This is a genomic window from Mucilaginibacter sp. (assembly GCF_028288205.1).
Classification (GTDB): domain Bacteria; phylum Bacteroidota; class Bacteroidia; order Sphingobacteriales; family Sphingobacteriaceae; genus Mucilaginibacter.
In genome coordinates this window covers 57,672-106,194 of the sequence record NZ_JAQBOD010000016.1, presented here as the reverse complement: position 1 = coordinate 106,194, position 48,523 = coordinate 57,672, and the positions used below count along the sequence as shown (strand labels likewise).

46 protein-coding genes and 2 pseudogenes (1 of these 48 running past the window's edge) are annotated in these 48,523 nt (G+C 40.6%); 15 read left to right on the top strand and 33 right to left on the bottom strand.

Annotated elements, in window-relative coordinates; translation table 11 throughout:
- Positions 1 to 142 (bottom strand): annotated as a pseudogene (locus JWR23_RS04080) (30S ribosomal protein S12); the annotation flags it as partial.
- A gap of 208 nt (positions 143 to 350) precedes the next feature.
- On the opposite strand from JWR23_RS04080, the gene JWR23_RS04075 reads away from it, so the two are divergent.
- Complete coding sequence (locus JWR23_RS04075) at positions 351 to 851, top strand: hypothetical protein (RefSeq protein WP_299513314.1); 501 nt, start codon at positions 351 to 353, stop codon at positions 849 to 851.
- A gap of 4 nt (positions 852 to 855) precedes the next feature.
- Here the strand turns inward: JWR23_RS04075 and JWR23_RS04070 are convergent, their stop codons facing one another.
- From JWR23_RS04070 to JWR23_RS04055, 4 genes are all read right to left on the bottom strand, one after another.
- The gene (locus JWR23_RS04070; RefSeq protein ID WP_299513311.1) at positions 856 to 1,854 is read right to left on the bottom strand and encodes an ABC transporter ATP-binding protein; all 999 of its coding nucleotides are present in this window, start codon (positions 1,852 to 1,854) and stop codon (positions 856 to 858) included.
- A gap of 77 nt (positions 1,855 to 1,931) precedes the next feature.
- A complete protein-coding gene (locus JWR23_RS04065; protein ID WP_299513308.1) occupies positions 1,932 to 2,753 on the bottom strand; it encodes a PorT family protein in 822 nt (273 codons plus the stop codon).
- Between the two features lie 20 nt (positions 2,754 to 2,773).
- Positions 2,774 to 3,544 (bottom strand): hypothetical protein, encoded by a 771-nt coding sequence (locus tag JWR23_RS04060; RefSeq protein ID WP_299513305.1) that lies wholly within the window; start codon positions 3,542 to 3,544, stop codon positions 2,774 to 2,776.
- The gene (locus JWR23_RS04055) at positions 3,528 to 4,100 is read right to left on the bottom strand and encodes an RNA polymerase sigma factor (protein WP_367277510.1); all 573 of its coding nucleotides are present in this window, start codon (positions 4,098 to 4,100) and stop codon (positions 3,528 to 3,530) included. Before JWR23_RS04055 ends, JWR23_RS04060 begins: the two co-directional genes overlap by 17 nt.
- A gap of 95 nt (positions 4,101 to 4,195) precedes the next feature.
- Between JWR23_RS04055 and JWR23_RS04050 the strand changes: the two genes are divergently transcribed.
- Together JWR23_RS04050 and JWR23_RS04045 are read left to right on the top strand one after the other, a co-directional pair.
- Positions 4,196 to 5,467 (top strand): amidohydrolase family protein, encoded by a 1,272-nt coding sequence (locus JWR23_RS04050; RefSeq protein ID WP_299513302.1) that lies wholly within the window; start codon positions 4,196 to 4,198, stop codon positions 5,465 to 5,467.
- A 2-nt stretch (positions 5,468 to 5,469) separates the two neighbouring features.
- Complete coding sequence (locus tag JWR23_RS04045) at positions 5,470 to 5,997, top strand: GNAT family N-acetyltransferase (protein WP_299513299.1); 528 nt, start codon at positions 5,470 to 5,472, stop codon at positions 5,995 to 5,997.
- A 5-nt stretch (positions 5,998 to 6,002) separates the two neighbouring features.
- Here JWR23_RS04045 and hemJ read toward each other — a convergent pair whose 3' ends face one another.
- The 10 genes from hemJ to hemA form a co-directional block, all read right to left on the bottom strand.
- On the bottom strand, positions 6,003 to 6,536 hold the full coding sequence (gene hemJ / locus JWR23_RS04040) for a protoporphyrinogen oxidase HemJ (protein ID WP_299513297.1): 534 nt from the start codon (positions 6,534 to 6,536) through the stop codon (positions 6,003 to 6,005).
- Positions 6,537 to 6,610: 74 nt separating this feature from the next.
- Positions 6,611 to 7,636 carry a uroporphyrinogen decarboxylase gene (gene hemE / locus JWR23_RS04035; protein WP_299513295.1) on the bottom strand — a complete coding sequence of 342 codons (1,026 nt, stop codon included), beginning with the start codon at positions 7,634 to 7,636 and terminating at the stop codon, positions 6,611 to 6,613.
- A gap of 95 nt (positions 7,637 to 7,731) precedes the next feature.
- On the bottom strand, positions 7,732 to 8,253 hold the full coding sequence (locus JWR23_RS04030; RefSeq protein ID WP_299513293.1) for a tetratricopeptide repeat protein: 522 nt from the start codon (positions 8,251 to 8,253) through the stop codon (positions 7,732 to 7,734).
- A 3-nt stretch (positions 8,254 to 8,256) separates the two neighbouring features.
- Positions 8,257 to 8,961, bottom strand: coding sequence for a response regulator transcription factor (locus tag JWR23_RS04025; protein ID WP_299513291.1), 705 nt, complete (start codon positions 8,959 to 8,961; stop codon positions 8,257 to 8,259).
- A gap of 11 nt (positions 8,962 to 8,972) precedes the next feature.
- A complete protein-coding gene (locus JWR23_RS04020; RefSeq protein ID WP_299513288.1) occupies positions 8,973 to 9,848 on the bottom strand; it encodes a cell wall metabolism sensor histidine kinase WalK in 876 nt (291 codons plus the stop codon).
- A 6-nt stretch (positions 9,849 to 9,854) separates the two neighbouring features.
- Complete coding sequence (gene hemL / locus JWR23_RS04015; RefSeq protein ID WP_299513285.1) at positions 9,855 to 11,225, bottom strand: glutamate-1-semialdehyde 2,1-aminomutase; 1,371 nt, start codon at positions 11,223 to 11,225, stop codon at positions 9,855 to 9,857.
- 81 nt (positions 11,226 to 11,306) lie between these two features.
- On the bottom strand, positions 11,307 to 12,278 hold the full coding sequence (gene hemB / locus JWR23_RS04010; RefSeq protein ID WP_299513283.1) for a porphobilinogen synthase: 972 nt from the start codon (positions 12,276 to 12,278) through the stop codon (positions 11,307 to 11,309).
- A gap of 74 nt (positions 12,279 to 12,352) precedes the next feature.
- Positions 12,353 to 13,948, bottom strand: coding sequence for a hydroxymethylbilane synthase (gene hemC / locus JWR23_RS04005; protein ID WP_299513281.1), 1,596 nt, complete (start codon positions 13,946 to 13,948; stop codon positions 12,353 to 12,355).
- Positions 13,949 to 14,356: 408 nt separating this feature from the next.
- Positions 14,357 to 14,836, bottom strand: a complete 480-nt coding sequence (locus JWR23_RS04000) for a hypothetical protein (protein WP_299513279.1) — start codon at positions 14,834 to 14,836, stop codon at positions 14,357 to 14,359.
- 155 nt (positions 14,837 to 14,991) lie between these two features.
- Positions 14,992 to 16,218 carry a glutamyl-tRNA reductase gene (gene hemA / locus JWR23_RS03995; protein WP_299513276.1) on the bottom strand — a complete coding sequence of 409 codons (1,227 nt, stop codon included), beginning with the start codon at positions 16,216 to 16,218 and terminating at the stop codon, positions 14,992 to 14,994.
- A gap of 601 nt (positions 16,219 to 16,819) precedes the next feature.
- On the opposite strand from hemA, the gene JWR23_RS03990 reads away from it, so the two are divergent.
- Both JWR23_RS03990 and JWR23_RS03985 read left to right on the top strand, forming a co-directional pair.
- Positions 16,820 to 17,650, top strand: coding sequence for an alpha/beta fold hydrolase (locus tag JWR23_RS03990; protein WP_299513274.1), 831 nt, complete (start codon positions 16,820 to 16,822; stop codon positions 17,648 to 17,650).
- A gap of 66 nt (positions 17,651 to 17,716) precedes the next feature.
- Complete coding sequence (locus JWR23_RS03985; RefSeq protein WP_299513272.1) at positions 17,717 to 18,709, top strand: MBL fold metallo-hydrolase; 993 nt, start codon at positions 17,717 to 17,719, stop codon at positions 18,707 to 18,709.
- A gap of 23 nt (positions 18,710 to 18,732) precedes the next feature.
- Here JWR23_RS03985 and JWR23_RS03980 read toward each other — a convergent pair whose 3' ends face one another.
- The 4 genes from JWR23_RS03980 to JWR23_RS03965 form a co-directional block, all read right to left on the bottom strand.
- Positions 18,733 to 20,469: a thiamine pyrophosphate-dependent enzyme gene (locus JWR23_RS03980; protein ID WP_299513271.1), complete on the bottom strand. Its 1,737-nt coding sequence runs from the start codon at positions 20,467 to 20,469 to the stop codon at positions 18,733 to 18,735.
- Positions 20,470 to 20,611: 142 nt separating this feature from the next.
- Positions 20,612 to 22,624 carry a (E)-4-hydroxy-3-methylbut-2-enyl-diphosphate synthase gene (gene ispG, locus JWR23_RS03975; protein ID WP_299513267.1) on the bottom strand — a complete coding sequence of 671 codons (2,013 nt, stop codon included), beginning with the start codon at positions 22,622 to 22,624 and terminating at the stop codon, positions 20,612 to 20,614.
- A 191-nt stretch (positions 22,625 to 22,815) separates the two neighbouring features.
- On the bottom strand, positions 22,816 to 23,076 hold the full coding sequence (locus JWR23_RS03970; protein WP_299513265.1) for a DUF4160 domain-containing protein: 261 nt from the start codon (positions 23,074 to 23,076) through the stop codon (positions 22,816 to 22,818).
- A complete protein-coding gene (locus tag JWR23_RS03965; protein ID WP_299513264.1) occupies positions 23,063 to 23,338 on the bottom strand; it encodes a DUF2442 domain-containing protein in 276 nt (91 codons plus the stop codon). The genes JWR23_RS03970 and JWR23_RS03965 overlap by 14 nt, the downstream gene beginning before the upstream one ends.
- Before the next feature lie 96 nt (positions 23,339 to 23,434).
- Here JWR23_RS03965 and JWR23_RS03960 point away from each other — a divergent pair, with 96 nt between their 5' ends.
- Complete coding sequence (locus tag JWR23_RS03960; protein WP_299513263.1) at positions 23,435 to 24,052, top strand: RDD family protein; 618 nt, start codon at positions 23,435 to 23,437, stop codon at positions 24,050 to 24,052.
- 16 nt (positions 24,053 to 24,068) lie between these two features.
- Here JWR23_RS03960 and JWR23_RS03955 read toward each other — a convergent pair whose 3' ends face one another.
- Genes JWR23_RS03955 through JWR23_RS03945 form a run of 3 tightly spaced genes read right to left on the bottom strand, consistent with a single transcriptional unit; the run spans position 24,069 to position 26,451 of the window.
- Positions 24,069 to 25,055 carry a DUF5668 domain-containing protein gene (locus JWR23_RS03955; RefSeq protein ID WP_299513262.1) on the bottom strand — a complete coding sequence of 329 codons (987 nt, stop codon included), beginning with the start codon at positions 25,053 to 25,055 and terminating at the stop codon, positions 24,069 to 24,071.
- A 44-nt stretch (positions 25,056 to 25,099) separates the two neighbouring features.
- Positions 25,100 to 25,726, bottom strand: a complete 627-nt coding sequence (locus tag JWR23_RS03950) for a PspC domain-containing protein (RefSeq protein ID WP_299513260.1) — start codon at positions 25,724 to 25,726, stop codon at positions 25,100 to 25,102.
- A 20-nt stretch (positions 25,727 to 25,746) separates the two neighbouring features.
- On the bottom strand, positions 25,747 to 26,451 hold the full coding sequence (locus tag JWR23_RS03945) for an SDR family oxidoreductase (protein WP_299513258.1): 705 nt from the start codon (positions 26,449 to 26,451) through the stop codon (positions 25,747 to 25,749).
- 185 nt (positions 26,452 to 26,636) lie between these two features.
- Between JWR23_RS03945 and JWR23_RS03940 the strand changes: the two genes are divergently transcribed.
- On the top strand, positions 26,637 to 27,368 hold the full coding sequence (locus JWR23_RS03940; RefSeq protein WP_299513255.1) for an ABC transporter permease: 732 nt from the start codon (positions 26,637 to 26,639) through the stop codon (positions 27,366 to 27,368).
- Positions 27,365 to 28,117: an ABC transporter ATP-binding protein gene (locus JWR23_RS03935; protein WP_299513252.1), complete on the top strand. Its 753-nt coding sequence runs from the start codon at positions 27,365 to 27,367 to the stop codon at positions 28,115 to 28,117. The genes JWR23_RS03940 and JWR23_RS03935 overlap by 4 nt, the downstream gene beginning before the upstream one ends.
- A gap of 353 nt (positions 28,118 to 28,470) precedes the next feature.
- Here JWR23_RS03935 and JWR23_RS03930 read toward each other — a convergent pair whose 3' ends face one another.
- Both JWR23_RS03930 and JWR23_RS03925 read right to left on the bottom strand, forming a co-directional pair.
- Complete coding sequence (locus JWR23_RS03930) at positions 28,471 to 28,953, bottom strand: hypothetical protein (RefSeq protein WP_299513250.1); 483 nt, start codon at positions 28,951 to 28,953, stop codon at positions 28,471 to 28,473.
- Positions 28,954 to 28,997: 44 nt separating this feature from the next.
- Positions 28,998 to 30,542, bottom strand: coding sequence for a hypothetical protein (locus tag JWR23_RS03925; protein WP_299513248.1), 1,545 nt, complete (start codon positions 30,540 to 30,542; stop codon positions 28,998 to 29,000).
- Between the two features lie 313 nt (positions 30,543 to 30,855).
- On the opposite strand from JWR23_RS03925, the gene JWR23_RS03920 reads away from it, so the two are divergent.
- From JWR23_RS03920 to JWR23_RS03910, 3 genes are read left to right on the top strand one after another with little or no spacing between them, the layout of a single operon-like run.
- Positions 30,856 to 31,740: a class I SAM-dependent methyltransferase gene (locus tag JWR23_RS03920; protein ID WP_299513246.1), complete on the top strand. Its 885-nt coding sequence runs from the start codon at positions 30,856 to 30,858 to the stop codon at positions 31,738 to 31,740.
- 9 nt (positions 31,741 to 31,749) lie between these two features.
- The gene (locus JWR23_RS03915; RefSeq protein WP_299513244.1) at positions 31,750 to 33,339 is read left to right on the top strand and encodes an amidohydrolase family protein; all 1,590 of its coding nucleotides are present in this window, start codon (positions 31,750 to 31,752) and stop codon (positions 33,337 to 33,339) included.
- 48 nt (positions 33,340 to 33,387) lie between these two features.
- Entirely contained in the window at positions 33,388 to 34,434 is a 1,047-nt protein-coding gene (locus JWR23_RS03910) for a hypothetical protein (RefSeq protein WP_299513242.1), read from the top strand.
- 105 nt (positions 34,435 to 34,539) lie between these two features.
- Here the strand turns inward: JWR23_RS03910 and JWR23_RS03905 are convergent, their stop codons facing one another.
- Positions 34,540 to 34,932 carry a DoxX family membrane protein gene (locus JWR23_RS03905; RefSeq protein WP_299513240.1) on the bottom strand — a complete coding sequence of 131 codons (393 nt, stop codon included), beginning with the start codon at positions 34,930 to 34,932 and terminating at the stop codon, positions 34,540 to 34,542.
- A 107-nt stretch (positions 34,933 to 35,039) separates the two neighbouring features.
- Between JWR23_RS03905 and msrA the strand changes: the two genes are divergently transcribed.
- From msrA to JWR23_RS03890, 3 genes are all read left to right on the top strand, one after another.
- Positions 35,040 to 35,585, top strand: a complete 546-nt coding sequence (gene msrA, locus JWR23_RS03900) for a peptide-methionine (S)-S-oxide reductase MsrA (RefSeq protein WP_299513238.1) — start codon at positions 35,040 to 35,042, stop codon at positions 35,583 to 35,585.
- Positions 35,586 to 35,774: 189 nt separating this feature from the next.
- Positions 35,775 to 38,213, top strand: coding sequence for a bifunctional YncE family protein/alkaline phosphatase family protein (locus JWR23_RS03895; protein WP_299513236.1), 2,439 nt, complete (start codon positions 35,775 to 35,777; stop codon positions 38,211 to 38,213).
- 41 nt (positions 38,214 to 38,254) lie between these two features.
- Entirely contained in the window at positions 38,255 to 39,121 is an 867-nt protein-coding gene (locus JWR23_RS03890; RefSeq protein ID WP_299513234.1) for an aldose 1-epimerase family protein, read from the top strand.
- A 113-nt stretch (positions 39,122 to 39,234) separates the two neighbouring features.
- Here the strand turns inward: JWR23_RS03890 and JWR23_RS03885 are convergent, their stop codons facing one another.
- The 3 genes and pseudogenes from JWR23_RS03885 to JWR23_RS03875 all read right to left on the bottom strand — a co-directional run bounded on the left by JWR23_RS03885 (position 39,235) and on the right by JWR23_RS03875 (position 43,093).
- Positions 39,235 to 42,057, bottom strand: coding sequence for a DNA gyrase/topoisomerase IV subunit A (locus JWR23_RS03885; RefSeq protein ID WP_299513232.1), 2,823 nt, complete (start codon positions 42,055 to 42,057; stop codon positions 39,235 to 39,237).
- Positions 42,058 to 42,092: 35 nt separating this feature from the next.
- Positions 42,093 to 42,469, bottom strand: a pseudogene (locus JWR23_RS17740) (GxxExxY protein).
- Between the two features lie 117 nt (positions 42,470 to 42,586).
- Complete coding sequence (locus JWR23_RS03875; RefSeq protein WP_299513228.1) at positions 42,587 to 43,093, bottom strand: YdeI/OmpD-associated family protein; 507 nt, start codon at positions 43,091 to 43,093, stop codon at positions 42,587 to 42,589.
- Positions 43,094 to 43,245: 152 nt separating this feature from the next.
- On the opposite strand from JWR23_RS03875, the gene JWR23_RS03870 reads away from it, so the two are divergent.
- Complete coding sequence (locus JWR23_RS03870) at positions 43,246 to 43,674, top strand: hypothetical protein (RefSeq protein ID WP_299513226.1); 429 nt, start codon at positions 43,246 to 43,248, stop codon at positions 43,672 to 43,674.
- Between the two features lie 64 nt (positions 43,675 to 43,738).
- Here the strand turns inward: JWR23_RS03870 and JWR23_RS03865 are convergent, their stop codons facing one another.
- From JWR23_RS03865 to ftcD, 5 genes are all read right to left on the bottom strand, one after another.
- Positions 43,739 to 44,401 (bottom strand): GDSL-type esterase/lipase family protein, encoded by a 663-nt coding sequence (locus tag JWR23_RS03865; RefSeq protein ID WP_299513224.1) that lies wholly within the window; start codon positions 44,399 to 44,401, stop codon positions 43,739 to 43,741.
- Positions 44,402 to 44,406: 5 nt separating this feature from the next.
- Positions 44,407 to 44,892: a cytidine deaminase gene (locus JWR23_RS03860; RefSeq protein WP_299513222.1), complete on the bottom strand. Its 486-nt coding sequence runs from the start codon at positions 44,890 to 44,892 to the stop codon at positions 44,407 to 44,409.
- Positions 44,893 to 45,089: 197 nt separating this feature from the next.
- Positions 45,090 to 46,976, bottom strand: coding sequence for a DNA topoisomerase IV subunit B (locus JWR23_RS03855; RefSeq protein WP_299513220.1), 1,887 nt, complete (start codon positions 46,974 to 46,976; stop codon positions 45,090 to 45,092).
- 206 nt (positions 46,977 to 47,182) lie between these two features.
- Positions 47,183 to 47,797 (bottom strand): hypothetical protein, encoded by a 615-nt coding sequence (locus tag JWR23_RS03850; protein ID WP_299513218.1) that lies wholly within the window; start codon positions 47,795 to 47,797, stop codon positions 47,183 to 47,185.
- Positions 47,798 to 47,934: 137 nt separating this feature from the next.
- Positions 47,935 to 48,523 carry the 3' portion of a glutamate formimidoyltransferase gene (gene ftcD, locus JWR23_RS03845; RefSeq protein WP_299513215.1) on the bottom strand. 419 nt of this gene lie beyond the right edge of the window, so only the last 589 of its 1,008 coding nucleotides appear in the window; its start codon lies off the right edge, out of view; its stop codon occupies positions 47,935 to 47,937.

The window sequence follows — 48,523 nt, the reverse complement described above, 5'->3', positions numbered from 1 at the left end:
CTGAGTTTGGTTTTTTAGGGGTAGTGGTATACACGCGTGTGCATACTCCTCTTCGCTGTGGACAGCTGTCCAACGCTGGTGACTTACTCTTGTCAACCAGAGCTACTCTACCTTTTCTAACTAATTGATTGATAGTAGGCATTCTTGCTTTCTTGTTTTGTTTTTTTTAATTCCCGGCTGCCAACCTACATTGGAGGGCAGTTTTAGGGACTGCAAAAGTACGGAGTTATTTTATGATATTCAAGAGGTTATGCAAAAAAGTTTTTGTATGGAGGGTGAATGGTTGAATTGGGTTGATTAAGTGAGTGGTTTTGGGTGGTGAGTCTATCAAATATTCTATATTTGATAATATGAACCCAACCTATCGTTCTACGTTATATATTACACAATTTCTGAATTATTTTCTGGCGACTCTCCTATTGTTTTCTTGCCAAAATAAGTGGAGAGAAAAGACCACTAAGGCAGATTCTGTTAACTCGAAAGTTGTGATTGCAAACAAGAGCAACCGAGATACCTTGATAACTACAACATGTGCAATATTAATATATCCAACCTTAAAGCAGATAGATAAAATGAAACGGGAGGTTAAGGATAGTGATGACTTTTATACAGTAGCTGATGACAACCAATATTATATGGGAACATCTATAAAATTTTTAGATTCTGTAAAAACAAAAATGATTACGCGAGATGCTAAGGGCTCATTAACTTTCAGAACAAAAGCCGGCAAAATATTCAAAACTAAATTAGATAGCTTACAGTGGAATATTCTTCTTTTTAACGGCAAAGAAAAACCGATTAACGCTGATATAACAATGATTCAGGACGATTATAAATCGTATATGAAGTAGCCGCTTAAAACTCCAAATACCTATTGATCTTAATATGTACCTTATCGCCTATATGGTATTTGCCGGGTGCATCATTTAACAGGCGCAGGGTGATGTGGCCTTTTTCTATCAACAGATCTTCGTAACTACCTTTAAACAGTACTTGTTTAACTGTCCAATCCTTACGCGTCCAGCTGTTGGTGGGCGCGGCCCATTCGGGGTATATTACGATGTTATCGGCTTTACTGCTAATACCGCAATGCCTTGCATCTTCATTGCTTAATACAGTGCAATTGGTTAGCAGCTTGGCTGTGTATAGGGTCTGTGGATTTTGATATAGCGTCTTAGGTTTACCTGCCTCAATGATCTCCCCATCTTTTAGCACGATCAGTTCATCAGCCATAGACAGCACCTCGGCCGGGTCATGCGATACCATGATAACAGTTAGGCCGGTTTCCTGCACCACCTGCCTTATATCCTGCTGCAAACCCTCGCGGAATGAAGTATCCACCTGGTTAAAGGGCTCATCCAGCAACATTACTTCGGGACGGGTTATCAGGGCGCGGGCAATGGCTACGCGCTGCTTCTCGCCTCCGCTTAAAAAAAATGCCTGCTTATCGGCAAGGTGCAATATGTTTAGCTGCTTTAATACCTGGTTGGTTCTTTCTTCTTTGGCGGCAACATCGGTATTGGGCATCAGTACGGCAATATTGTCCCATACTTTAGCGTAAACGTTAAGCCCGTCGGTATCCTGCGTTACCATTTTCATGGCGTCATGACCAGGTATCAGCTTTTCTTCGGGTCCCCAAATGCGTTCGCCTTTAAATTGAACCTCACCCTCATCGGGCGATAACAAGCCATACAGCAATCGCAGTAAAGTACTTTTGCCACTGCCGCTCTCGCCTATTATGGCCGTGATTTTTTTTGGCTGGATAGAAAGGCTGATTCTTTTTACACCTGCCACCCGTTCGCCGGGATAGGTTTTAGTTATAGCTAAGGCCTGTAAAAAGGGGGTAGTTGTCATGCAGCAAATATAGATAAAACGGCAAAAGGCCGTTAATTAACAGCCCTGCCTTTTTAATATATATTGAGTTGGTGATTTTAGAACCCAAATGTAAACCCGAAAGCGAAGTTTTTTAAGCCTGCCTGTGCAGGGCTATTCTCGAACATATCATTAAAGTAATACTTGGCATATATACCTGCCGAGCCATAGCCTATGCGGGTGAACGCGCCGTATTCCATTTTGGTGAAGTGATAATCACCATCAATTTTTTGCTTGCCATTTTCGCTACTGATCTGTTTAACACGGGCACCTAATAACAAGCCTGCTTCTGGACCAATAATGAAGCGGAAACGTTTACCATCTGAATTTTCCTTGCTCCTAAACTCGAACGATAGTGGCACTCGCAAATAGGTGGATGAGAAGCGATTTTTGCTGTAATGGATAGCATCAGTAGTATAAGTTAAAACCGGTGCATCCCTTTGTATAGTGATATCTTTACGCAAGCGGATCAAGGTCCAGTCAAACCCACCCGACAGGTATATTTTAAAGTTATTGTTAAACTTATAACCAAATTGCACCAGGTCAAAACCTACGTTGCTTGATTTCCATGAACGATAGCTTAAAAAATCATTTTTAGGTGATAGTGTAAAGCTGCCGTTATCAACAAGGGTGGTTAAACCCAGATCAAACCGTGAAAAGGTGATGCCAAAGTTAAAACCTGTTGGTTTTTTATCATTGCGCATGCTATCCCGGTGTGCCCTAAAATCGCCCATGCTAACTTTTACCCTGGTTTTTTTAGTGGTTGTAATTGTATCTGTACCGTTAGTTATTGTTGTTGTTGTAACTGTAGTAGTTTTAGTTTGTGCAATACTGATGGTTGCAGCGCCGCATAGTAATGCGGCTATTAGTAAACGTTTCATATAAGTGATATTTAGATTTATTATTGTTTTTTAATTTTAATTATTCCAAGGTTTACCCCTGTTACATTTGATTCGGTATTGTCGTCATCGTTATCGCTAAATTCTATCAGTTTATCCTGACGCTTATCAACTTTGGCTATCAAAACATTTATTAAACCACCCAGGCTATGTATGCCGCGCTTTTTAACAGGAACCGCATCAGGCTTATTTACCGAAGCCATTATCGCGGGCTTTTCAACCCTGGCCTGTTGCTCAATATCCACCGACTTAGGCACAAGCTGGATACCTTTATCCGGAACCGTTGCCTGTATTACATCCACTTCTGGCGCAGTTACAGCAGCAATTAATGGCTGGTTATCCGCTTTAACAGGCGCTGCCTCTTTAATGATGTTATCTGTGGAGTTTACCGATGCCGTTACTTTGTTAACTGGTGATGCACTTGTAGTTACGGTTGATACAATCTTGTCAGCAGCAGGCGGAGTAGGAACTATGGGCGCTGCATCCCTCTTGTCGGTTGTAGTTGCTGCAGGTTGTATATGGTTTGCTGCTACTTGATTATTATTAACCTGTTGTTTGGTGACTTTATTTTTTTGTTGTAAAAACAACACACCGGCTGTAACCAATATAATAACGCTGGCTGCAATGCTTAACCATGGCATTATGGAGCGTTTAGCCTTTTTACCATCCAGCTCATCGGTAATATTATCCCACACCATTGGCGATGGCTCTATTTTAAAGTCTTCAAATTTCGAGTGAAATAGCTTATCAAACTCCTTATCTTGCATATCCATATCTTTTATTCTCCATTTTTAAAACCATATCTTTTAATATTGCGCGCGCCCTTGATAGTTGTGATTTAGAGGCTCCCTCTGTTATGCCAACTATGCCGGCAATTTCTCTATGCGAATACCCTTCAATAGCATAAAGGTTAAACACCATTTTATAACCGGGCGAAAGCTGCCGTATAATATTCATCAGGTCCTTTACACCCATATTGGCCATTACTGTTGGGTTTACTGATGGTTCGTTACCTATTTCGGTAACATCCATTACCTGTACCATTTTATGGTGCTTGCGGTAATACTCTATAGCGCTGTGTACCATTATACGCCTTACCCATCCTTCAAAAGCACCATCGCCCCGGTAATCTTCCAGCTTTTTAAACACTTTAATAAACCCGTTTTGTAACATATCTTCGGCCTCCATCCTATCAGTTGCGTAACGCATGCAAACACCCAGCATTTTAGCCGCAAATTGCTTATATAATAACTCCTGCGCCTGGCGTTCGCCAGCCTTACAGCGGGTAATTAATTCGTCAATTATATAAGCAGGTTTAAGTAGCATCATTTAAAGGTAAGATGATAGTTAGTACCAAATGGTTGCATGTGGTTACAAATATTTTTTATTTGCTTAATTTTAAACACCAAATAAGAGCAATAATAATGAAGCGTTTACTTTTTAGCTTACTAATTCTTTTATGCTGCACCGGCATCTTCGCGCAGCGAATAACAAATAATGCTTACACCCTGTTGAAACCTGACCGCGTTTTCGACGGCCGGCAAATGCACAACGGCTGGTGGGTATTGGTAAAAGGCAACCTTATTGAAGCCGCTGGCGAACCGGGCAGTATTACCGCACCGGCATCGGCAAAAATTGTTGATTTGAAAGGGCTGACCTTATTACCGGGGTTTATAGAAGGGCACTCGCACCTGTTCCTGCACCCTTATAATGAAGTAAGCTGGAACGACCAGGTAATGACCGAGAGCCGCGCCGAGCGCACTGCCCGCGCTGTAGTACATGCCCGCGAAACTTTAATGGCTGGTTTTACAACCGTACGAGATCTTGGTACGGAAGGAGCAGGTTATGATGACGCAGGCCTAAAATCAGCTATAAAAAAAGGAATTATACCTGGACCACGAATGTTAGTAGCCACCCGCGCTATTGTTGCAACCGGCAGTTACGGTCCTAAAAGCGAAGTAGCAGAGCTGGCCCTCATCAAGGGCGGCGAAGAAGCTGATGGGTTGGAGGGCATCACTCATGCGGTGCGCTCGCAAATTGGGCATGGTGCCGATGTTATAAAATTATATGCTGATTATGGCTGGGGAATAAACGGCAACGCCCCAACTTTTACCGAAGAAGAACTAAAAACAGCCGTTGAGGTAGCCAAAAGCAGCGGACGGACAGTGGCGGTACACTCCGGTACAACAGAGGGAATGCGCCGCTCAATTATGGCAGGCGTTACCACCATTGAGCATGGCGACGGCGGCACACCCGAATTATTTAAGCTGATGAAAGAAAAAGGCATAGCGCTATGCCCAACCTTATCGGCTACGGAAGCAATTGCAAGCTATGCGGGTTGGAAAAAAGGTGTGGACGCCGACCCTGCAAGGGTTAAACAAAAGCACTATATTTTCACCGAGGCCCTTAAAGCCGGTGTCACCATTTGTATGGGCGGCGATGTTGGCGTGTTTCCGCATGGTGATAACTCGCGCGAAATGATATTAATGGTTGATTATGGCATGAAACCCCTTGATGTATTACGCTCATCAACCTCAATAAATGCTGAAGTTTTTGGATTGAAGAATTTAGGGAGTATTAAAGTGGGTTATCTGGCGGATATTGTTGTGGTTAGCGGTGATCCGGTTGAGGATATGAAAACTGTTAAGCAGGTTAAGTTGGTGATGAAGGATGGTATGATTTATAAAGAGTTATAACAATGAAGATGGACCCAGCCATTTTGCCTGTTATTGAAACCGATAGACTGCTGTTGCGAGCGCTGAATAGAGCTGATGCGGACGCGTTGTTAAAACTACGTTCGGATGAGCAGGTAAACCGTTATCTTGACAGGCCGCCAACCACAACAATAGCTCAGGCGCAAGCTTTTATTGACAAGATAGTTAACGCTCATTCTATGTACTGGGTCATCAGCCTAAAAAACGCCCCTGATTTGATAGGAACGATGTGCCTGTGGAATTTCGATACTGAAAAGAATATGGCTGAAGTGGGTTACGAACTTATGCCCGGCTACCAGGGTAAGGGAATCATGAATGAAGCAATACTGGCAGTTATCAGTTATAGCTTTAATAAATTACAGCTGCGGGTATTAGCGGCAATAATGCACCCAGATAATGAAGCGAGTGCTAAATTGTTAAAGCGAAATGGTTTTGAACCAGACCATGCGAATAAATTTATTAGTGAAAAAGACGCGGAAGGACAGTCTGTTTACGTATTGATACGTAATTAATTGGTCTATTTCTTCTCCCTATAATACTTATACACCTTCACTGCCGACATCAGCGCAAGCGCAAAAGCTATAATCCCCACCACGCCGAATATCCAGTTCAACGAGCTTTTAAGTACTACTAAAAATACTATCGCAAACAAAAGCAGGGTTGCCAGTTCATTCCATAAACGTAATTGGGTAGATGTCCATTTGTAAATGCCTTTGCGCATTTGGTTCATTTTATTTTGGCAGATAAAATGATAGGCTATTAAAAATATAACAAATGTTAGTTTAATATGCATCCACCCAAATTGCAGCCAAACCGGTGCAATGCACAGCATAGTAATACCGGCAGCCAAAACCAGGTACATTGATGGGGTAGTAATGATCCACCATAATTTACTTTCCATAATTTCAAACTGTTTGGAAAGTATGGTACGGTCGGGCTCAGGCTTATCCTGCGCTTCGGTATGGTAAATAAACAAGCGCACCATATAAAACAGCCCCGCCATCCAGCAGACTACAAATATGATGTGTATAGCAAGAATATAGTTGTACACTAATTTTCACGATTATATCGAATTTCACGAATAATGCGAATTAGTGTTATTCGCCCAAATTCGTGCAATTCGTGTTAATACTTGTATTCCTTTATCACCTCTACCGCATATTTCACATTATCAAACGGTATATCGGGCATAATGCCGTGGCCCAAATTAAATATAAATCCGTTCTCGCCTTTCATGCGGTCGAACAGGCGGTATATTCTTTCTTTAATAACTTTCTTATCAGCATACAAAATATGCGGATCTAAATTGCCTTGCACAGCTATGCCTTGTGGTAAGCGCTTTTTAATATCCAGCAGGTCAACGTTCCAATCGATAGAAATAACATCAGGCTTAGCCTCTGCCATTAATGGCGCAAAAACAGAGCTTCCCTTACAGAAAGAAATCACCGGGATATCTTTTCTATCCAGTTTACTGATGATCTCGGCAATATAGCGGTGCGAAAATTCTTTATAATCATCCCATGCTAAAGCTTGTGCCCAGCTATCAAATATTTGTACCGCATTTACACCTGCTGCTATTTGCAGGTTAAGGTAATCTGCCGTTACAGTCGCAATCTTTGACAGTAGCTGATGAGCCATTTCGGGCTCGTTGTGCAGCATCAATTTAGTCAGCTTAAAATCTTTTGATGATCCGCCTTCAACCAAATAGCTCATTACCGTAAAAGGCGCGCCTGCAAAACCTATTAGTGGAATACTGCCCTTTAAACGTTGTTGAATAACCTTTATAGCATCAGCAACATATTGCAATTTATCAATACAATTAGTATTCAGGTTATCAATATCTTTCTGCGTACGTATGGGATTGGCAAACTTAGGGCCTACATTTTGAGTAAAGCTCAAATCACCGCCCATAGCCTCGCCGGTAACCAATATATCCGAAAATAAGATGGCGGCATCAATGCCCAACAGATCAACCGGCAACATAGTAACATCTGCAGCCAACTCCGGCGTTTTGCACATCTCCAGGAAAGAGTATTTGTTTTTTATTTCCCAGTACTGGGGCATAAACCTGCCTGCCTGCCGCATCATCCATACAGGTGGGCGTTCGGTTTTTTCAGAAAATGCAGCTTTTATTAGTAATGAATCTCTCATGCTTTTTTTAGAATCAAGAGGCAAGAATCAAGAATTAAGAGAATAGGCGTTACCTATCTTGGCTCTTGATTATTGGCTCTTGACTCTCTCTTTTGTTATTTTTTATCAAGCTCCTGATGAAGTCGGCTTATTACCTCTTTCATTTTGGATGTTATTTTTTCTTGGTGCTTATCGGCCAATGCTAAATAAGCTTTGGCCTTTTCATAATTATTATGTCTTATGCTGAGGTTAGCTACATGCACCAAAGCGGCAACATGGTCGTTTGCTGATCGTAACGGGTATTGCGCGGCTATTTCATAATGCTTTTCGGCTTCATCAAAATTCTGCTTTTGCAGGCATACACCTCCAAATATAAACTCATAAAATCCGCGGCGTTTTTTGCTTAACCAACCAGGATTAGGCACTTGTCGTAATAGTGATTCGGCTTTGTCATAATCCTTATTATGGAAAGCTTTGGCTGCCAGTATAATAGTTCCTTCCTTAAAGTAGCCCCATATCAGCAGGCCTATAAATAGTACAATTACAGCAGCAACTTCATAAACCCGCAGATGTATAGCTACTGCCAGCATAATAACAAAAGCGCCTATAACAAAAATGCGTGCCCTGTTTGTAAACATTAATTAATGCTGATCTGTAAATTTATAGCCAACACCACGTATAGAGTGAAAATAAACCGGATTTTTAGGATCAGGTTCAAAATACTTACGGAAGGTTAGAATAAAGTTATCAATAGTACGGGTTGATGGGTATACATCATAGTTCCATACGGTTTCCAGTATTTGCTCGCGCGATACCGCGTCATTACGGCGCTCTATCAGCAACTTTAATAGCATGGTTTCTTTTTTAGTTAACGGGGTTATAGAACCATCGCCATTAACCAATTCGAACGAGTTAAAATGAATAGTTTTATCGCCGATTTTATAGCTGTTAAACTCTTTCAGGTCATCGCCTTTTAAGCTGCGCTTAATCAGGTTGTTAACCCGTAGTATCAACTCTTCCAGGTTAAATGGTTTGGTCAAATAATCATCCGCGCCTTTTTTCAGTCCGGCTATTTTATCCTCGTTTGTATTTTTTGCCGTCAGAAACATGATGGGCACTTCAGAGTTCTCTAACCTTATAGTTTCTGCAACTACAAAGCCGTCAATTTCGGGCATCATAACATCCAGTATAACCAGGTTAAAACGCTCTTCTTTAAATATCTGTAGGGCTTTTTTACCATTGCTGGCGGTTGATACCTTGTAACCTTCTAACTCAAGGTTAAGTTTAATTGCTTCTAAAAGATGTTCTTCATCTTCGGCCAGTAAAATTCTTTTTCTGCTTGGCATTTAATTGTGATTTATGTTAATCCAAAAACAACCTCAAATATGCTTCCTCCAGGGCGATTGTCCTTGACCCTGATGCTTGCCTCATGCTTATCCAATACTTGTTTTACAATGAATAAACCCAGGCCGGTACCTTTAGTATTACGCGTATCTTCACTGCCAACGCGATAAAACTTGTCGAAAATACGGCTTTTTTCTTCATCTGCTATGCCAATACCATGATCGGCTACCTGTAAATGAACTTTGCCATCTTTAGAGAATAGCTTAACATCCACCGCCTCGCAAGGTTTAGAGTATTTTATAGCATTCTCTACCAAATTAGTAACTACTGATGTAAGCGCGAACTTATCACCGGTTATTTCAATTTTTGGTTCTATCTCGGCGTTGATTATCATTTGATTACAGTCGCATTTAGTTACCTGTAAGCGGTTTACTATACTATCCACCAATACCGATAAATTAAAGCTTGCTTTAGGAAAAGTGTATGAGCTGTTATCAATTTTTGATGCCAGCAACATATTCTCAACCATGTCATCCAGCCGCTCAATATCTAACAATGATTTATCAATAAAATCTAAGATCTGCACTTTAGAAAGGTCTCTTTTTTGGATAGTTTGCAGCAATAGTTTAATTGATGCCAACGGCGATTTCAGCTCATGTGTAACAGAAAGTAAAAAATTCTTCTTTTGCTCCTGTAGCCTACGCTCCCGGTTAAAGGATTTGTGCAGGTAAATTGCGCCAACTAAAAAAACCACCACAAATACCAGCCCCTCGCCCATGATCATACCTGTGCGACCAGGTTGTGATCTAACCAACATATATCCCCACCAAATTAATTCGGCAACGGCATAGGTAATAAGTGCATAAAAAATGACAAATGATCTTTTCATAATCGTTTATTTATCTCTGAATACCAAGTCAAGACTATCAAATATAGCTCTTTTTGCTTTCTCCAGGTCAATCTTGGTATGTGCCGACGAGATGAACCCAACCTCATAACCAGACGGACCTAAATAAACGCCCCGGTTTATTAATTCGCGGTGCAGTTTTTTAAATTTCTCCATGCTATTTGGATCAATTTCTTCGGCTTTACTTATCAATTCCTGGTCGGTAAATGCAAACCAGAAGATAGAGCCAATGTTAAACACTTTAAACTTATAATTCCTGGCGGTAGCAAAACGTTGAATAGCTTCGGTAAACTCTTCGGTCTTTTTGTGCAGATCCTTGTAAAAGCCCATACGCAATAATTCAGTCAATTGGGCAATACCTGCCGCCATAGCAACCGGGTTGCCAGACAGTGTGCCCGCCTGGTACACCCCGCCATCCGGCGATATATGGGCCATAATCTCTGCAGAGGCGCCATACATGCCAACCGGCAAACCGCCACCTATAATTTTACCATAAGTAATAATATCCGGCTGTATTTGGTAATGCCCTGCGGCACCTTCAAAACCTATGCGGAAACCCGATATCACTTCATCAAATATTAATAGCGTTCCGTTTGCTGTACAAATATCGCGCAGCACTTGCAAATATTCTTTGGTTTGCAGCAGCAGGCCATTATTAGCCGGGATAGGCTCAATAATTACAGCGGCTATCTGGTCTTTAAACTCAGCAAATGCTTTTTGCAGCGCTTCGGTATCATTCAGGCCGATAACTATCGTTTCATCAGCAAACGCTTTGGGTACACCCGCTGAGGATGTTTCGCCAAAAGTAACCAGGCCCGATCCGGCTTTAACCAACAAAGAATCTGAGTGCCCATGATAGCAGCCCTCAAACTTTAATATTTTATCGCGCTTAGTATACCCACGAGCCAACCTGATGGCCGACATAACCGCTTCGGTACCCGAGCTAACAAAGCGCAGTTTCTGTATGAATTTATTGTTTTTCAGGATCAGTTCGGCCAGCTCATTCTCCAAAGCCGTGGGCGCGCCAAATGACATGCCATTTTGCATTACCTCAATAACCTTCTCTCTAACTTTTGGATGATTATGTCCCAGGATCAGCGGTCCCCACGAGCAGCAAAAATCAATAAACTCGTTATCGTCTGCATCCCAAACGCGACAGCCATCACCTTTTTTTATAAACAGCGGCGTACCATATACAGATTTAAACGCCCTAACCGGCGAGTTAACCCCACCCGGAAAAAACGTCTTAGCCTTTGCGTATAACTCCGCAGATTTTTCCCTGCTGATATCCGGCTTACCCGTTTTATTTACCGGTAAATCCTCATCGCCCGAAAACATTTTTTTTATAGAATCTAACATTCTTTTTTAAGTCAAAAGTTAAAATTCAAAATTCAAAAAGTAAGTCGATTTTGACTTTTGACTTTTGAATTTTGACTTAACCTAAATCCATTTATTCTCCAACACCTCTTTAGCATGATACGTTAATATCGCTGTCGCCCCAGCCCTTCTGATGCTGGTTAGCACCTCGGTAACGGCACGCTGTTCATTGAGCCAGCCTTTTTGTATAGCGGCTTTTATCATGGCGTACTCGCCGCTTACATTGTAGGCTGCTACGGGTAATTCGGTATCGTCTTTTATTAATTTTATTACGTCAAGGTAAGCTAACGCAGGTTTTACCATTAAAAAGTCGGCGCCTTCTACTTCGTCTAAACGTGCTTCTATTAAAGCTTCACGCTGGTTAGCCGGGTTCATCTGGTAGGTTTTTTTATCACCAAACTTTGGCGCAGAATTCAACGCATCCCTAAACGGACCATAAAACGCGCTGGCATATTTAGCCGAGTACGACATGATAGAAACATGCTTAAACCCCGCATCATCCAAAACACGGCGAATATAGCCTACCCTGCCATCCATCATATCGCTTGGCGCAATAATATCTGCTCCGACTTGTGCGTGGGCCAATGCCATTTTACCTAAAACCTCTAAAGTTTCATCGTTTAGTATTTCGCCGTTCTCTACAATGCCATCGTGGCCATCGCTGCTGTAAGGATCCATCGCTACATCAGTGATTACACAAGCTTCAGGAAAGTTCTTTTTAACCTCGCGTATAGCACGCAGGTACAAGCTTTCTTCGCGGTGACTTTCGGTTGCATATTTATCCTTCAGTTCTTCGCTGATGTTAGGGAACAAGTCAAAAGAATTTAAACCAAGTTTCATGCAACTCTCCACCTCGCGCAGCAAATTATCTATCGAATATCTAAAGATACCCGGCATAGACGCTACCTCGGTTTTTTGGTTATTACCCTCCACAATAAACAAGGGGAATATCAAATTAGCCGCGCTAACATGTGTTTCCTGCACCATCTGGCGGATAACTTCACTCTTACGGTTTCTTCTTGGTCGTTGTAACATAAGCCCCCCTTAAATCTCCCCCGGTAGGGGAGACTTTCATTTTAATTTTTTAAGCCTCCATAATAAAGCCCTCCCTACCGGGGAGGGTTGGGTGGGGCTATCCCAAACACTGCCTCTGCCAGCCCAACTTCATCGGGCGAGAAAGGCAATATATATTTTACCCCCATCTCATCAAACTTTTTACCGGTTGATTTGCCTATGGCAATTACCTTTTGATATGGGTCCATTAAATTATCAGCGAAATAAGCATCCACGTTTGACGGGCTGGTAAATACCAGCACCTCCGCGCCCGATCTTTCTACTTCGTCTTCCAGCACAGTTTCGTAAACAGAAATATCTATAACCTTTGTGTCGGCCGACAGGCCTTTTTGTATGCTTCTTAATGATTCTTCAGCTCCCGGAAACAATACTTGCGTTCCGTTGGCTACTTTGGCAAATTCGGCGGCTACATCTTCCGGATCAATGCCTAAACCTGTAAAAGCTGCAAAATGCCCTTTTTTACGCAACATTTCTTCTGATCCGCCCCCCATTACTCCAAACTTTACATTCTTAGGTAAATGTGGCCCCAGTTGGAAAAAGTATTCAACCGCGTTTTTGCTTGAGAAAAATATCCAGTCGATATTTTTTAATATGTACGAATCTAACTTGGTAATAACCGGTACTGTGCGTATTAATGATCGCCCTTCTATCTGTATATTATGTTTTTCTAATGCTTTGCGGAAATAACTTTGCTCAGATATCTCGCGCGATATAAATACACTCGTTGGCAGTTTGCGCTGGGGGTCAAAAGCAGCAATAATTTTTTTGGCAAGGCCATCGGTTTTATCGGCTTCTAAAAATAAACGGTCGGGAAAATCATCGCCGGTCTCGGCTTTTGATGTAAATACCTGGAACATGTTATCCTCGCGGCGGCAATAACAGCCCAGTGGTAAGTGGCAGCCTCCACCAAATAGTTTTAGCACCGTACGCTCAACTGCCAGTTCTTCGGCAACATCGGGATGGTTTAGTACCTGCAGGGCCTCAAACAATTCGGTATCGCTTTCGCGTATCTGTATGGCCAGCACGCCTTGCGCAGGTGCGGGTACAATTTCGTTAGGGGTTAGTTCTTCTACATGAAACTCGCTCAGATCAATACCTAAACGGCTAACGCCGGCTTTGGCCAGCATAATAGCGTCGTAATTTTCATCGCGTAGTTTGCCTATGCGGGTAGGTACGTTGCCGCGCAGGTCTTCAATTTCCAGATCAGGGCGATAGGCCAGTAATTGTGCCTTGCGCCTGTTGGATGAAGTGCCTACAATAGCGCCGAATTTTACAGATAGCTTTTGGTGAACATCCACGCAGTCCTTCAAGATCAGCAGCAGCTCAGATGGGTCCTCCCGCTCTGATACTGCCGCGATGATGAGTCCCGGAGGGTTTTCGGTAGGCAGGTCCTTGTGCGAGTGTACCGCTATGTCAATAGTACCTGCCAATAATTCTTCTTCCAGCTCTTTGGTGAAAAAGCCTTTACCTTCTAATTTATCAAAACTTAAATTAAGTAAGCGGTCGCCTTGTGTTTTAATAATCTTTAGCTCGACAGTAATATTAACTTTTGCCAGGCTGTCTTTAACAAAATTAGCCTGCCATAGCGCCAGTTCGCTTCCGCGTGTACCTATAATTAACGTTCTTTCCAAGGGGTTATTCTATTTGCAACCGCAAATTTAATTTTTTATGCGGATGGTTGTCTATTTTATTGATGATATGAAAATAGAGTGACTATTCAATGAGTGAGTTAGTGAATAAATGAGTGAGTGAAAGAAGGAGAAAGGATTGAAATTAGCAAGACGACGGGCCTTAATCGCTGATAGCAACTGTTATTACATTAAAAAAGGTGATGTAGTGTTTCACAAAATAATGAAACACATGAAACACTCTTTTAGGTTAACTTATTGATATTTAATAATTTGACAAAATGAGTGAAACACTTTGAAACAGTACAAAAGCTTTAGGTAAAATAGTATAAATAGCTTATAATAAGGATTTTATACTATTTTACTGATTTTTTCAAATATAGCGTGAAACACCTGATGTGAAACACTTTGTCAATAACTAAAAGAAAGATTTTCGCTTCGCTCCTGGTAAAAGTGTACCAGTGTCCCCAAATCATCTGCGGAAATATTTAAATTGTCAATTTTTACAGTTAAGTGTTTTTCAGGCACCTGGTAGGAGAGATAATGAGAGCCTCTTCTCCTCCAACCTATTTCTTTTACCTTAGCTTCTGTTATTTCATGCCAGGGATAAAATGGCACCGTGTCGGTTTGTATACCTTTGTTATTGATAATTATACGAGGCTCATCAATAATAAAATTCCTGCCTTTTATATAAATAAAAATACTGGTGAGTATACAAAGCATTAAACCACCGGCATAATAATCTGGCCCTCGTGTTACAAGATACACACCAATTCCAAATCCGATGAATAATAAAACCAACTTAAACAGCGCGTCGCCTTTGGAATAATAAATTCTTGTTTCTTCCGGAATTGGATTAGCTACAACAATATTTGGCCTGGTGAACTTCATTAGCTTTATATTGACCTTAGATAGTATCTAAGTTAATGAATTACATTGACAAAAAAAATTATATTAATTTCTGCCTGGCGTGCAGAGATCGCCATGCTACCGCTCGCAATGACGTGCGGGTGAGCTACCTTAATAAAGAAGAATTGGGGATAATATTAGTGGTTATTGATCAAAATATCTTTAGCCATTACCATGGGTACACTAATGTATTTTTTCTCCATGTAGTTGATAACGCGTTCTAACACCTCGCGCGATTGCTGGTCCATGCCTTGCAGTTCGTCGGCAAATACACTGTTGATGGCGGTGTTGCGTATCTCTTTTATCTTTTCGGGCACCTGGCGCATGGCCAATTCTATGCGGCGCTGTTTAAGCATCAGTATAAATTCGGCCATGTTTTGCTCTATAATGGCTTCGGCATGGGTAAGCTCCTGATAACGCTCCTGTAAATTGCGTTTGGCAACTTCGTTTAAAGAACACACCTCGATAAAATTAACCGGGAACTGCTCCAATACTTCGGGCGCGGTATCATTAGGTATGGCCAGATCGACAATAGTTTTTTTGCCGGTTTCGCCGTTTAGTAAGCTTGCGTATATTTCGGGCGTAATAATAGGTTCTGTTGCTGATGTAGAGGTAATAATAACATCAAAGCCCTTATTGTAAGTTTTTAAACCGTCCAGTGTAAACGCTTCTCCATTCAAATCAACAGCCAGCTTTTGGGCCTTTGACAGGGTACGGTTAAATACCGCGAAGTTGGAGAATTTATGTTTTTGAAGATACTTGGAAATGGTTTGATTGGTTTCGCCCGCGCCGATGATAAGGATACGCGCGTTTGTACATAGCTTAAGATCTTTAAGCTTGCGGTAAGCTAATGACACTACCGAAATTGGATTTTTAGCGATGTTGGTATGTGTGTAAACTTCTTTGGCTGTTTTAACCACACAAGTCATGAACATTCGCAGGCAGTCGCCGGTAAGGCCCGCCTCGCGGCCATCTTCATAAGCTTTTCGCAGCTGGGCCAAAATTTCTTTTTCGCCAACTATCAGGCTCTCCAGCGAGCACGACATACGCAGCAAATGGTTAAGCGCTTCCTGATCCTGGTAGATAGAAGCCGCGTCAACAAAAGTACCCATATGCTCGGCGCATAGGTCGATGTTTAATGCTTTAATAAACTTATTGGCAAATGCTTTGTCAACAACCTCGGGGGTTATCATTACAAATTCTACCCGGTTACAGGTAGCCAGGTAAAAAATTTCGGATATACCAAACTCGGCTTTTACATAATGGAGCTTATCTGTAAGGTTCTCCTGGCAGATTACCAGCTTCCCCAGCTCCTTCAGCTCAATCTGTTTATGTGTAAAAGCTATTACCTTTAAATACTTCAAAGCATTTTAAATTTGACCCAACAAAAGTAGCATCCTAAACCAGAAGCAATGTCAAGACTTTGTCATACCGTTGAATTTAGAATGTTTATAAATAAACGGCATTTAATTATTCAAATATCTGTTTTATAGCCAAAAACACAGTTAAAATTACGAAAATGCTAAAAAACTACAGTTTGCTTATGCTCACAACCGGCTATTTATATGCCCGAGTGAACTATTTCCGCAATCCGGCGTCATACATCCGCATCATTCCGCATTATATTCCATATCCCCAATTTATAAATTCCTTGTAGGGAGTTCTTGAAATATTGTTTGGCTTAGGGTTGATATTTAAAACAACGCGCCTGTTTGCCGCCATTAGCCTATGTTTAATGCTGATGGCGTTTTTACCCGTGTATATACAAATGGTTAGAGATGCGCCGTTAAATTTGGTACATTTACTGTTACCCTTTAATGCATGGTTTCGGTTGCATTAGCCGGCATTGATAGCTTGGGCATAGTGGCATGTTAAGCCGGATGAAAATTTTGTAACAACCATAGGTAAAAAGCATCTATAATTTGGTTAACGCTGCGTATTGTGGTATAATTGGCTTATTTAATAATGATTAAAAAAGAATTTTTTACACTATCAGGCGCTAAAGGCAGGGGCATGTTAATGGACCTTACCTATGATGAGAATTTTAAAGACGCCCCGCTGGTTATCTTCGTACATGGTTTTAAAGGGTTTAAAGACTGGGGTACGCATAACCTGGTAGCCAATTACTTTGCCCAAAACGGGTACAGGTTTTTAAAATTCAATTTTAGCCATAACGGCACTACGCCTGATAATCCAATAGATTTTACAGACCTGATAGCTTTTAGCGACAATACTTTTTCTATTGAATTGGATGACCTGAACACGGTTATTGATTTTGCCATTAATGGCTCGGCAATACCGCGGGCAAATGGCGTATATTTAATTGGCCATAGCATGGGGGGCGGCATTAGCATAGTTAAAACTGCCGAGGATAAGCGGATAAAAAAACTGGTTACCATGGGTTCTACTTCAAGCTTTCATAATCTTTGGCCCAAAGAAGCCGAAAAGCAATGGAAATTACAGGGTATAATGTATATGTTGAACAGCCGTACCAACCAACAAATGCCTTTAAAGGCGGGTTTGTTGTACGATCTGGATAAACACCCGGAAAGGCTTGATATTTTAAAAAAAGCAGCTGAAATAACACAACCATGGATAATTATACATGGCGACGCGGATAATACTGTATCTCCTACCCATGCCAAACAACTACATACGGCACAACCCCATGCCGAACTATTATTAATAAAAGGCGGCGACCATACCTTTGGGGGAACACACCCCTATGCTAAAAATACGTTACCTGCTGATTTGCAAAAATTTTGCAATGCGGCCATCAAATTTTTAAATAAATAATTTAATACAGCGCCCCTTTAATACCTTGTTGTATAATTATATACCGGTACTTTATGTAATGCGAATATGATATCAGAGTCAAGAAAAAAAGACGGAAAATATTTAAACCCTATATCAACAGACGAAGCTGGTTTTGACAAGATGATCCCTATTATATGGGCTTATGCTACTAATAAAGCCGAAGTTATACCTGCAAAAACATTAGGGCCATTTAAAACCGATACATCCATTTACCAATCACCACCTAAAAGCGGACTAAGAATAACCTGGGTGGGGCACTCCAGCTTATTAATAGAAATTGACGGGCGAACCATTTTAACCGACCCGGTTTGGAGCCAGCGGGTATCTTTTGTGCGATGGATGGGACCAAAGCGTTTTTTTGGGCCACCTATAGCTTTGAGTGATTTGCCCCCACTAGATGCCATTATTGTATCTCATGATCATTATGACCATTTGGATAAAGAAACCATCAAGTTTTTTGCGGGGACCACTATACCGTTCTATTGCTCATTAGGTGTTGGGCAGCATTTGGAGAAATTTGGCATCGTAAAAAATTACATTACCGAATTGGATTGGGGAGATAGTGTAATGATAAATCATGATTGTGTGATAACCGCCGCACCGGCAAGGCATTTTTCGGGTAGGGGGATATTTAGACGCAATGAAACTTTGTGGTCGTCATTTATAATAAAGGGCAAAAAGCACAATATATTTTTTGGGGCCGATTCTGGATACTTTCCGGGGTTTAAAGAAATAGGAGAACTTTTTGGCCCATTTGACCTAACCATATTAGAGATTGGCGCCTATGGCAAATACTGGCCCGATATACACATGGGGCCGGATAATGCATCAAACGCGCACCTGGCTTTAAAAGGCAAATTAATGATGCCGATACATTGGGGCACCTTTAATCTGGCTCTGCATGATTGGTTTGAGCCTATTGAAAAACTGCAACAATATGCTGTAGATAAAAAGATAGAACTATTTGTACCCGAACCGGGTAAACCAACCGAAGTTACCGGAGCATATAATTCTGGTTGGTGGAAACCATATTTATAGTTTGCAGCAGGTAGTGAAAACTGCTATAACACTTCCTTCAAATGCTTATAATTTGATTTAACGGTATCCAGCACTTCGTCCATTCTGCCGTTTAATACCAGTTTGGTCATGGATAATGCCATGCCTTTTACCTGTTCAAACTCAATTTTTGGCGGCATGGCTAAGGCGTTGGGATCGGTCATGATATTTATCAATACAGGACCTTTATGTTGCAAGGTTTCCTGCAATGCTTGTTTAACATTATCGGGCTCAGTCACTGTAATTCCTTTTATGCCCATAGCTTGTGCCACTAAAGCAAAATCAGGGTTAACCATATCGGTTTGCCAGTCGGGCAGGCCGGCAACTTCCATTTCAAGCTTTACCATACCTAATGACCGGTTATTAAATAAGATGATCTTAACCGGTAATTTATATTGAACTATAGTAGCCAAATCGCCTAAAAGCATAGATAAGCCCCCATCGCCACACATAGCTATTACCTGCCTGTTGGGGCAGGATAATGCCGCGCCAATAGCCATAGGCATAGCATTAGCCATAGAACCATGATTAAAAGAACCTAACAGCTCGCGTTTGCCGGTGGCGTTAATATATCGCGCTCCCCATACGCACGACATGCCAGTGTCAACCGTAAATATGGCGTCATCAGCGGCTATCTCATCCAATATACTGGCAACCTTTTCGGGATGAATATTATCGGTTTCCCCGCCATCATCCACGTAGCCTTGCATCTGTTTTTTCACCTCGGCATAAAACTCCAATTGCTCTTTTAAAAAGCTATCATCCTTTTTTTGAGCGACCAATGGCAACAAAGCTGTTAATGTATCTTTTATATTACCACATAAACCTATATCCACTTTAGCACGGCGGCCTAAACGCTCGGATTTAATATCCACCTGTACAATTTTGCACTTTAGTGGCATAAACTGGGCATAAGGGAAATCGGTACCCAGTAAGATCAGCAGGTCGCATTCATGCATGCTATGAAATGCCGATGGTAAGCCCAGCAAACCAGTCATGCCAACCTCGTTAGGGTTGTCATATTGGATACTCATTTTACCTTTGAAAGAATAGCCTACCGGTGCGTTTAGTTTATTGGATAGATTTACTACCTCATCGTGCGAATGCGCTGCACCTATCCCGCAAAAAACAACTATATTTTTATGCTCATCTATTAATTGAGCCAATTGTTTCAAATCAGTGGCTGAAGGTCTGACCTCGGGAACAGGATTATAATTTTGTGTAGAAGACACTCCTTCTTCTGCATCCATTTTGGTGAGGTCGCCGGGCAGGCCTATTACTGATACCCCTTTTTTATTCAAGGCGTACTGTATGCCTGCCTGCAGCATACGCGGAAATTGAGCCGGCGTTGTCGCTATCTGGTTATAATGGCTGCAATCGTCAAAAAGCTTGATGGTATTGGTTTCCTGAAAATAGTCTGTACCAAATTCCATACTCATAACGGTTGATGCGATGGCAATTACCGGCGCCCCGGCTTTATGGGCATCATACAATCCATTAATTAAATGTACGTGACCGGGGCCACTGCTGCCAGCGCAACAGGCAAACCCCGATAGCTGTGCCTCGGCACTTGCTGCGAATGCTCCGGCTTCTTCGTGGCGTACATGTATCCATTGTATACTGCCTTCGCGCCTTACCGCGTCGTTCACCTCGTTCAAACTATCGCCGGTTACGGCGTATATTCTTTTTATGCCATTGTTAACCAGCATTTCTACCAGTTGGTCGGCTACGTTCTTTACCATATTACATACTTGCTTTAAAACTTTAACCAACCAACTGTTTGTGAGTTTTAAAATTTGTAAATAAGGGTAAAGATCGGAGATTAGTTATTAAAGATCAGGGGAATAATTTTGAAGACTAAATTTAACAGACAAGTATTAATCTTTAAACCGAAGGCTCTATCCAGTTACCATCCTCGCGGATAATGCCTATCAGCTCATCAAGCGCATTGGCGGCGCTGATGTTTTTCTTTACCGCTTCCTTGCCACGGTAAAGCGTTATCTTATCGGTACCCGAGCCTACATAGCCGTAATCAGCATCGGCCATTTCGCCGGGGCCATTTACTATGCAACCCATAATACCAATTTTTAATCCTTTTAAATGACTGGTACGGCTGCGGATCATTTGCGTAGTAACCATCAAATCAAACAACGTACGGCCACAACTTGGGCACGATATATATTCTGTTTTTGAGATGCGCGACCGCGTTGCCTGTAAAATACCAAAAGCTGTTGAGGTTATTGTTTTAGTGTCTATTTGAGGGGCATCTATCCAAATACCATCGCCAAAACCGTCAATTAGTAACGCACCGAGGTCGGTAGCGGCTTGTAGTTGTAAGTTCTGAGTCTTGAGTTCTGAGTCTTGAGTTTCGAAACTGTAACTTCTTTTGATGATAACCGGTACCTCCAGCTCCAACTCTTCCATTTTAAAGAAGAAGGAGCGCTGATCGGCCATGCCGTGCAGGGTATCAGTCTCCAAAACAAAAACCAGTGAATTGCTGAAAGGCAATAAACCAAACTCTTCCGAATCAATATCCGCAGGTTTTAAACGCACCAGGTTCAATGCTGATGAATGATCATCGGCATAAACATACTCACTCAAGGTAAATACCGGATGGCAGTTAACTTTATGGGTTAATTTTTGCCAGGTTGGGTAATTATATAGCTGCTTTAAATTAGCGGGCAGATTAAATGATGGCAATTCATCACCCAAAAACACAAAATCAACCGACTGCTCGGCCATATTATATTTATCTAACAAAGATGAATAGATATAACCGGCATCATTCAGCACCGAAGCATCTTTCAGATTAGCTTCCGATAGATCAACCACCACACGCGGCACCATGTGCCCCCCTATAAAAGCGTTGGCTTCGTAAGTGTAGCGCTTTTTGTATTCGTAGGGACTGTAAGAAAGAGGTAAAAGGTTAAAGGTTAAAGGTAAAGGATCTGTAAAATTACCTTTAACCTTTTGCCTTTCAGCCTTTAACCTTTCGGAATATCGGTTCACCAAAGCAATAGCCACCGGTGCCTCTGCTTCGGGTTCTTCGGTAAGGGATACGCGGACGGTATCGCCCAGGCCATCTTCTAATAAAGTACCTATACCAACGGCTGATTTGATGCGGCCATCTTCGCCGTCGCCGGCTTCGGTAACGCCTAAATGCAGCGGATAGTTCATGCCCTCGGCTACCATAGTTTCAACAAGCAAACGGTAGGCCTGTACCATAACCTGTGGGTTGCTTGATTTCATGGAGATCACCAAATTATAATAATTAAGCGTTTCGCACATCCGCATAAACTCCATTGCCGACTCGACCATGCCTTGTGGGGTATCGCCATAACGGCTCATTATCCTATCGCTTAGCGAACCGTGATTAGTGCCAATGCGCATGGCGGTGCCATACTCCTTGCATATTTTCACCAGCGGCGCAAATTTTTGATATATACGTTCCAGTTCGCCCTGGTATTGCAGGTCGGTATAATCTATCTGGTCAAATTTCTTTTTATCGGCATAGTTGCCCGGGTTAACACGCACTTTTTCAACAATGCGGGCGGCAACCTCGGCGGCATTGGGGGTAAAATGTATATCGGCAACTAATGGTGCTGTATAACCCCGCTGGCGCAATTGCTTTTTTATTTCTGCCAGATTTTGTGCCTCTTTAATACTTGGCGCGGTAATGCGCACATATTCGCAGCCTGCATTAATCATCCGGATAGATTGCTCAACCGTGCCTATGGTGTCCATAGTATCGGTAGTGGTCATGCTTTGTATGCGGATGGGGTTATTACCGCCCATGGGCACATCGCCAATAAAAACCTCGCGCGTTACAAAACGTGAATATTCTGTTAATGAATTACAATAACGGCCGGGAAGTAATTTTATAGCGGGGGTATGCATGCAGATACTATTCTTTATTTGTTGCAAATTTACAAAATATGTTATTGCCGATAATTATTAAATTTGAAGTATGACGAAGCAACAAGATTATATAGATTTTGAAATATCTGATGAGTACAAATTAATGATTGATACAAGATGTGAATGGACATACACAATACGTAACTGCCGAAGATATAAGAAATCGTTTTTTAAACCAAGGGAGCGATCTGAAGTAATGATTCTTGTTTTTTTGCCTTATCCCAATTCTCTAATAATTCTTTTTGGTGCAGTGCGGTCCATTCAATTACTAAACCCAAAACTCTCGGTGGTAGCTTTCCCCCTATTAATTCTAATTTCTTTATATCAACTAATCCTTCATATTCAGCATAAACTGCATGAAAATGCGGAGGATTATGGTCTTTGTAAAACATTCTAATAATGATCCCTAAGAAAAAACTAATTTGCGGCATAATTTAAATCGGCTGAAAGTATGTCTTCGGGTTTTTTATTCACTATTTCAGCATATGCAGCAATCACATCTATCTCCAATTCATCATTCCATGCTATTGAATAACCTGTAGTATATACTTTATTAAAAAATTGCTCATCTCTCAATCCTAAAAAAATACCTTTTCCGATAAAATCATTTAAGTCGATTATACCCGATACACCATCATCAAAGGTGAGTTGCAATTTATATTCCGGTAATGCATTTACACTAATAGCTTTCATTACTTTGATCTTTATATAGCTAAGATACGAAATATGTTTTTGCTATAAATTTTTCGATAGTAATATTTACCTTTTAAAAGTATTTTTGCATCCACGATGAACGAAGAATACTACCTGGTAGCTGGCGACGATAAAAAGGGACCATACACCCTTGACGAATTAATGGACATGGATATTGATATCCATACAGAAATTATTACGCCATTAAGTGACAAACCACAATACGCGTCTGAACTGCCCGAGCTGAATGATTACTTTGAGGCACAGGGCATATACTTCCCTACCGAGGATAACCTGGCTCCCTTTGGCAAACGTATTGCTGCTTTTTTAATTGACTATTTTGGGATATATATCATCGTATCAAACATAGCAACGCGCACTGGATGGGTTGCATTACCTACTGATTACAGAATTGGTATGCCGGTGCCTAACTCCATGTTGGTACTTACCATAAGTTTTTTAACTACATTTCTGGTTTACAACACAATTTGTGAAGCTACCGGTTTAAAAGGCAGCCTGGGTAAAAGAATGTTTAAATTAAGTGTGGTAGATATTGATGGCAAGGGATTATCGTTACCGCGAGCCTTCCTTCGTAATTTGGGCGTAACGCTGTCTATTACTATATGGGTACCGTTTTTAAGCGTATATTTTAGTGAGCACCGCCAGGCCTGGTATGATAGTTTAGCTAAAACTTATATTATAACAACGCCTTGATTTTAAGGTGAGGAGATCAATATCTTCTCACCTTAAAATCTGCCATTCCGCCGCTCATTTTTATATATATCTTATTCTTAGCGCTGCTAAAGCCCGGGGTTTCATAATTATTGTCTGTGGTTTCGGTAAAACCCTCAAAGTTTTTAGAAGACAACCCTGTTTCGCTTATAATCCTGCAGGCTGCGTTTTCAGGAATGCTGATATTTGTTGCAGACATGCCTGTTGATATAATAACATTGGTAGCGAGTAATGGCTGACCAAGTTTTACATCAAATGCCGCCGCGCCGCCACTTATCTTTAATAATCTTACCTTAAATTTGGTTAGATCAAAATTTAGTTTGGTAGCGCCTGCTTTTACATTAATTTCCCATTCCGGATTTGGGTTCAGCTTAAAAACTGCCGAGTTTGTTTGATCATTTTTGCCATTATTATCACCGTCGTGCCAGTTCCAGTTAATGCCATGGCTGTTTTTCATGCTAAAATCAAGCACATAAACAGAATCTTCTTTGCTATGGTTAAAAATATAGTTGCCTCTGAATTCTTTGGTACTGGCGTTAAATAGCTGGTTAGTAGTATCACTTAAACTGTAAATAGTGCCCCCACCGCTAATGTTAAGGCGGGCAACTTTTATATCATTGGTAAAAGGTTCGTTATAAACACTATTGCCTTCAATTTTAACTATGCCTTTGCCGCTGCTATCACCCTCATCATCATTATCATCATTGTAGTTATAAGTATAGTTGTTCCAAAAACCATGATGGCTACCAAAATTACCAAATACAATTAACCCAAAGCCAATTATAATAACAGCTAACTTAAGCAGCATGGCCCAGGTGGACCTGTTATGAGCAAATATTAAATTAATACCGCCAATTACTATAAATATGGGCCATAGGTATATAAAGTTATGCCAATGGAAATTTATATAGCCATAGTTGTGAAGCAGTATTACCGCTCCAATTAATATCAGGACTACGCCCGGGATTATTTTATCGTTTCTCATGATCGTAATTTTATGTTGATAAAGCTATTGCTTTTATCTAATAGTTATTCTGTTGGATGTATATCACCGGTTGGAGGTATATCACCGGTTGCTTCTTCTTTTTTTTCTGCTTCGGGTTCTTTTGCAGCGTGCCAGTTTTCTTTTTCCCACGGGTTTTGCTTTTTGCGGGCAAATACCAACACTAAACCCATCACAATAAATATTAGCGGCCACAAACGGTCAAATTCCCAATCAGGTAAAAAATTAAATTCGTCCAGCAAAAAGAAAGAGCCAAATGCCACTAAAGCAATACCTATGATTATTGATGCGGTTGATGCTCTTTTAGGCGGCGCTACAAATGGTGCACCCGGTTGCTGGGGAGGGGTAAAACTTCCATGTGGGTCTGGTACACTATAATCAACCGGATTTTGCGGCGGTACGGTATAATCAACCGGACCGCTGTTGTTAACCGGTCCATAATTACCCGGGCCATTGGCATTAAAGCCGTAAATCTTTTTAGGTAATACTATCCATAATATAATATAAGGGATAAGTGCCACCCCTTTTAATATTAATACAAGCAAAAACACTACCCTTACCAGGGTTACGTCTACGCTCAGATAATCAGCCAGGCCGGCGCATACGCCTGCTATCATTTTATGCTGCTCATCCCGTTGTAATTTCTTTTCCATAATCTTAAATTTAAATCAGTTTATAATTGCCCGCCAGCGGGTTTTATTATGAGTTCGTCAACATTGGCACCTTTGCTCATTTTGTAAATATTTACAATTGCCGATGCTATGTCTTCGGGCATCACCATCGTGTCTTTATCAACGGCTTGGCCCTTCCATGAGTCTGTTAATGTTGAGCCGGGAATAACTGCAGTTACCTTAACCCCATGCTGTTGCATCTCTAATCTCATTACGTTATTGAGACTATACAGTGCAGCTTTTGTTACACTATAAATGCCCGCTTCTACCACCGGATTGAGCGCCGCGACCGAACAAATATTGAAGATATGGCCTTCACCGACAGAAACCATAGTTTTACCGAAAAAACGGTACAGTTCGTAGGAAGGCATTAGATTAGTATTTATCATTTTTTGGAATAAATTTTTTTCATCATCCAGTATTTTAGAGTACGCGTACATACCTAAATTGTTTACAAGGATGGTAATTGTACCCAATTCCTGCTCTGCATTTTTGGCAAATCGTAGCAATTCGTCCTTGTTACTGCCATCAGCAACGGCGGTAAAAACTTTTATGGCGGGGTTAATTTGCAGCAGCTCGGTTTTAAAAGCCGCCAGATCTTCGGCCTTGCGCGAGTTAACGGCAATATTTATACCTTCCTGGGCTAAAGCGATAGCTATGGCGCGACCCATGCCTTTGGTGGCGCCGGTTATTAAAGCATTTTTCATAATGAATAAAAGTAAAGTATTATCTACAAAATTGGTTAAGTAAAAAATTGCAGTTATCTTCCAATAGTTAATCCTAAACAAACCACCCCCTATTCCGTTAAATACAACATTAAATGCAGTTATCTCGTTAACCCTTATCAGGTTCAAAGTAAAAACGTATTTTTAGCAGAATTTTACAGCAACGCATGTTTTATAGTTTAGGCAAATACATACTCTTATTACGTTTAAGTTTCCGCAGGCCCGAAAAATTTAGTGTTTACTGGGCCGAGGTTATGCGCGAGATGGTTTCCATCGGTATTGGCTCTTTGGGCATTATCGCTATTATATCTCTTTTTATTGGTGCGGCAACCACTATACAGGTAGCTTTTCAATTAAGCAGCCCGCTGGTGCCGCTTAGCATTGCAGGTAAAATAGCACGCGATTCTACCATACTGGAATTTAGCCCCACCATATCAGCATTAGTATTAGCCGGCCGTGTTGGCTCAAGCATTGCCTCGCAAATAGGCACCATGCGGGTTACCGAGCAAATTGACGCGCTGGAAATTATGGGCGTAAATGCTCCCGGTTATTTAATATCGCCCAAAATTATCGCCAGCATGACCATGGTGCCCTTGCTGGTCATCACATCAATAACCCTGGGTATAACAGGTGGTTATATAGCTTGTTTAGTATCCGGGGATATTAGCCCGGATGATTACATAGCCGGCGTTCGTGATGGTTTTGACGGATTGACCGTACAGGTTGCGTTGGTTAAAGCAATAGTATTTGGCTTTCTAATCTCTTCGATTTGTGCCTACCAGGGTTTTTACACATCAGGCGGCGCGTTAGAGGTTGGGCAATCATCAACCAAAGGCGTGGTATACAGCTGCGTAATGATCCTGTTTGCCGACCTGGTGATAACTCGTATTATGCTATGATCGAAGTTAAAAACATTCATAAAACATTTGGCGAGAACGATGTGCTTAATGGCATATCCGCAGCATTTAAAAAAGGTAAAAACAATTTGATCATTGGCGGGTCGGGTTCTGGTAAAACCACTTTGCTAAAATGTATTGTGGGCCTGCATGAACCAACCAAAGGCAATGTTTTTTTTGATAGCCAGAATTTTACCGACATGAGCTTTGAGCAACGTGTGCCCATACGCACCCATATTGGTATGCTGTTTCAAAACTCGGCCCTGTTTGATTCAATGACGGTGGAAGAGAACATTATGTTCCCGCTGAACCTGTTTACTAAACAAACCCATGCGGAAAAATTAGAAAGGGCCAATTTTTGCCTTGAGCGGGTTAACCTGGCCGGCAAGAACGCACTGTATCCGGCCGAACTATCGGGCGGGATGAAAAAGCGGGTAGGTATCGCGCGCGCTATATCTATGCAGCCTAAGTATTTATTTGTTGATGAGCCCAACTCGGGCCTCGACCCTAAGACTTCTATCCTGATAGATGACCTTATAAATGACCTCACCGAAGAATATCAAATGACCACCGTTATTGTTACCCACGATATGAACTCGGTAATGGGTATTGGCGATCATATTATCTTTTTGCACAACGGCGAAAAATGGTGGGAAGGCAGCAATAAAGAAATTGCCAAAACCGATAACCAGGAACTAAACGACTTTGTATTTGCCAGTAAGTTTATGCAAGCAGCGAAAGCGAAGTTATAGTTGGTGGTTAGAGGTTAGTTAATTAGAGATTAGGCCCACTACAGTGCAGACGGCAGCGCGGTTTTGTTTCACGGGTGGTGAAACAAAATGTAACAAGTGAAACAAGATTTTGAGTTAAGTTACTACAAATAAGCCTTTTGCCAAAAAGTGATGTAACAAAATGTAACAACTTTTACGTCAGTGCGTTTATGAATAATATTAGGGTAATATTTTGAAGATCAATTAAATACAAATCAGCTGTTTTAAGGGTGGTGAAACAACTTTTTTTGATGACCTTGTTGGTGTTGTCATCATGGGTTTTGGGGAAATTAAAATTGTCATTCTGAGCGAGAAAAAATTCGTATATTAATTAATTAACGGATTGAATCAAATGAGTAGGACAGCATTAACACCTCGGGCAAAAAAATAGCTTTAGGATCTGATTTATATACCGGAGTCAAATTAGATAAGACCATACCCAAAACCTCAGAAGGGGAGTATTGTTTCTTTAACGCCATACAATCCTTTTTTTCATTCTCTAATGAAATACAAAATACAATAGGATGTTTATTAATAGGTAAATTTTTCGAAAATTGGTATCCTAACAAAAAGCTTAAACTTTTTGTTAGGTCTTCGGATGTCTTATTTAATAAATCATATTTTATTACTTTATTATTAATATCTGTATTTACTTTAACTAAAGCATATTGCCACTCACAATTTTTTTTAGTTGCATCGGATGGTTTAAATCCCTTACGTACATATTGTAAAAAACTATCATAACCAAAGAGGTTAGGTGGTTGATTTTTATAATAAGTAAATAAACTTATTATAACTGTAAAAACTAATGATTTCATATTATTCATTTGTTAAAACATAATTTATATTAATTGCAAAATTACTAATTACATAGCTGTCCCTTACTGCCTGATTTATAGCTTTGATTTGCGTTTTGAATAGCTATTTTTTCGACATCACTTAATGTACTATATAAACTACCTGCATCCAATTCTAATCCACCCCATGATAACGCTTTTGCATCCTCTGGACTAAGGTTAGGAAACATGATTAATAAATCCGCAGTCATAGTTGATATATAATTTCTCGCCATATCTAAATGATCATTAACAATAGTTTGACTGGATTTTAGGTAGGCATGAAATGCTTCATGTATGATAGTAGCTGCTATGTACTCCTTAGATGAATTCCCTATTTGGGATGGATTTAGTGTAATTTCCAAATTCATGGCATTAATAAGTGTTCTATTTGTGCCTGACTGAGTAGATTTATCTATATAGGTTGGACGAGTTTCACCATCGTCGCCTAAATCAATTAAATTATTCAAATCATCATTAAAATTCAAATTAAAGTTTGTGTTATCGTTAAATATTGAATTCATGGATTGATTGATAGTATATTTTACATTATTGCTAATTGCAAAATCTACTTGTTTTTTCAAACAAGGATTTTTTACATCATTAATAATGTCTACCGGAGTGTAACACTGCGTAGCAGCAGGATCCGGGAAGCCGCCATCAACAGGCTGTTGCTCGGGTGTGTAAACATTAACCTGCCGGCCACCAAAAGCATTAATAATAGTACCGGCGGCACATTGCGGAGGGGCACCGGTACTGCCACCGCCACCACCACCGCCATCACCCCCACTACCACTACCACTGCCGTACCAGCATTCGGTATACAGGTATTCTGAACTGATCAACACCTCGTTAATATAAGTGTTTAAGTACCAGTCGCCACAAATAACAGCCTCGGCTGTATTGGTTTTAAGCTTGCCGGTGTTTTGAACCTGCTGGGCGTTGGTGCTTTTGGCAGGTGCAATTAAATGCCCGTTTTTATAGCCGTGCCCGGATATAAATTTACCCTTAGGTGTAAAATATAATACCAGGCCGCTAAAACCGGTGTCGCGCTTACTGTAGGTGTTGCGGGCAAGCTTGCTATAATCGCCTTTAAGGTAGTCTGAGTCGGCAATTATGGTCATGATATAAGCATCATAACCCTGGCCATTCTTCAATAGTAAAAAAGACGACTTGCTGTTTTTCTTATCGGCGTACAGCTTATTATTCTCTATGTTTTTTAAGGCAAATAGCGCTTTGCTGGCAGGGTCAAGCGGCAGTTCAATAACTTCCCGGTTAAGGCGTGTGTATTTTTTGCCATGCTGCCAGTCGGGGTTCATAAACTGGCTAAAATCTCGGTGGCTATTAACGCTTTGCATAGCCAATTTAGTATTGGAGGCTGCCGCAATATTTAAAGGATAAGCATTGGTATACCATTCTTTAGCATTGGCAATATCGGCATCGGCAAGGGGCGCTTCCTGTTGGGTTTTAAGATCTTTTTTACAGCTATGAATTATAAACAAACTAATGCCTGCCAGCAGCACGGTGCATAGTTTAATTACAACGCTTTTGGTTAAATAATTGTTTTTCATTGATAAGGTTGGTTATGCGGTTTATGTTTAGCATTTGTTATACAATACTATTATAAATTTAGTGAACATTATTCATTTACTTGAAAAACAGGTGTTTATACGTTAGTTTAAAGGGTATAAATACCCTTTTTTTAAGGTATTTTTACCCTTTTTTCATAGGCAGATAAGTATTATGCGGTTAATTGCCTACAACATCATTTGCTTTAATTAAATAAAAAGCATATCTATTATTAGGCTACAATAAAGCTTTTTATTTTAATTTTGCGCCAAACAACGAATCTCTAATCTCCAATTAACTAATCACTGCAAGCAAATGATCCAACTCCTCACCCCCACACACTGGAAAGATTACGAGCTGATAGATTGCGGCGATTTTGAAAAACTGGAACGCTTTGGCAATGTAATTTTAATACGTCCCGAACCGCAGGCTGTGTGGAGCAAGGTTTTGCCCGCGGCAGAGTGGCAGCGGTTGCATCATATCAAATTCAAGGGACGTTCGGCAACATCGGGCGAGTGGGTAAAGAAAAATCCGGCTACGCCTGATAGGTGGCATGTAGAATATAAAAACCCGGAGGCAGCTATTAAATTCAGGCTGGCGCTTACCTCGTTTAAGCATTTGGGTATCTTCCCCGAGCAAGCGGTAAACTGGGATTATATATCGGCAAACATTAAAAAGTTTAAAACACCCGAGCCTAAAGTGCTTAACCTGTTTGCCTATACCGGCGGCGCCTCATTAATAGCGAAAGCCGCGGGGGCTGATACAACGCACGTAGATTCTATAAAACAGGTGGTTACCTGGGGCAATGAAAACATGGAACTATCAGGCTTGAAAGATATACGCTGGGTGGTTGAAGATGCCCTTAAATTTGTAAAGCGCGAATTAAAACGCGGCAAAAAATATAACGGTATCATACTTGACCCGCCCGCATATGGCCACGGACCAAACGGCGAAAAATGGAAGCTGGAAGACCACATTAACGAAATGATGCATGATGTTACCCAACTACTTGATCCCGAAGAACACTTTTTAATATTGAATACCTACTCGCTGGGCTTCTCGGCAGTAATTGTAGAGAATTTAATAAAAAGCTCGTTCCCCAAAGTAGAGAATTTAGAAATTGGCGAACTTTATTTGCAGGCAACATCAGGCATAAAATTGCCATTGGGTGTGTTTGGTAAATTTTATAAGCATAAATAATAGTTGACCATGATGAAAGGCAAAGCCTGTTTATTGTTCCTGCTTTTTATACCGGCCATATCATTTGCACAGCAGCATTTTGATATCATCCTAAAAAACGGAAAGATAATTGACGGCACCGGCAATCCATGGTTTTATGGCGATGTAGGCATCATCAAAAATAAAATAGTAAAGGTTGGCGATCTGTCGCATACCAAAGCCACTAAAATAATTGATGCGACGGGCCTAATTGTCGCACCGGGTTTTATTGACGTACATACACATATTGAGGGCGACGAAAAGAAAGTTCCAACTGCCGATAACTTTATTTATGATGGGGTAACTACCATTATAACCGGCAATTGCGGCAGCTCTAATATCAACATAAAAAAATATTTTGCCCGGTTGGATAGTATTAAACTATCTGTAAACGTAGCCACACTAATAGGTCATAATAGTGTGCGTGAGGCTGTTTTGGGCGAAGCTGCGGTAGAACCTACTGCCGGCCAGTTAGTAAAAATGGAGAATATTGTAGACCGGGCCATGCGCGATGGCGCGGTAGGCTTTTCTACCGGGTTAATTTATACGCCCGGCGTTTATTCAAAAACAGACGAAGTTGTGGCGTTGGCTAAGATCGCGGCAAAGTATAAGGGTGTATACACATCGCATATGCGGAATGAAACCGATAAAATATTTGCCGCCATTGACGAAGCCATTGATATAGGTCGCCAGGCGCAAATACCGGTAGAGATATCGCACTTTAAAGTTGGCCTGCCCAACTGGAACAAGTCGGATCAAATGATAGCAATGGTGGAGAGTGCCCGGGCCGAGGGTTTGGATGTTACGGTAGACCAATATCCCTACACCGCCAGCAGTACTTCATTAAATGTTATCATACCCGAGTGGTTATTTGATGGTGGCAATGCCACTGCGGTAAAAAAATTAGCGGATACTGCCATACACAGAAAAGTGGTTGATGAAATGATAAAAGATATGGCAAGGCGCGGGCGAGATCATTTTGATTATGCAGTGGTTGCTCAGTGTTTATCAGAGCCATTATATAATGGCAAAAATATTGCGCAGATAAATGCGTTAAAAGGCAGGCCATCTACCATACCGGATGAGATAGAAACTATATTGGATATTATAAAAACAGGCGGAGCCACCATGGTATTTCACGGCCAGAACGAAGCAGATGTAGAAAATATTTTGCACTACCCGCTTACTATGGTCGCGTCCGATTCGGGTATCCGGCAGTTTGGCTCTGGCGTACCCCATCCGCGCGGTTACGGTAGTAATGCGCGCGTGCTGGCTTATTATGTTCGCGAAAAAAAACTCATACGGCTGGAGGATGCTATCAGAAAGATGACCTCGTTGCCGGCACAAAAATTTCACCTGGCAGATCGTGGCTTATTACAAACAGGCAAGTATGCCGATGTAGTGATATTTGATGCAAATACAGTTAAAGATGAGTCTACTTTTGAGCATCCGCACGCCTATTCAACCGGCTTTAAATATGTATTAGTAAACGGCCAGCTAACTGTGGATAATTTTAAACACATTGGTACCAGAAAAGGTGTTATTTTGCATGGCGCAGGATATGTGGCGAAAAATAAATAATAAACGATCAGGTAATACTGATAATAACAACAAAAAACAATCGGGTAAATGAAAAATATATTTCTTTCAACAGTATTATTACTGTCTTCATTAGGGCTTTTTTCTAACTGCGCGCAAAATAAAGCAGGCAGTACAGCCGCTAAAACATCAACTGTTGCTGCAACGGTTGAGGCCAAAACAGAAGACACTACCACAAAAGTGGCATACCAGCCAATAGACAAAAAACTGTATGACTCATTGATGAAACGGATGGCCCATGCGGATACAACCGGGAAATGGCCGGTTAAAAACACACCTTACCCAATACCCGGCGCTATTTTGCCATTTAAACGTGTGGTAGCTTATTACGGCAACCTATACTCTAAAAAGATGGGTATTTTAGGCGAATTACCGCCTAACGAAATGTTGGCCAAATTAAAAGGCGAAGTAAAACATTGGGAAAAAGCAGATCCGCAGGTACCTGTTCAACCGGCTTTGCATTATATCGCCGTTGTAGCAAGTGGCGACCCCGGTAAAGATAAAAAGTACCGCCACCGCATGCCGTTTAAACAAATTGATACAGTTTTATATTTAGCCAAAAAGGCCCACGCTATTGTATTTTTAGATGTGCAGGTTTCTTTAAGTAATATCAGGACAGAATTACCGCTATTAGAAAAATACCTGGTAATGCCTCAGGTTCATTTTGGTATGGACCCTGAGTTTTCTATGAAGGATGGCAGCCTGCCCGGCAAAAAAATAGGTACTTATGACGCGGACGACATTAACTATGTATCAAACTATCTTACGGGCCTTGTTAAAAAATATAACCTGCCTCCAAAAATTTTAATAGTACACCGTTTCACCAAAAAAATGGTAACTAACTATAAAAATATTAAACTTCATCCCGAAGTTCAAGTGGTAATGGATATGGATGGCTGGGGCGAACCTGACCTGAAAGAAGGCACCTGGCGCTATTTTATATATAGCGAACCGGTACAGTTTACAGGCTTTAAGCTTTTTTATAAAAATGATATTAAGAAGGCCCCACACCACATGCTTACCCCTGAAGAGGTTTTAAAGAAAAAACCTTATCCTATGTATATTCAATACCAGTAATAATATTAACCATAAAAAAAGCTCCTTGAAAATCAGGGAGCTTTTTTTATGGCCGGTTATTTTTCGCGTTTAATGTCAAAAAATAACAGGTATAGCGCTATTTATTTATACCGCGGGCTTCGCTGTAAATATGGTGGTATAATATTTAAAGTAAGCAATACATAAAAACACGTTCAAAATAAGTACTGTCGAACCAATAGGTACACCATAAGGGGCCAGCATAGCATGGAACAAGAAAATATTTATCGTAATAGGTAAAAGCACCAGCAAAAAGAACGCGGTAAACCGGTTAAGCAGCAAAAACAAACCGCTGGTAATTTCAACAACTTTTAAAAATTGAAAAAAATAACCCGAACCATATAAACCACCTGAGAACGCAGCTGCGGTCGGGCTCATGGCAGGAGGTTTAACATGTAAAAAATCATGGAAAAAATTAATACCGAACACTACGAAGATAAGGCCCAGTAATATCCGGGCAATTAATGCTGCAATTTTCATAATAAGTTTTTTTAAGTTTTATTCAAAACTTAGCATTTAAATCGACAAAATCAAATGTTTAAACACATATATTTAAACTAAACTATCTTACCTTCGTTTAAATAATTATGAACATACAGAAAATAACATTTGGCAGTGGGTGTTTTTGGTGTACGGAAGCCATATTTCAAACACTAAAGGGAGTTAAGGCGGTAACATCCGGTTATATGGGCGGGAAAATTAAAGATCCAACCTACGAACAGATTTGTACCGGCAATACCGGCCACGCCGAAGTAGTTGAGATAGAATATGATGCTGATGAAGTTGGCTTAGACGAATTACTGCTTATTTTTTTTAAAACACATGACGCTACCAGCTTAAACCGCCAGGGAAATGATGTGGGCACGCAGTATCGCTCTGTTATATTTTATCATACTGACGAGCAAAAGCAGCATGCCGAAGCTATGGTAAAGAAACTGACCGATGAGCAAATTTATAACAAACCTATTGTTACTGAAATAAGCCCCGTTAGCGAGTTTTATAAAGCCGAGAATTACCATCAAAATTATTTTGCCGATAATTCAATGAAACCGTATTGCGCCTTTGTGATACAACCCAAGCTAAATAAGTTTGCCAAAGAGTTTACCGGGAAAATCAAACCGGAACTATTATAATAATTTGCCTGCATAGAAAAGCTTTTTTTAACAGCCCTGCTAATATTTGCTTGTTTTACTGCTAATGCTCAAGATGTATCCAAACCTCTTTCCATTTAACCGGATAAGTAACCCATCCATATTAAGTTTTTGTTAACAGGCGTATTGCTGTAAATCAATCTGTATTTTTGATTCATACAATACAAAGCCATGAAACAAAAATCATTACTCAGTTTTACTTTCCTTATAGTATTTGCCTTACAGGCATATGCGCAATTACCCGGTAAAATAGAAAAAACCGGACAAGTGCTTTTACCTAACGGATGGAAGCTAAGCCCGGCAGGTAGCTCACTACCTTTGGGCGATCTGCCTTTAAACATACAGCTTTCCTCATCGGGGAAATTACTGGCTGTTACCAATAACGGGCAAAGCACGCAATCTGTTCAATTAATAGATCCCGTAAATCAGAAACTGCTGGATGAAAAGGTAGTTGGCAAATCATGGTACGGGTTAGCTTTTAGCCATGATGAAAAAATGCTGTATGCATCAGGTGGTAATGATAACTGGATAATGGCTTTCCACATCCAAAACAATAAAATTAGCAAGGCCGATACCATTAAATTAGGTTTGCCATGGCCAAAAAATAAAATTTGTGCTACGGGTATTACTGTTAACAAGAGTAATACACTACTCTATACTGTTACCAAAGAGGACAGCTCTTTATATATTATTAACCTGGCAACACATAACATCCAATCGAAAATTAAACTGGCAGCCGAGGCTTATAGCTGCGCGCTTTCTCCTGATGAAAAAACGGTTTATATATCTATTTGGGGCGGTGAACAGGTTAGCCTATTTAATACCGCTACACAAAAATTAAGCAATATTAAAGTAGGCAGCCATCCAAACGAGTTATTATTAAATAAAAAAGGCACCCGTTTGTTTGTAGCCAATGCTAATGACAACTCTGTATCTGTTATAAACATCAATACCCAAAAAATAACCGAAGTAATTTCTACTTCGCTTTATCCAACAAAATTAACCGGTTCAACTACTAACGGGTTGGCATTGTCTGCTGATGAAAAAACATTATACATAGCCAATGCCGATAATAATTGTTTGGCGGTATTTGATGTAAGCAATCCCGGAAACAGCCAAAGCCGCGGCTTTATTCCCGTGGGTTGGTACCCTACCAATGTAAAAACACTGGGTAATAAAATACTGGTAGCCAATGGCAAGGGGTTTACTTCTATGGCAAACCCTAACGGGCCGCACCCTATAAAAAAGGCAGATAACAGCAGTTACCAAAAAGGAGCGACAAATGTAAAAGAGCAATATATTGGCGGGCTGTTTAAAGGCACGCTCTCTTTTATAGATGAGCCCAAACCCGATCAGCTTAAAAGCTACACAAAACAGGTTTATGCCAATACGCCTTTTAATAATAAAATAGAAAAAATGGCACCCGGAGAGATAGGCAACCCTATCCCGCGCAGCCGTGCAGACAAATCGCCTATTAAATATGTGTTTTATATTATTAAGGAAAACCGTACTTACGACCAGGTTTTGGGCGATATACCTAAAGGCAACGGCGATACATCGTTATGTATTTTTGGCAATAAGGTTACCCCCAATCAACATGCTATAGCCAACGAGTTTGCCTTGTTAGATAATTTTTATGTAGATGCCGAAGTTAGCGCCGATGGCCATAACTGGAGTACTGCTGCATATTCAACTGATTTTGTTGAGAAAACATGGCCCACCGGTTATGGGGGTCGTGGCGGCAATTATGATTCGGAAGCCGAACGCGAAATAGGTAATCCAAAAGATGGTTATATATGGGATTATTGTAAACGTGCCGGCATTAGTTACCGTTCATATGGCGAATTTGCCGCATACGATAAAGTTAATATCAAATCGTTACAGGGCCATGTTTGTGTAAAAACACCCGGTTTTGATCTGAGTATAACGGATAGACACCGTGAAGAAATATGGGCACATGATTTCGACTCGCTTCTGCGCATAAATGCTGTACCCCGGTTTAACTCTATTCGCCTGGGTAATGACCATACCAGCGGACAAAGGAAAGGTGCCATATCGCCTATTGCCGCGGTAGCTGATAATGACCAGAGTGTAGGAATGCTTATTGACCATCTTTCAAAAAGCCCGATATGGAACGAATCGGTAGTATTTATATTGGAAGATGATGCACAAAATGGGTCTGACCATGTTGATGCCCACCGTTCGCCGATATATATTGCCGGTCCTTATGTAAAACGCGGGGCATTAATACATGGCATGTATTCAACTTCGGGCGTGCTGCGCACAATGGAACTTATACTGGGCCTGCCGCCCATGAGCCAGTATGATGCATCAGCTATGCCGTTATATGATTGCTTTACCACCAAGCCTAATTTTACCCCATACAACGTAAAACCTGCCGAAGTTGATGTGGAGAAACGCAATGTTGCTGTTAACCAAAGCAGTAAGCGCTCGGCATTATTTGACCTGGCCGGCGAAGATAAGGTGCCCGATCTGGAACTGAATGATGTAATATGGAAATATGTTAAAGGCGAAAACGCCGTAATGCCGGCCCCCAGGCGCAGCGCGTTTGTAATTTTAGAGCAAAAAAAGAAACAGGATGATGATTGATGCGTTATAATGAATACCTTTAATAGAAACCATCACCATCAATGACAATTATAGAGAACGATCTTTTTAAAATAGCCATCCGTGCACAGGGCGGAGAATTAACATCATTTTATAACAAAACAACTAATGTTGAACATATATGGCAGGCTGATGCTGCTATATGGCCATGGCACGCGCCCAACCTGTTCCCTATAGTTGGCGGATTAATTAATAACCAATTGTTTGTTGATGGTAATACTTATGAATTACCAAGACATGGGTTCACCCGTACTTCTGAATTATTATTAATCTCTTCTAATGAACAATCAGCCTGGTTTTCTTTGCCTTATTGCGAAAAGACTTTAGCCATGTATCCCTATAAATTCGATTTTCAAATACATTACGACCTGATAGACGATGCTTTGCGCATAACCTACAAGGTTATTAATTTGGATAAAAAACCTATCTATTTTTCGGTTGGCGGGCACCCGGCCTTTAATGTGCCTTTTAATAAAGGCGAGGATTATGAAGACTATTATTTAGAGTTTGAAGCCGATGATAAATTAATAGCACACCAACTATCTGCTGATGGTCTTTTTAATGGTGAAACAGCTCCGGTTCCTATAAAAGTGAGGAAACTTTTTTTAACGCGTGATCTGTTTAATAAAGACGCTTTAGTATTTAAGAACCTGCGATCAAGGCTGGTAACTATTAAAAGTACGCAGCATGAGCAAACACTTACTGTTGAGTTTCCGCATTTTAATTATTTAGGGCTTTGGGCAAAACCCGGCGCCGATTTTGTATGTATTGAACCCTGGTTAGGTTGTGCCGATACCGAAGGCGTGCACGTTGATATCAGCAAAAAAGAAGCTATTCAAAAATTAAATGTGGGCCATGTTTTTGAGGCGGCATTTTTTATAAGTATGTAATTAGTTAATAAAATGTCATTCTGGGTTATAAAATCCCGTGGGACTTTGAAGTTAAAAATGATGTTAAGATTAACAACGTATCATTGGTAGCGATAGCGAAGAATGACAAATGTTTAAAACAACCCCAATTGCCCCTTATCGTCTATATCGATATCATCCGGGTTGGTTATCTCAAAATCTATTTTTTTAGCTGGAGATTCCACTGATTTTTCGGGTGATTCTACCGATTTGTCCTGTGATTTTTCCAATTCCGGCATTGGTTCAGTTGGCTGTTCAGCCACCGGTTTTGGCTCATTAATTTCTACTTCGGGTTTTGCAATTGCTATCGGTGCCGGTTCTTCAACAACCGGCGGTTCCTTATCTGCTACTACTTTATCCTCCGGCGTTATAACAATCTCTGTATCCGCAACAGATTCCGGTTCGGGGTCTGGTACATCCTCTTCATCATCATGTTCTGCTTCCAGTACCACACTTTGAATGATGTGAACCGACAGGCGGTTACCCATCGCTTTCATACCTTTAACATCTATCAGGTCGGCCAGATTAAGTTCAACCGTTTCGGGAGTTTTAGCAGCTCCTTTTAGCTGTTCTACTTTTACTATAGCCTGTGATGCACCGGATATCAATGTCATTTTTGATCCGCTCTCTTCACTAATAATACTGGTTTGTTTACCTATTGCCATATTCTCGAAAGCAAACCGCTTAACCAGGTAATTTTTTGATTTACCATCATAATGCACAACCGAGTAAACTTTTTCAGGGTTATACTTTTCTATTACCACCATCTTATCATCGAAATGGTTATTCAGGTCAAAGCTGGTCAGCTCGTAAATCCCATTGGCAAAAACAGTCAGTATGCGGTCGTCGCCATCAAACTCACCCAAATACTTGCCTCTCGAATCAACATTTAAACGTTTTAAAATATCATCATACCAGATCTTTCTGCCAGCAAGTGTTGACAAGCCTTTGCTCTTTAACAGTATCTTTTTAACCGGGTACTTGGTAATAATATTCCCCATAGAGTTACGGCCCTTTATGGCAAGCTGCGCAAAGTCTTCATCAAACTGCAGTTTCTTTAGCTTGGCATGCGGTTTCAACTGCACGTTCACTACTTCGGCCTCGCCATTAGGATTGGCAGAAAAGTATAGCACTTTAGAGCCTTTGCTCCCCTTGGTCAGATCGTATTCCTTATCGCGGGTTACGCCGGTTACAGCAAAACGTTTAATATAGCTTACGCCGCTTTGTCCGTCTTTATAGATCATGTTATACACCGTACGCTCGTCGTTCTTTTTAAATACAGCTACGTGAATGATCTCTTTCCCAACAAATATCTTCTCCTGCACTTTGGTAATAATACACCTTCCATCTTCACGAAAAACTATGATCTCGTCAATATCAGAGCAATCGCCAACAAATTCATCCTTACGCAAGCCGGTACCAATAAAACCATCCTCGCGGTTAACATATAGCTTTACGTTAGCCAACGCCACTTGCGATGCCTCTACCCTGTCAAAAGTGCGCAGTTCGGTTTTACGTTCGCGCCCTTTGCCGTATTTTTCCTTTAGCTTTTCAAACCAATCAATGGTATATTCTGTAAGATGTTTCAGGTGATTTTTTACCGTCTTTATCTCGTTTTCCAGGTTCTTTATTTGCTCATCCGTTTTCTTCACATCAAAACGGGTAATACTGCTCATTGGTTTATCAATAAGCTTTTTATAATCTTCGTCTACTATCGGGCGATAAAACTGCGGGAAGAATGGTTCGAATAGTTTATTCAATACCACCAATACCTCTTCAAAGTTTGCAGAGCTTTCATAATCCGGGTGCTTGTACATCCCTTCCTGAATAAATATTTTCAGCAACGAGCTAAAAAATATCTTTTCCATCAGTTCCTTCAACCTTATCTGCAGCTCCTGCTTAAGCAGTTCGCGGGTGTAATGGGTGCTTTCGGTAAGCATATCATTCACACTCATAAAGCGTGGTTTATCGTCCTGTATTACACAGGTATTGGGCGATATGGAAACCTCACAATCGGTAAAAGCATACAACGCGTCAATAGTAACATCAGGCGATATACCCGGCGCCAAATGGATAACTATTTCTACATGCTGTGCCGTGTTATCCTCTATCTTCTTGATCTTGATCTTGCCCTTATCATTGGCAGATATTACGCTATCAATTAAACTGCCTGTAGTAGTTGTAAAAGGTATCTCGGTTATAGCCAGCGTTTTTTTATCGCGCTCTACAATTTTTGCGCGTACGCGGATACGCCCCCCACGCTGCCCATCATTGTAGGCAGATGCATCAGCCATGCCGCCGGTAGGAAAATCCGGCAATAAATTTGGCGTTTGCCCGCTTAATACCGCTATCGAGGCATCCAGTAGCTCAATAAAATTATGGGGTAATATTTTGGTTGCCAAACCTACGGCAATACCTTCGGCGCCCTGTGCCAATAGCAATGGGAACTTAACCGGTAGCGTAATAGGCTCTTTATTCCTGCCATCATAGCTGGCTTGCCAAACGGTGGTATCTGGGTTAAAAACAACTTCGAGCGCGAATTTTGATAAGCGTGCCTCAATATAACGTGGCGCGGCGGCCGAGTCGCCGGTTACCGGATCGCCCCAGTTACCCTGGCAATCTATCAGCAGGTTTTTCTGGCCTATCTGCACCATAGCATCACCAATCGAAGCATCACCATGGGGGTGATATTTCATGGTGTTACCAATGACGTTGGCGGCTTTATTAAAACGCCCGTCGTCCATCTCTTTAAGTGAATGGAGTATACGGCGCTGTACAGGCTTTAAACCATCATTTATATGCGGAACGGCACGATCAAGAATTACATAAGAGGCATAATCAAGAAACCAGTTTTCGTACAGCCCGTCAAGCGAGGTAACATTATGTATTTTTTCTTCGTTGTTATTTATGTCTGACATTTTACCACAGAGATGCAAAGAAGGCACAGAGTGCGCTAAGTTTTAATTATACGACGAATACCGTCTTTTACTTTTAATACATTGAAGTTCATTAATAAACCAAGCCTGCAACCTGAAACTTTTAAATAAGTTAAAACTTGCGCTAAATGAATATCATTTAATCCTTCAACTGCTTTTATTTCAATAATTAATTTATTTTCAACTAATAAATCTAACCGATACCCACATTCCAATTTAATTTCTTCATAAATAAGTGGTAGAGGTTTTCTTTTTCTACATATAATCCTTTTTTTAATAATTCATAATAGAGGCATTCTTTATATGCTGATTCCAACAATCCGGGACCAAACACTTTATGCACACTTATGGCAGCTCCAATAACCTCTGTAGCTAAATCATTTTCAACTTGCATAATTCTCAGTGCCCTTTGCGCCTTCTTGGCGCCCTTTGTGTTTAAAACAGCATACAGGGTAAAGATAATACTTAGCAGGAAAATGCCACCTGAAAATTATAAACATTCGCACAGCCTCTACGCCTTTCTCATCTCCCTTATCATCACATTATAGGGCCATTTACGCAGCATAGCATTTATTGTATTAACAATACGCTTGTTGCGCGTCTCGCTGGTCTTGGCGCCCTCTATCCATTTTATAAAATAATCGCGGTGCGATTTTGCAAGGCTGTTAAAAAACTCCAAGGCCTCGGGCTCAAAATCAAAACACTCCTGCAAATCATCGGGCACGTCAACTTTATAATCTTTATCTTCTTCCAGCTTTACCTGCAGCATAGCGCCTGCATTTTTGCGAATGCCTTTTCTTATATCTGCCTTAAGCGCCATAATAAAATTGCCTTGCCCCATGGGCATTAAAGCCATACCTTTTACCGTCATGCCATCCAACATGCCACATACCCTGAATGATTTTTTGTTACCCGGCTTTAATTGCTGCGCCAAATCTGCCGGAATTTCAATATAGCTCCACCCGGTTTTTTCGCCCTGTTCTGCAAACTGTAAAATGATGGTATTGAACTCAATCATGCTATAAATAATCAATCAAATATGCTCATGGTAAAAATAGGGCAAATGTTAAGTTTTAGTTAAATGATTAATAAATATATTATTTTTTGTAACGTTTCGAATGCTGATGATGTCCTATGGATATAAAATAATTAACCAAAAAATCTAATATTATGAAAAATTTAAAATCAATTATGCTCGGTTTAGCATTATTAGTTACTGGCACAGTTGCCAACGCTGCAAATAAACCCACTCCAGCTACATTAACAAAAAATGAAGTTTTAAATATTTATGTTAATGCAGTAGTACACGGTAAAACAGAGGGTCTTAATGAGATTTTGGATGATAACATTCAATACATTATGACCCGCGGTAACAATGTAACTACTTTAAACAAAAAACGTATCCTTGCATCTTTTAAAGCATCAGAAAATGTTGAGCAGGGCTGTAAATATACTACCACAGTAATTGAAGATACCCGAGAGGGAATGATTGTAAAGTTAGAACTGCAATATGGTGGTTATGTACGCACTAACCTGATCACTATTTCACTTAACCGTCCGGACTGGAAGATCACTAAGATCGAAAACGTACCTTCTTAAATTTAGTTTAGTTTTGTTTATATAGCTGGAGGCCTCCGTTTGCGGAGGCCTTTTTTTGTTTAAGTTATTTTACGTAATCCTGCAAAATAACCTGCCATTTATCATAGCCCTTATTATTTAAGTGAAGCATGTCTTTTTTATACAGGGATGAATCGGGCATCATGGTTTGCGGGTTTAACACCGTAGTGGCTACATCAATAAAATAGGTTTTGGGTTTTGTGCTGATGTAGGCCTTTATCAATTTATTAGCTGTTATAAAATCAGCTGTATATTTTAACCTGCTTGGGCTTTCTTTGATAGATAAATAATAAAATTCAACATCAGGCAATTGTTGCCTTATCATATCGTATATTTTGGTGAACGAATCGAACACAGATTGCGCTGTTTTACCTCCTGTGGCAATATCATTCTCGCCGGCATATAAAAATATTTTACGCGGATGATATGGGAACAATACGTAAGGGGTATAATAAGCTACCCACTGTGATAACTCTGAACCCCCAACCCCACGCTGAACTATTGGCGCACCACTAAAACGCTGCTGAAGATCACTCCATAACCGTATAGATGAAGCACCTATAAACAGTATACCATTGGGCTTTGGAAAATTCAGGCTATCCTGGTGCCTGTAAGCACGTATCTCTGCATCATAAGGGAAACCCGTTTGCGCATACAACTTTGTACAAAAAACAAAAACAGTTAAAAGCAGCGTTAATTTTAATTTCATAATCTTTAAGATAATCTGTCTTCAAAAAATAAAAATGGTAAAAAACTTTCTATACCACGGGTTACCCAAACAGGGCCGTCTTTACAAAATAGTATTGTTTTTATAGGCTTATTTTGTTTCTTCTCATACTCGGCTATTACCTGCAAACAGGAGCCACATGAAGTTACCGGTTTATTCAGGATAAACTCATCTGTATGTGCTGTTACGGCCATACTTTCTATCGGGTCATCGGGGTGATTGGCCCCCCAGTAAAACAGGGCAACCCGCTCTGCACATAAACCTGATGGATAAGCTACATTTTCCTGGTTACTGCCATGTATTATTTTACCGCTTTGTAACCGCAATGCCGCGCCTACCCTGAATTTTGAATAAGGCGAATGAGAGTTTACCATTGCTTTAACAGCTTCATTGCATAAGCTTTGGTCGTCTGTATCAAGCTCCTTTACGGAAGTATATTCCTGGAAAGATATTTTTATTTCGCGGTTAGTCATTTAGTCTCACCCTGCCCTCCCTAAAGGAGAGAGTTCTTTTAAGTTTATAAAAAGCAATTCCCCTGCATCTTTAAAAGAGCGGGGAAACAAGATAAGTAATTATTTATAATAAGTAACTACAATTGAATACTCTTCTTTATTTATTATCCTTTCAATGCAAAGAATCTTGGCAATCCTCAAATCTTAAAAATCATAGTCTAACTCGCTATCGGCAACTCATCATCCTCAACAATCGTCGGGTTCACGCTTTCATCATCCTTCTCTACCCTTAAATTACCAATAATATGCTGCTGCCTTGCAGGTGTATTTTTCCCCATAAAGTATTCCAGCAAGCCTTTAATGTTGGCATCTTTAAGTATAACCGGGTCAAGGCGAATATCCTTGCCTATAAACAGCCCAAACTCATCCGGCGATATTTCACCTAAACCTTTAAAGCGGGTTATCTCTGGTTTTACACCTAATTTGGCAATGGCGTTACGGCGCTCTTCGTCACTATAGCAATAAATGGTTTCTTTTTTATTGCGAACTCTGAACAGTGGCGTTTGCAATATAAACACATGCCCGGCTTTTACCAGGTCCGGGAAGAATTGCAAAAAGAACGTCATCAGCAACAAGCGGATGTGCATACCATCTACATCTGCATCGGTAGCTATTACTATATTGTTGTAGCGAAGCTGATCAAGGCCATCCTCAATATTTAGAGCATGTTGCAGCAGGTTAAATTCTTCGTTTTCATATACCACCTTTTTGGTTAGCCCGTAGCAGTTAAGTGGCTTACCCTTTAAACTAAATACGGCTTGCGTTTGCACATCGCGCGATTTGGTGATGGATCCGCTGGCCGAGTCACCCTCCGTAATAAACAGGGTGGTATCCTGCTTACGTTCGTGAGTATCATCAAAATGCAGCTTGCAATCGCGCAGTTTACGGTTGTGCAGCGATGCCTTTTTGGCCCGCTCATTAGCCAGTTTCTTAATACCGGCAATGTCTTTACGCTCACGTTCTGATTGCATGATGCGTTTTAACAAGGCATCAGCAGCTACGGGGTTTTTATGCAGGTAGTTATCTAATTCCTTTTTAACAAAATCGTTAATGAAACCACGAACAGATGGCCCTTCCGGACCAATGTTTTGTGAACCTAATTTGGTTTTTGTTTGCGACTCGAACACCGGTTCCTGCACTTTTATAGCGATTGCCGATACGATGGATGCCCTAACATCAGAAGCATCAAATTCTTTTTTGTAAAACTCACGAATTGTTTTTACTACCGCTTCGCGAAAAGCTGCCTGGTGCGTACCACCCTGTGTGGTATGCTGGCCATTTACAAAAGAATAATATTCTTCCCCGTATTGCTGCCCATGGGTCATGGCAATTTCTATATCCTCGCCTTTTAGGTGGATGATAGGATAACGCAGTGTTTCAACATCGGTATTCTTGGTAAGCAGGTCGTACAGCCCACGCTCCGAGAAATATTTTTGATTGTTAAAATTAATGGTCAGCCCAGAGTTTAGGAACACATAGTTCCAGATCATGCTATCTATAAATTCCGGAATAAAATGGTAATTCCTGAAAATGGTTTCATCAGGATAAAAGTTTATGGCAGTGCCATTACGTTGTGTGGTTTCTTTTTCCGGCTCGTCCTTTATTAATTCGCCTTTTTCAAATTCGGCAATTTTGGTGCGGCCATCCCGGTAGGATTGTACAATGAACGATGTTGAAAGCGCATTAACCGCCTTGGTACCCACACCATTTAAACCTACCGATTTTTGAAACGCCTTGCTATCATATTTACCACCGGTATTAATTTTTGATACACAATCTATTACCTTACCCAGCGGTATGCCACGGCCATAATCGCGCACGGTAACTTTATGGTCGCTTATATTGATCTCGATAGTTTTGCCCGAGCCCATTACAAACTCATCTATCGAGTTATCTACTATTTCTTTCAGTAATACATATATCCCGTCATCATAAGCCGAGCCATCGCCCAACTTGCCAATGTACATTCCGGGGCGCAGGCGGATATGTTCTTTCCAATCAAGCGACCGTATGCTGTCTTCACTATAATTTACTGCTTCTGCCATGTTTTATACTTGTATTTTAAATATGGAGACAGGAGCCTCCTTACAACAAAAATAAAGTTTAGTACCCGAACTTCTAATTCAAATCTGTTAACTTATCAACATTATAGTTAAAGATTGAAGATTAGCAATTAAAGATTAGTTGAATGCCTGATTTTTAGCACTTTCATACTAATCTCTCCAACCTCTAATTAACTAATCACTAACTATTACTTAAACTTAAGGCAGTTACCGGCCTTGTTCATGTTTTTAAAAAAATCGGGGCCCTTTTCATTAGTGAAACAAATAGCCATAACTGTGCCCATTTTATTTTTTTGGAGCATAATCAATAAGGCATATTTATAATGCTTGGTAATTGGCGAGTCGTTAAGGTTAAATAGGTAAGTAGCACCTGTATCAGCATTATACCTATCCAGGATATATGGCGGCAGGGCTCTTTTAAAATAGACCTTTTCAGATGTAAAGGCCGATATCTGGTCTTGTGCCAGGCTTACATACAAAGAGTCGGGATTGGTTACGTGTATATTTTTATCACTTAAAAACTTTTCATCTTCTTTTTGGGTGTTGATACGAAACCATATCTCAAAATCGGCATCCGGAATTTCCATCGCATAATCAAACGGGAGGCTTTCGGTATTAACGGGCTTGATCTCTTTAAACCCTTCGGGGAAAGTAAAGTTTAGGTTTACCTCGGCTAATGAGTTATAAAAATTTTTAAACTGACCCTTTACAGCGGGTTTTACCTGTGCAAACGCAGGTGCAACCAGCCATAGCAACAACACAACAAACAAGAAATGCTTAATACTTTTTGTGATGGCGGTCATTCTTTTATAGAATTTTCAAAGTGCGGGGTTTCGAAATTATTGCATTTATCATTAAAAATAAAAAATATTATAATATAAATTTAAAAAATAAACAATTAGGTTAATGTTGAGCCTAATTAGAAAACAGTATGACCAATTTAAAGCAAATACTCTATTATCCTCTTCTGTGGGTCAAATGGTGCTAACTGATCCAGGCCCATTGCTTTTATAGCGTTTTCAATGAGTTTACGTTCATTTGCCGTTTGTGGCTTACCCTCTTTAAGCCGAAAATAATTACCTGCATCCAGCATAGCTTTTAGCGGTATCATGCCTATTAATTCGCTACCGGTTACATTAACCCCGTGGGCCGCTGCTTTGGCGCTTACCTCATCAAACACAATGTGGATTGGGGTTACTGCTATGTTTGTTAAATTCATAGATACCTGGGCCATTTCATACTCTTTAATATACCAGCCTATAGCTTTTACGTGTTTTAATGTTCCGTGGATTCGTTGTTTTCCATTTTCATTTGTAACAATTCTGCCGGTTTCTCTTACCTCGCAAGCTATTTCGTTGGCTATATTGGTTGATTGGGTATCCAGGTTAATATTATAAGCTATTAAAAAATCGCGCGCACCAATTACGGTGGCTCCTCGTTGGGCATCCATTTCGGCCGGACCAAAATCGGGTTGCCAATTGGGTAGTTTTATCTTTTTAAAAAATCCTTCATATTCTCCTGCCCTTATA

Excerpts from the sequence above, each read along its gene's own strand:
- JWR23_RS03955 (WP_299513262.1), bottom strand. The coding sequence starts at position 25,055 with ATGAGAAACGATAAAATAATCCCGGGCGTAGTCCTGATATTAATTGGA.
- ispG (WP_299513267.1), bottom strand. The coding sequence starts at position 22,624 with ATGCATACCCCCGCTATAAAATTACTTCCCGGCCGTTATTGTAATTCA.
- JWR23_RS03985 (WP_299513272.1), top strand. The coding sequence starts at position 17,717 with ATGATATCAGAGTCAAGAAAAAAAGACGGAAAATATTTAAACCCTATA.
- JWR23_RS03970 (WP_299513265.1), bottom strand. The coding sequence starts at position 23,076 with ATGCCGCAAATTAGTTTTTTCTTAGGGATCATTATTAGAATGTTTTAC.
- JWR23_RS04075 (WP_299513314.1), top strand. The coding sequence starts at position 351 with ATGAACCCAACCTATCGTTCTACGTTATATATTACACAATTTCTGAAT.
- JWR23_RS03855 (WP_299513220.1), bottom strand. The coding sequence starts at position 46,976 with ATGGCAGAAGCAGTAAATTATAGTGAAGACAGCATACGGTCGCTTGAT.
- JWR23_RS03915 (WP_299513244.1), top strand. The coding sequence starts at position 31,750 with ATGATGAAAGGCAAAGCCTGTTTATTGTTCCTGCTTTTTATACCGGCC.
- JWR23_RS03865 (WP_299513224.1), bottom strand. The coding sequence starts at position 44,401 with ATGAAATTAAAATTAACGCTGCTTTTAACTGTTTTTGTTTTTTGTACA.
- JWR23_RS04020 (WP_299513288.1), bottom strand. The coding sequence starts at position 9,848 with ATGAAAAGATCATTTGTCATTTTTTATGCACTTATTACCTATGCCGTT.
- JWR23_RS03860 (WP_299513222.1), bottom strand. The coding sequence starts at position 44,892 with ATGACTAACCGCGAAATAAAAATATCTTTCCAGGAATATACTTCCGTA.
- JWR23_RS03920 (WP_299513246.1), top strand. The coding sequence starts at position 30,856 with ATGATCCAACTCCTCACCCCCACACACTGGAAAGATTACGAGCTGATA.
- JWR23_RS03875 (WP_299513228.1), bottom strand. The coding sequence starts at position 43,093 with ATGATTGAGTTCAATACCATCATTTTACAGTTTGCAGAACAGGGCGAA.
- JWR23_RS04070 (WP_299513311.1), bottom strand. The coding sequence starts at position 1,854 with ATGACAACTACCCCCTTTTTACAGGCCTTAGCTATAACTAAAACCTAT.
- hemL (WP_299513285.1), bottom strand. The coding sequence starts at position 11,225 with ATGTTAGATTCTATAAAAAAAATGTTTTCGGGCGATGAGGATTTACCG.
- JWR23_RS03940 (WP_299513255.1), top strand. The coding sequence starts at position 26,637 with ATGTTTTATAGTTTAGGCAAATACATACTCTTATTACGTTTAAGTTTC.
- JWR23_RS03870 (WP_299513226.1), top strand. The coding sequence starts at position 43,246 with ATGAAAAATTTAAAATCAATTATGCTCGGTTTAGCATTATTAGTTACT.
- JWR23_RS03990 (WP_299513274.1), top strand. The coding sequence starts at position 16,820 with ATGATTAAAAAAGAATTTTTTACACTATCAGGCGCTAAAGGCAGGGGC.
- JWR23_RS03925 (WP_299513248.1), bottom strand. The coding sequence starts at position 30,542 with ATGAAAAACAATTATTTAACCAAAAGCGTTGTAATTAAACTATGCACC.
- JWR23_RS04050 (WP_299513302.1), top strand. The coding sequence starts at position 4,196 with ATGAAGCGTTTACTTTTTAGCTTACTAATTCTTTTATGCTGCACCGGC.
- hemB (WP_299513283.1), bottom strand. The coding sequence starts at position 12,278 with ATGTTACAACGACCAAGAAGAAACCGTAAGAGTGAAGTTATCCGCCAG.
- JWR23_RS03890 (WP_299513234.1), top strand. The coding sequence starts at position 38,255 with ATGACAATTATAGAGAACGATCTTTTTAAAATAGCCATCCGTGCACAG.
- JWR23_RS03895 (WP_299513236.1), top strand. The coding sequence starts at position 35,775 with ATGAAACAAAAATCATTACTCAGTTTTACTTTCCTTATAGTATTTGCC.
- JWR23_RS03885 (WP_299513232.1), bottom strand. The coding sequence starts at position 42,057 with ATGTCAGACATAAATAACAACGAAGAAAAAATACATAATGTTACCTCG.
- hemE (WP_299513295.1), bottom strand. The coding sequence starts at position 7,636 with ATGAGAGATTCATTACTAATAAAAGCTGCATTTTCTGAAAAAACCGAA.
- JWR23_RS03850 (WP_299513218.1), bottom strand. The coding sequence starts at position 47,797 with ATGACCGCCATCACAAAAAGTATTAAGCATTTCTTGTTTGTTGTGTTG.
- JWR23_RS03930 (WP_299513250.1), bottom strand. The coding sequence starts at position 28,953 with ATGAAATCATTAGTTTTTACAGTTATAATAAGTTTATTTACTTATTAT.
- JWR23_RS03980 (WP_299513271.1), bottom strand. The coding sequence starts at position 20,469 with ATGGTAAAGAACGTAGCCGACCAACTGGTAGAAATGCTGGTTAACAAT.
- JWR23_RS03950 (WP_299513260.1), bottom strand. The coding sequence starts at position 25,726 with ATGGAAAAGAAATTACAACGGGATGAGCAGCATAAAATGATAGCAGGC.
- JWR23_RS03945 (WP_299513258.1), bottom strand. The coding sequence starts at position 26,451 with ATGAAAAATGCTTTAATAACCGGCGCCACCAAAGGCATGGGTCGCGCC.
- JWR23_RS04060 (WP_299513305.1), bottom strand. The coding sequence starts at position 3,544 with ATGGATATGCAAGATAAGGAGTTTGATAAGCTATTTCACTCGAAATTT.
- JWR23_RS03910 (WP_299513242.1), top strand. The coding sequence starts at position 33,388 with ATGAAAAATATATTTCTTTCAACAGTATTATTACTGTCTTCATTAGGG.
- JWR23_RS04045 (WP_299513299.1), top strand. The coding sequence starts at position 5,470 with ATGAAGATGGACCCAGCCATTTTGCCTGTTATTGAAACCGATAGACTG.
- JWR23_RS03935 (WP_299513252.1), top strand. The coding sequence starts at position 27,365 with ATGATCGAAGTTAAAAACATTCATAAAACATTTGGCGAGAACGATGTG.
- msrA (WP_299513238.1), top strand. The coding sequence starts at position 35,040 with ATGAACATACAGAAAATAACATTTGGCAGTGGGTGTTTTTGGTGTACG.
- JWR23_RS04000 (WP_299513279.1), bottom strand. The coding sequence starts at position 14,836 with ATGAAGTTCACCAGGCCAAATATTGTTGTAGCTAATCCAATTCCGGAA.
- JWR23_RS03960 (WP_299513263.1), top strand. The coding sequence starts at position 23,435 with ATGAACGAAGAATACTACCTGGTAGCTGGCGACGATAAAAAGGGACCA.
- JWR23_RS04025 (WP_299513291.1), bottom strand. The coding sequence starts at position 8,961 with ATGCCAAGCAGAAAAAGAATTTTACTGGCCGAAGATGAAGAACATCTT.
- JWR23_RS03905 (WP_299513240.1), bottom strand. The coding sequence starts at position 34,932 with ATGAAAATTGCAGCATTAATTGCCCGGATATTACTGGGCCTTATCTTC.
- JWR23_RS04065 (WP_299513308.1), bottom strand. The coding sequence starts at position 2,753 with ATGAAACGTTTACTAATAGCCGCATTACTATGCGGCGCTGCAACCATC.
- JWR23_RS04055 (WP_367277510.1), bottom strand. The coding sequence starts at position 4,100 with ATGATGCTACTTAAACCTGCTTATATAATTGACGAATTAATTACCCGC.
- JWR23_RS03965 (WP_299513264.1), bottom strand. The coding sequence starts at position 23,338 with ATGAAAGCTATTAGTGTAAATGCATTACCGGAATATAAATTGCAACTC.
- JWR23_RS04030 (WP_299513293.1), bottom strand. The coding sequence starts at position 8,253 with ATGTTTACAAACAGGGCACGCATTTTTGTTATAGGCGCTTTTGTTATT.